Raw genomic sequence first — 57,336 nt, 5'->3', positions numbered from 1 at the left:
GATGCAACACCCAGATGTCTTTCCATATGTCCGTCAAAAGACGGTCCACTTTGACGAGTTTTTATTTAGCACGAAGCAAATCATCGAGCTAGAAGAGCAAGGAAACATCATCTCACGTACCATCACGAACGAGTTTGGTACCCCAATCGGGACAATCAGCTTGTTCGATGTGGAATCCGGCTATGGATTCCTCGGGACGTGGCTTGGCAAACCGTATCACGGCAAAGGTTACAATCAAGTCGCGAAAGAAGCGTTCTTCTCAGAACTTTTCTTCGAACTTGATATTGAAAGTGTATTTTTGAAAATCCGTCAATCGAATGAGCGTTCAATCGCGGCGGCGGAAAAACTGCCGTACGCTTTCTGCGCCAATGAGATTCGGTCTGAATTACTAACTGAAATCAATCAAGGTGATGTCGAATACGTGCTGTATGAAGTGTCGAAGTCGAGTTTCCAACTTTACTTGCACTCACTCCATGCGCCTGAATTCGACCATACGTACGAAGCCCAGCTCGAAGCATAAGCCAATTCTGACAAAGAATTGGCTTTTTTGTGGCGTTTTTGTGTGGATTTCATGAGGACAACTTTACGACAATGAATATTTCTGTTCTAATTCGGAGAGATAGGTATGATAGAAGTATGAGGGAATTATCACACGTCCTCGTTAACCGTTTTGTAAAGGAGAATGCCCAATGTCAGAACCAACGTTTCGCATCTTAGTGACCGATGATGAAGAGCAAATGCGGGATTTACTCGTTTCGAACTTAGAGAAGGAAGGATACGAGACCGTCACAGCAACGAACGGTCTCGAGGCAATCGACTTATTGAAAGAACAGTCGTTCCACCTCGTGCTGCTCGACGTGATGATGCCTGAACTCGACGGCCTCACGGCATGCATGCGCATCCGTGAGTTCTCGAACGTGCCGATCATTATGCTAACGGCCCGCTCAGAAGAACTCGATCGCATCCACGGCTTGAAGATTGGCGCGGACGACTATATCACGAAGCCGTTCAGCCCCCGCGAGTTGCTCGCTCGAATCGAAGCGACGCTTCGTCGGACGCATAATTTCTCGAAAGAACAAGAAGCGACGTTCGATACCGGAGTCTTGTCCATCGATATCGATGGCCGTGCGGTCAGCGTGAAAGGCAAAACGGTCAACTTGACCCGGAAAGAGTTCGATTTGCTCTACTTGTTCATCACGAACGAAGAGAAAGTGTTCTCGCGTGAACAATTGCTCGACCAAATTTGGGGTACCGAGTATCACGGTAACCTCCGAACGGTCGACACCCATATCAAGACACTTCGTCTCAAGCTCGGCGAAGCGGGTGGCTACATCCAAACCGTCTGGGGGATCGGCTATAAGTTCGAGGCGACCGTATGAAGCAATACACGATCCGGAAGCGGATTTGGATCACCATCTGGACCGCAAGCCTCTTCTCCGCGTTCGTGTTCATCATCATGACGTTTTACTTGTATGACAAGTTTTATATTCAGACGCAAGAAGAACTGCTCATCAACCGCGGAGAGAAGCTCGTCACCATCTATAAGGCGGACGGCTTCTCTGACGCGTTTTCCGACAGTATGACGTACACGAACGAACTGACCGAGACGAAAGTGTTTCTCTCGTCCGTCCGGGAAGACAGTCTCGGATCGGGCAAGACGTTTTTACGGGAGCAGGACCTCGCCAAGTTGCAAGACGGCTATGCGATTTCTGTTACCCGCAAACACCCGACCGAAGACGTCGACATCCTCATGTCCGCCTTCCCGCTCATCCGAGACGGCGAACTCGATAATGCGCTCATCCTGTATATGGAGCTGAGTAAAATCAGTGAACCGTTCCAACCGATTCGGCTCATGATCACGTTCTTGCTCATCTTGATGATCGTGAACTTACTCATTTTCGGCACTCAGATTATCGATACAATCATCCAACCGCTGATTCAAATGAAACGAGCGTCCCAAGTGTATGCCAAAGGTGATTTCTCGCACCGCATCCCCATCTATTACGATGATGAGATTGGTGAGCTTGCCGAGACACTGAACCGGATGGCCGAATCGCTCGGTCTCGTCGAAGAACAACGGAAAGAGTTCTTGGCGAACGTGAGCCACGAATTGCGGACGCCACTGTCGTATATTCGTGGTTATACCGAGATGCTCCAAGACCCGTCGCTCGATGAGAAAACGAAAAATCAATATTATGAGATTATCGAGAACGAGACCGAACGGTTGCAACGACTCGTCAACGATTTGCTCGACTTGGCCCAACTCGAGCGTGATTCGTATCCGATGACGAAAGAACCAGTCGTCTATTCGCAAGTGCTCGAAGACGTTCTCTATCGCTTCGAGCCGATCGCGCGGGCGAAAGGCGTCACCATCGAGACGGACCTCGACTTCGACTTGATTATTCTCGGGGACCACGATCGACTCGAGCAAGTCGTCGGGAATTTGCTCGATAACGCGCTCCGCTATACGGAAGCCGGCAAATCGATTCATGTGAAGACGTATGCGACCGCGAACAATGCCGTCACCGAGATTCATGACGAAGGCCGGGGCATCCCGAAAGAAGACCTCGATCAGCTGACGAAACGATTCTATCGCGTCAATAAGTCACGGACACGCGAAGACGGCGGGACCGGACTCGGGCTCGCCATCGCCAAACATATTATGGAGCGCCACGGCGGCTCGATGCACTTCGCCTCAGAAGTCGGCAACGGGACGACCGTCACACTCACGCTCCCCCTTTTACCGGACGAAGATATTTAAAAAACAGACAGCCGCGATGGCTGTCTGTTTTTTAGATGTCCTTCCCTTTATAGGCATCATCTGATTCATTCATGAGACGCTCCCGCTCAGCGTGCGTCTGCGGAAAGCCGTTCGCTTGCCACTCGGCCCGATAGTTCGAATCGAGCTGAGTGAGTCCAGCCTCCGCCTCATCTTTATCCGAGTCGACACTTTCCATGCGATCCATTTTGCTCCATGTATCCTCATCGCGGTCTTGCGTCAAGAGCGCTGCCACTTTTGGCGCGACAAGCGCAGCTCCGGCTACCCCGAGTACGATGCCCATCAATACTTTCTTATCCATCCGAATACCCCTCCTTAGTCACTATGTACCGATAATTCCACTGTTCCGCAAAATCGAAACCCATTTTCTAAAGCGTTTACACAATTTAACAGAGTGGAATAACAATCAACACAAGGAGGCGATGAGGATGAAGAAATCACAGAACCCGTCAAAGCGACCGTTCGATAATCCGGATGCTGTCGATACCGACAAGGAGAGCATCTTCGACCAGGAGGGCATGGAGACCGTCGACCCGATTCCGGTGGAAGAGCTGAACCAAAAAGTGAAGGATGAAAAACAGAAACGACACTCGAAGGACGACTCAGCCAGCGAGAAAAAATATGACGGCAACAAATAAAGATGCGGACGAATTCGTCCGCATCTTTATTTCACGTTAAATCTTTTGGCGAGAAGCCGTATGGTAGCATCTCTTCTTTTGTCATCACTTTCGTCTCTCCGGCCATGTTCGCGAGAATCAACGTAAAGTCGTCACTCGCAAACTCGGCAATGACTTGACGGCAAGCGCCACACGGCGAGATTGGGCCCCCTGTGTCTCCAACGACAACGACCGTCTCGATTGCCTTGCTGCCTTCCGATACCGCTTTAAAGATGGCGGTCCGTTCTGCACACATCGACAACCCGTACGAAGCGTTTTCGACGTTGCAACCTAAAATTTCTTTGCCGGTCTCATCAATGACGACGGCCCCGACATTGAATTTCGAATACGGTGTATAGGCACGCGAGCGTGCATCAATTGCTTTATGGACAAGCTCGTTCACTTTTTCTTGTGGGATCATCTGATGTTCCTCCGCTTCTTAACGTTTATCAAAAGAAGTCTGACATCTGAACTATAGCGTGAAAACACTGTTTTTGCAAGCGTTTTCACAACCCCGTCAATACTTTTTCTTTTTCTTCTTCTCGAAGACGACGATTGACTCGACGTGCGCCGTCTGTGGGAACATATCGTACGGCTGGATATAGTTGATTTTATAGTCGGCTTTCATGAGTTGGTCCGCATCCCGTGCGAGTGTCTGCGGGTTACATGACACGTAGACGATGCGTTTCGCTTTCGATGAGATCATTGCGTTAAGGAGCTGATGATCCACACCTGTGCGCGGCGGATCGACGACGATAACATCTGGAATCCAACCGTCCTTGACCCAGCGCGGAATCCAGTGCTCGGCCCGGCCTTCAACATAGGTTGCATGGCTGAACCCGTTCTCGCGCATGTGCGCATTCGCATCTTCGACTGCTTCTGGGACGACTTCCATCCCGCGAATCTCTTTTGCATGTGGCGCCAGCCATAGCCCGATTGAACCGACACCAGCGTACGCATCGATGACCCGTTCTTCACCCGTCAGTCCAGCCGCCTCGACGACTTCCCGATACATGACTTCCGTCTGGGCCGGATTGAGTTGGAAGAACGCACGCGGTGACAAGTGGTAATGGACGTCGTCAAGCTGTTCGTCCATCTTGTCTTGCCCGGCGATATGAACCGTGCGGTACCCGAAGATGACGCCTGAACGGTTCGAGTTAATATTCAAGTGGAACGACACGACGTTCGGCAACGCCATGATGCGGTCACTCAGTTCGTCCAAACGCGGGACATCTTCATTCCCGACGACGAGTACGACTTGGACGTCATCCGTCTTATAACCCGAGCGAACGATGACGGTACGGGCAAAACCGACGTCACGGCGCGCGTCGTAGACCGGGATGTCGAGTTCGTTTAAAATACGGACGATGGCGTTGTTGATGTTCGTCGTGTCTCGCTGCTGTACCATGCAGTGCTCGATCGGCACGAGCTCGTTCGTGTTCGGCTTATAGAGGCCTGACACGATCTCACCGCGGCGCGTCGAGAGCGGGAATTGCGATTTGTTACGATAATACCAAGGGTTGTCCATCCCTTTCGTACCACGGATATCCGACTTGTCGACGTTCAATTTCGTCTTTTGACGGAACGCGTTGCGGACGATCTCTTCTTTATAGTCCATCTGCAGGCGCGGGCTCATATGTTGAATTTGGCAACCGCCACACTCGTCATAAATCGGACACGGCGGTGTGACCCGTTCCGGTGAATCGTTGTCACGCTTGATGACACGTGCCTCGGCGTAGTTCCGCTCGACGCGCGTGATTTCGACTTTCGCTTTCTCTCCAGGCAATAAGTTCGGGATAAAGATAACCATGCGATCAATCGTCGCGATGCCCTCTCCGTTAATGCCTAGCCGCTCGGCTTGGGCGCTTGTGTATTCTCCTACGATCAGTTTCAATGTGTTTCATCCTTTCGAGATACTTGTTCTAAATCTTTGGCGTAACGTACGACTTTCGCACGTAAGGAATCAATATCAGCTAACAATCGATGCAAATCCTCTGGCGTCGTGAATTCGTCCAACGTATTGACTGATAAGCACAGCAATTCCGTTCTCGATTTTAACACGTTCATTTTTCCTGCCGTATCTGTTCGTGATTTACCCATCTCGTGATCGCTCCTTTGGTTCGTGACAAAGAGTTGTTATTATAGCATACTATTTCGTGTGACTTGATGAAAAGGTGGAATTGATATGCAAAACATCTCGACAACGTTTGATCCGTGGGAAGCATACCTCGATCAAACCGAGTTCGGTCGCCTCGTCCTTTCGAATGTCGAAGTGACGACGACCAAGCTATGCAACATGCGCTGCGAACATTGCGCGGTCGGCTATATGCTCGACCAGACGGAAGAGCCCGAAGTCCCGCTCGAGCTACTCATCTCGCGTCTCGACGAGATCGAGCACTTGCGCGCGTTCTCGATTACGGGTGGCGAACCGATGCTGTCGATGAAGTCGGTGCGGAACTATGTCGTCCCTCTTCTGAAATACGCGAAGGAACGGGGAGCCCGCACGCAAATTAACTCGAACTTGACACTCCCGCTCGCTCGCTACCATCTTATTACCCCTTACCTCGACGTTTTGCACATTTCGCATAACTGGGGGACTGACGCCGACTTCTTAGAGGGCGGTTTCGCGATGATGGACCGGAAACCGAGCGCGGAGGCACGTTTGAAGATGCTTCAGACGATGAAAGACAACGCCCGTGCGCTCACGGCCGAGGGTGTGATCGTATCGGCCGAGACGATGCTCAACAAACGGACGATTCCGCACTTGAAGGAAATCCATGAAGAAATCGTCGCACTCGGCTGTCAACGTCATGAAGTGCACCCCATGTACCCTGCCGATTTCGCAAGTGCGCTCGAGTCGGCATCACTCCCTGACACCCGCCAGGCGATTCACGACCTGCTCGACGTCCGGGACGAGAACGTGTGGATGCTGTTCGGGACGTTACCGTTTTATGCTTGCTCCGACTTGCCGGAAGACCGCGCTTTATTGAAGCGGCTCCACGAGGCGAAGAACGTCACCGTACGAAATGACCCGGATGGCCGCTCGCGCCTCAACACGAACATCTTCGACGGCCAAATCATTGTCACCGACTTCGGCGACGAGCTCGGCACGCTTGGGACGTTGTATGACACCTCGTTCCAAGACGCGTATGAGTCGTGGACGAACAGCAGTTTGAACGCCACACTGTCCTGCCACTGCCCGGCCGTCAAATGCCTCGGTCCGAACGCTCTCGTCAAACAAGCGTACTATCCTGACGTGAACTTCCGGGAACGTGTGGCCGAACCGTTTTAATTGCTTCGATTCGGGAAATATTCAGTATATAAACTGAATCGAGGTGTTTGAAGATGACAGCCATCTATGTATTCATGATCACCCTCATGGCCATCATCATTTTCGGTGGTGTGCTCAGCATCTTATTGACAGCCGCATTCGTTTCAGACAAAGTAGACCGTGATGAAGTATTCAGTCAAGGCAGTTGGGACGATGAACTCTTACACTTGAACCATGTACCCCAACCGATTGACGAGCCAAAAAGCTGAGACTCTTCTCAGCTTTTTACTATGCAATCAATGATGAGGTGAACTATGCAACGCTTTCGATTTTCGATTTTATTACTTGTCGTCTTTATCTCCGGCTTGATTCAAGGTGCGCTCATCCCGCTTTTGTCGACACTTATCGAACGGGATGGCAACCCGGCCTGGTTGAACGGGTTGAACGCGACCATGCTCTATCTCGGGGTCATCGTCTCCGCCCCGCTACTCGAACGGTTCGTCCGCAAGTACGGGTTTCGTCCCACCATCGTCCTTGGCATCATCTTGACGGCGCTCGCTACGTTCTTCTTGCCGCTCTGGCCGTCACTGCTCATGTGGGCGCTCATGCGTTTCGTCATCGGCTTCGGTGATTCAGCGCTCCATTACGGATCCCAAGTGTGGGTCACATCCGCGAGCGACAAGCGGAGCCTGGGTCGGGCAATGGCGTATTACGGGATGGCGTTCAGCCTCGGTTTCGCGGTCGGTCCGCTTATCGCGCCGCTCGTCGACCTTCACTTTTGGCTGCCGTTCCTCGTCTTAATCATCTTTTGTCTCGCATCCTTGTTCTTGATCTTCAAGGTTGACAATGAGTATCCTGAGGCCGAGAAAGTGAAGACCGACTCGAAAGGACGCATCCGACTCGTCCTCATCGGCGGCGGGTATACGCTCTTACCTGCTTTTACATATGGGTTCCTTGAAGCGAGCTTGAATGCCAACTTACCGATTTTCACAGTCCGCAACGATATCGGGCTCACGCAGACAAGTACGCTTATCACGACGTTCATCGTCACCTCGATTATTGTGCAATTACCGCTCGGTCGGCTCGCCGATCACTTCGGGAAAAAGCGGATCCTTCAAATCGTTTTAACACTCGGTACACTCGTCTTCGCGATCGCCAACCTGGCTGTCGACCATTATATCTGGCTCCTCGTCTTGTTCGCACTCGCCGGCGCCGGGCTCGGCTCGACATATTCGCTCGGACTGGCCCATATGACGGAAGTATTGCCACGTTCGTTGTTACCGACCGGCAATATGCTCTATAGTATCTCCTTCAGCGTCGGTTCGATTAGCGGACCGATGATTGGCGCGTTTTGGATCGCATTACCAAAAGAAGTGTATTTCTTGATGTACGCGCTCATTCTTGGAATTTTGGCCGTCAGTTTGTTCACGGCGAAAGCCAAGCCAATTGACGTCTAAAAGGGAGGGTCTCGGCGGAGACCCTCCCTTTTTCACGTTATTCTTTCACCGGACCGAGCCTGACATCGTTTCGTTCGAACGCCCGCATGAACACCTCATCGAGCGCGAACGGTTCCGTCTCGAGCGAGGCCAACACGTCGGACTTGATTGTGACTTCAATGACTCGGTCATTGATTTGCCATTTCGTCTGAATGTCTTCGCCATGCCTCATAGCACGCGCGTCCACTTGCTCATGATGTTCCTTCAACCCGCGACTTACGCACTTCATCACGTATTTGACATACTCGTCTCGCGGTTGGCGAGAGATGAGTATGTTTCGGACGATTGGATTTCTTGCCACGGTAGCACCCTCCTTTCTTTTCGATTCGCACGCAAGTCTTTACAACGAAGACCGATTTCAACTGAAAGAATTCAGAATTTTTAATATATTTTGCCATGGGAACAAGATTCCGTCAACCATGCCTCTCCCTCACTTTGTCATCGCACTCCCCGATTCGCTCGTCCTTGAAAATATGTGGAGAGATAAATCCCAGCGATGACGAACAACAACCCGACGAGCGCGTTCCATGGAATCGTCTCCCCGAGTAACACGCTCGATAGGACGACACCGAATAAGGGAACAAAGAACATATAGAGCGATACCCGGCTGACCGGATTATATTTCATCAGCGTATTCCATAATGTGAACCCGACCGCCGACAAGAGGGCGAGATACAACAAGAAGAAGAGGGTCGTCACGGTGTAAGGCAGGAACACATCCCCTGGCGCAAGCACGTAACCGACGATGAGTAGTCCGAGCGAGCCAATCACCATCGCCCAAGCCGTCATCGGAGCGACGTCATGCGTGCGCGAATAATCTTTTGCAACCAAATTCCCGAACGCACCTGAGATCATCGCCAGAATCAGCAGAATCTCTCCAATCCCAAACCCGACTTCCGTGCTTGCCGTCGGCCAGTTGGCGATGACGATTCCGGAGAATCCGAGCGTAAGGGCAATCCCTTTCAAGTGATTCAAGCGATCATCCTCATAACGAAAATGAGCGAGTGCCATCTGGAAAAATGACGTCGATCCCGCGATAATCGAGCCCTGCACCCCCGTCGAGATGGAAAGTCCGACATAGAAGAACAAATATTGTAAGAACGTCAGAAATGCCCCTAAATGCGCATACGCCTTTAGCTTTTCAGCAGTTAAGCGAATCGGGCGCTTGAAGACGAGTCGACTGATGACGAGTAAGAGCAGACCGGCCAATAAAAAGCGCTCCCCGGCAAAGAACAGCTGTTGGCCGTATTCGTGTTCCTGGATATCGAGCGCTTCGTAGCTCAGTTTGATGAACGGAAAGGCGCTCCCCCATAAAAACGTGTTGAACAGGGCTAAGAACGTGACCGTCCAAGGACGTTGAAATACATTCGGCATGACACAAAAACTCCTTAATCTTTTAGTTTGAGAGTGCTTACGTTTGGTGCTAAAATAGACTTACACGATAATCATTATAAATAAGGCATTCACCTTTAAATCACGTTAAACCTAATAATATCAACAATGGATAATGATAATCATCCTCATTCATTATCATTTAAATGATATGTATTCTCAATTAGAAAGAGGTGCTCAAATGAACACATCAACCGTCACACACGAAAAAAGCCACGTCTTCAAACGGGCCAGCTGGGTCGAACATATCGAGCTCATCATGGCGCTCATCAGTGGTGTATTGATTGTACTCGCATATATCGCGGAAAGACAAGACGGAGCTCCTGCGCTCTACGTCACTCTGTATTTGACTGCCTTTTTAATCGGCGGATATGCCAAAGCCAAGGAAGGCTTGACCGCTACATGGGAGACGCGCTCCTTGAACGTCGAGCTACTCATGATTATCGCCGCCATCGGTGCCGCTTCAATCGGGTACTGGATGGAAGGCGCCATCCTTATCTTCATCTTCGCGTTATCAGGCGCTCTTGAGACGTATACGATGAATAAAAATGAGCGTGCCCTTGAATCGCTCATGGAACTCCAACCTGAGCAAGCGACTCGATTGAACAGCTCGGGCGGCCTCGAGGTCGTCCATATCGACGAACTGCGCGTCGGTGACCACATCTACGTAAGACCCGGCGAGCGCATCCCGGTCGACGGTCGGATTTTGAAAGGTAGCGCCTCGATTGAGGAAGCCGCCATCACCGGTGAATCGATTCCAGTCGACCGAAACGTCGGCGATGAGGTATATGGATCAAGTGTAAACTTGAACGGTGTCTTGACGCTTGAAGTGACAAAGCTCGCCACAGAGACATTGTTCCAAAAAATCATTCAAATGGTCCAGCAAGCGCAAGAAGAAAAATCACCGTCCGCCCAGTTCATCGACCGGTACGAGGGACGCTACGTTCAAGTCGTGCTCGCTTCCGTCACGGCAATCATCTTGCTCGGCCCGGTATTGACGTCATGGTCGCTCGAGACGAGCATTTACCGCGGGATGATCCTTCTCGTTGTCGCTTCGCCGTGTGCCCTCGTTGCCGCCATCACGCCGGCCGCACTCGCAGCCATTGCCTCGTCTGCTAAACACGGGATTTTATTCAAAGGCGGCGTCCATATCGAAAATATGGGACGTTTGAAAGCCGTCGCGTTCGATAAGACCGGTACGCTCACAATCGGTAAACCAGAAGTCCAAGCGGCGTTGATTCATCCCAATACGACACAAGAACACGTGTATCGCATTGTCAGCTTGATTGAAGAACATTCGATGCATCCGCTCGCCGAGGCGCTCGTTCAGTACACGGGCAGTTATACGGGGGCGATGGAACACTTTAAAGACGTGACCGGGTCTGGGATTGAAGCGACCATCGACGGTGTCGCTTACCGGGTCGGTAAACAGAAATTCGCCGATCGCAGCCACGACTTTTTCAGCGACGAAGTCGAACGTTTGAAAGCGGCCGGCCATACACTCGTATTCATCAGTGACGAAGAGAAGACAATTGGGGCGTTCGCGCTTCGAGACACGTTGCGTCCCGAGGCCAAGCAAGCGATCGAGCGACTCAACCACCTCGGCATCGCCACCATCATGATCACGGGTGACAACGAGGCAACAGCACGCGCCATCGCCTCCGAGGCCGGCTTGACCCGCTATATCGCCGAGTGTCTTCCGGAAGATAAAGTCGAGCACATTAAACGATTGAAACAAGAGTATGGCAGCATCGGCATGATTGGTGACGGGATTAACGACGCCCCTGCCCTCGCGACGGCCGATGTCGGGATTGCGATGGGAGAAGGGACGGACGCCGCTCTCGAGACGGCCGACGTCGTCTTGATGAAGAACGACTTGAACCGCCTAAGCTCGGCCATCAAACAGTCGCGTAAGTTGAATCGGGTCGTCCTCCAAAACGTCGTGTTCGCATTAGGGGTCATCCTCATATTGATTGCGACGAACATCTTCGAATTGCTCGTCATGCCATTCGCCGTCGTCGGGCACGAAGGATCGACCATCCTCGTCATTTTGAACGGCCTGCGCTTGCTCAGCACATCATGGGACTGACAAAATTCGACATTTTCCGAAACCGTCATTGAAAGCCGTTGGCGATTTCGCTATAATTGAAACAATGTGTCTAATTAGACCGGAACTGATTAGGAAGATTGGCTAAAGGTGGTACAGTGTATGAATACGATAGCAGTAATCGGCAAAGTGTTTGTCGATATTAAAGGAACCTCGTTCGCCCCGCTCCATAAAGATGCCAAGAACGTCGGTGACATCGCGTTCTCAAACGGCGGAACCGGCCGTAACGTCGCTCAAAATTTAGGTGTCCTCGGCAATGATGTCCGTTTCGTGTCGACCGTGACGAACGATCAAATCGGGATGGGTGTCCTCGAGGAACTCCGCGGTTTGAATGTGAACGTCGATCACGTCGATTTGCTCGACGACAACGGCATGGGCATGTGGCTGGCCGTCATGGATAACAACGGCGATCTTCAAACGTCAATCTCGAAGCAACCGGACGAGGCGATGATGGAAGAATGTATCCTTCGTCGCATCGATACGGTGTTCGCCGAAAGTCAGGCGGTCGCCATAGACCTCGACTTGTCGGTCAACGTGCTGAACGAGACGATTGAACTGTGCCGCGAGATGAAACTCCCGCTTTACGGCGTGTGCGGCCATTTGTCTGTCATCGAACGGAACCGCCACTTGCTTCAAGGCTTCACCGGCTTCATCTGCAGCCGTGAAGAGGCGGAGATTTTGTCTGATATGTCGATTGTCACGGTGGACGATGCGTTACGCGTCGCTGAAGTGCTCGCCATGAAAGGTGCCCCGCTCACAATCGTCACGATGAGTGAACTCGGTGCGGTCTATGTCGATTTGCGCACGAACGAACAAGGACACGTCCCGACGACGAAAGTGAAAGTCGCCGACTCGACCGGTGCCGGTGACTCGTTCTTCTCCGCTGTCATTTCCGAATTGATGAAACGTCATCCGATTGAGGATGCGCTCCGACTCGGAATGCGCGTCGCCGGGAAAGTCATCGCCTCACACGATAATGGCCTGACGCCTGATATGTATGCATCACTCGAACAACCAGCAGCAGATTAACCAAAACGCATCGGCCGCGAGTCGATGCGTTTTGTTCACGATTCGAAATCGAAAGGAACGATTCCATTGGTCAGAACGAAATTACGCAGTGCCATCATCCTCGTGAATGAACATGACGAAGTCGCGCTCATTCGCCGAGAAAAAGAGAACCTCTTGTATTATGTCTTCCCAGGTGGCGGAGTCGAATTCGGCCATACCGCGGAAGAGACGGCCGTCCGTGAGGCGTTCGAAGAGCTCGGCGTCCACGTCGAACTCGAAGGGGTCGCCGCTCACGTCGCTTTTAACGGTGAGTTGAACCCGTATTATTGGGCCCGCGTGACCGGTGGCGAATTCGGGACCGGCACAGGCGAAGAGTTTCAAGCCGAACAGACGAACGGTTCATACACACCGATGTGGGTGAAACGCAGCGCGCTCAGCCATTTGCCGGTACGACCGCCGTCACTCGCCGACTTGCTCGCGAACGAGACCGAGCGCTTTTTCAATAAAACGCTGGCCGAAGACTGATTTTATGTGTAGCCTCCTGACATTTCGGGAAAGAAAGTTTCTAACGATAACATTCAGGAGGCTCATACATGGATACTACAGAAGTGAAAGAAAAAAAGAATTGGTTCGCCTTCGGGAAGGAACTGCTTCGTCGCTTCAAAGAACATGATGTTCAAGATTACGGCGCGACGCTCGCTTTTTTTTGGTTCTTATCGATTTTCCCGGGCATCATCTTCATTCTCGCGTTGCTGTCGTTCTTCGACATCTCGCAGGCGTCGTTCCAAGAACAGTTGAACAACTTGGCGCCTGGGGCGGCTGCGACTGAATTTTTGACCGGGATTTTTGACGCGATTGGCGAACCGCGCGGCGGACTCCTCTCAATCGGTGCGATTTTGGCGATTTGGTCAGCCGCTAAAGGGGTCGAACGTTTGATTAACATGGCGATTCACGCATACGGGGAAGACAACGAACGAAACTTCTTCGTCAGCAAAGGCATCGCGCTCGGCATGACGCTCTTGCTCGGTGTCGGCGTACTGTTGCTCATCGTCTCGAACGTGTTCGGTTCACAAATCATCGACTTTTTGATGCGCTTCATCCCCATCTCAGGGGCTGACGTCATCTTGATTAACGTGTTCCGCTACGTGTTGACGACACTCATCTTGATTTTGACGCTCTCGATCTTTTATAAGATTGCTCCTCAACAACACGTGTTTTGGAAGAGCACGATTCCAGGCGCGATCTTCGGCGTCATCGCCTGGCAGCTCGTCTCGCTCGGATTCAGCTTGTACGTCTCGAACTTCGGCAACTACGATTCGACGTACGGTTCACTCGGGGGGATTATCGTCACGTTGCTCTGGTTACAATTGACCGGCATGATCATTTTGATTGGGTCAGAAATCAACGCCACATGGCAACGTTTCTTCAAAACGCCGAGCGAGCGTGAGTACGAGAAAAACTTTAAGAAAAACAAAAAGTCCAAATCGAAAGATTCGGACGAGGACGAGTATAAAGACATTCCCGTCAACACATACGGGTAACCAAAAAAGGCGGTCTCTGCAGAGACCGCCTTTTGCGTTATGCTTCGACGACATCGAGACGTCCCGTCGCCGGATCGATAACGAATCCGTGGACGTTCGTGCCCGGTGGCAAGAGTGGATGGTTTTTGATGAGACTGACCGAGTTGACGACGTTCGCTTCGACCGAGTCAAACCCGTGTAACCACTTCTCCAAATCCATACCCGACGATTTGAGCGTCTGGAGCGTTTGCGGTTCGATTCCGCGACGCTCCATTTCGCCGATGACCGCGTTCGGGTCGATGGCCGCCATCCCGCAATCATAGTGCCCGATGACGATGACTTCTTCCGCTCCGAGCGCATACAGCGCGACAAGAATGGAACGCATGACCGAACCGAACGGATGCGATAGGACAGCACCCGCATTTTTTATGATTTTAGCATCCCCGTTTTTCAAACCGAGAGCTTTCGGCAGTAACGCCGTCAGACGTGTATCCATACATGTTAAAATGACAATTTTCTTATCGGGAAACTTGTCCGAGACGAACTCTTCGTATTGTTTCTCCGAGACGAATTTTTCATTGAACGCTAACATTTCTTGAACGACTGACATATGGTTCCCTCCTTTTATTTACGCGATGAATCGCGCGACCATCAAACCGATGACCATCCAAGCACCGAACAACGTGTTCACTTTTGCGGTCATCGCCATCGCTGGCATCAATTGAGCCGGTTCCTGTTTGACCCAAAAGCGTTTCACCGCCCGAATCATAATCGGAATGGTCAAGAGTGACAACAGCACCCAAGGCGTCACGCCAAACCCGACGACAGCGACGATAATGCCAATCAACGCCGCGATAAAGAATCCGGCTAAGACGAGAACCGCACGTCGATGTCCGACGAGACAGGCAATCGTTTTGCGCCCGTTCACTTTGTCGTTATCTAAGTCGCGAATATTGTTCGCGAGCAAGATGGCCCCGATTAAAATCGCCATCGGGAACGACACGAGCAACAGCTCCGTCGTCACCGTTCCGATTTGGAGGTATCCTGAAATCCCGATAATGACATACCCCATGAACAGACCGGCGACGAGTTCACCGAACGGCGTATAGGCGATGGGAAGCGGACCTCCTGTATAGAGGAACCCGACGACCATCGACAACACACCGATCCAAATCAAGTGCCAGCTCGTCGAAGCGGCGATATAAAGACCGAGCACGGCCGCTACCCCGTACATCCCAAGGGCAATCCCGAGCACTTGGCCCGATGTGAATCCATCGCGTACGATTGAACCGCCGATTCCAATCGACCCTTCATGGTCGAGCCCGCGCTTATAATCGTAATACTCATTGAATAAATTCGTCGCGATTTGAATCAAGACCGAGGCGATGAGCATCGCCAGGAACAGTCCCCATTTCAATTCGACTTGCCCGAGGACGATGAACGTCCCTAACAGCACCGGTATGAAGCTCGCCGTCAATGTGTGCGGACGAATCATGCGCCAATAGGCACCTTTCTCTCTCTTCTTCATGCACTTCCCTCCCTTCGTTAGTTTACGTCTCTTTAAAAAAATCTGTCAATGCCCGTCGCTCGAACGGTTCCCTTCACTTTCCCGAGCATTTGACGGCCAGTTCTGCCGTGAAGTCATGATACACTAAAGAATGAGAATTCCATTGGATTGAGGAGGCTTTTCTTACATGCCAGATACTCAAACACACATTAAACAACGAATCGAGCAAGCCCATAAACGGGCACGTGCTTGGCAACGGCCGGTCTTGGCCTCTTACACGTGGGAGATCCCTTCGTTCGATGCGTTTCATATCATTCAAAACACGGAAACATCCCATTATTATTTTTCGACACCCGACCGCTCCCTCGAGATGCTCGGATGTGCCGATGCGCTCATGTTGACGGCTTCTGGCCCGGAACGGTTCCAACGGTTGCAATATGATTGGAGCCTGCACCGCCGGGACGTCGATGCGGTCATTTATGCGTTCTCGGGCTTCTCGTTCGACACGTTCATCCGCCCCCAGAAAAATATGTGGGAAGCGTTCGGTGAAGCGTCATTGGTCGTGCCTAAATTTTTATATCGCCGTTCGGGTGACAAACATACGTTGACCGTCTCGACGCTCGTCTCCGCGAAACGTTCGGTCGAACAATATTTGATTCAATTGGCCGATCAGCTCGCCCAGTTCAACGCGTTGCACGCTCCCGACGAGCAGGCACCGACCTACTCTCAAGTGAAAGATGGCGTCGACCACTTCAAGTCGAGCTTCCAACAAGCCAAACTGAACATCTCGGAAGAACGCGTCGAGAAAATCGTCATCGCCCGTGAAGAGATTTATCAAACATCAGAAGAGCCGTTCCCGTTCGCGACGACGTTACGCCATTTGTCAGAACATCAAACGGGCAGTTACGTCTTCTTATATCAACCGAAGCGAGAAATCGGCTTTTTCGGGGCGACCCCGGAGCGCCTCGTCAAAAAACAAGGGCCGTACATCGAAACGGCAGCCATCGCCGGAACGATTAAACGACCGGACACAGAAATCGAGGCGGATGTAGCCAAACAGACGCTGTTGCACGATGCCAAGAATTTAGATGAGCATCAAATCGTCGTGAAGGACATTAAAAACGCCCTCACTCCATACGCGGCTACTATCAAAGCACCCGAAACGCCGCGTATATTAGAAAATCGCTCGGTGTTCCATCTGCATACACCGATTCAAGCGACACTCGATACGAACGCGTCCTTGCTGTCCATCATCGAGTCGCTTCACCCGACCCCTGCGCTCGGCGGTTCACCGAAACGGACGTCTGTCCGCTTATTGCGTGAGATTGAGCGGTTCGACCGCGGATGGTACGGTTCGCCGTTCGGTTGGTTGAATACAGAAGGAGAAGGCGAGTTCGTCGTCTCGATCCGGTCCGCCCTCGTGCATCACCAATTCGTGGCGCTATACGCAGGCTGTGGAATCGTCCAAGAGTCTGAACTCGAAGCGGAACTCGCCGAGACGGAAATCAAGCTCAGTCCAATCAAGCAAGCACTCGGATTGGACAAAGTAAGCGCAGGAGGCAATCAAGCATGAATGAAACGTTAACGGATTGGGTCGCCCAGATGATGAACCGGCTCGTCGAACAAGGCGTCGAGGATATCGTCATCAGTCCCGGTTCGCGCTCGACCCCGCTGGCCATGGCCGCTTATCTTCATCCGAGCGTCCGTCATCATATCATCGTCGATGAACGTTCGGCCGCCTTCTTCGCTCTCGGCTTGACCCGCTCCACCTCATCGTTACGACCGGTCGCGCTCATCTGCACGAGTGGCACCGCCGCGACCAACTACTTTTCCGCGGTGGCCGAGGCGAACATCTCGCAGTTGCCGCTCATCGTATTGACGACAGACCGTCCGCACGAGCTCCGGAACGTCGGCGCTCCTCAAGCAATCGATCAAGTCCGACTATACGGGGAGCACGTCAAAGCGAGCATCGATCTCCCAGTTCCTGAAGTCACCAGCCAACGCTATATGGAACAAGCGGTGACCCGGCTCGTCCGGACGAGCCTGCATGCACCGTTCGGACCGGTCCACATGAACATCCCGTTCCGTGAGCCGTTAGTGCCGGATATCGAATGCTTAACATCACTGCTTGAGGGGAAGGCCGCCTTGTCTGAACCGACTTATCTCAAGCCGACAGCCGGTGATGTAAACCTGTTCAAACGAAACATTTCTGTCGAACGTCTCGCTTTCGTCGTCGGTCCCGGCACACCGGCGTCATGGCTTGAGCCGATTTATGAGACAGCACGGACGTATCACATCCCGATTTTTGCCGACCCGTTGAGCGGGATGCGACGGTTTGACCACGTGCTAACGAACTACGACACGTGGCTCGCGAGCGAGCATCGGACGGAATGGACGCCTGACACGGTCGTCCGCTTCGGTGCCGCTCCCGTCTCGAAACGATTGAATCAGTGGCTCCAGGATGTCCCGTGCGTCTTGATTGAGCAACCGGGTTCGTTCCGCGACCCGTCAAATCATGCTACGGTCGTGTATGGCGATGCGATTGATTATGTAGCCGCCATCAACAAAAACTATGACGCCGACTTATTCGATCGGTTCGTGTTGTTCGAACAGATCACTGAATCCGCGAAACCTGCTTTGAGCGGAGAAAGTGCATTGACGCGTCATTTGCTAGCGTCACGTCTCGAACGCATCTTCGTCAGCAATAGCATGCCGATTCGTGATATCGATACGACACTTTCAGCCGGTCAGTCGATTGACGTCGTCGCCAACCGCGGGGCGAATGGGATTGACGGCATCATCTCGAGCGCGCTCGGTGCCTGCCACGATACGGACAAGGCCGCCCTGTTGATTGGCGACTTGGCATTTTATCATGACAGCAACGCGCTCCAGCTCGTCAAATCGCATCCAGGTTCGTTCTCCATCGTCGTCGTCAACAACGACGGGGGCGGCATCTTCTCCTTCTTGCCCCAAGCTTCGATCGCACCGCAAATGTTCGAGGACTTGTTCGGGACGCCGCTGCAGTTGAATCTACGTGGATTCGCTGACACATACGGGCTCAGCTATCAACGGCTCGAGCAGCCTGAAGACGTCACGGCCGCCATCGAGGCGGGCGTCCAACTCATCGAATTCCCATCCGACCGTACGACGAACGTGGCGGAGCACCGTCGTTGGACTGCTTCGCTCACGGACCGCTTGGCGACGGGGAATGAGTCGTGATGCGTTCGCTGCGAGGCGTCTCATACGAGGTGCTCGAACGCGGCAACGGCCGGCCGGTCTTGCTGTTGCACGGCTTCACAGGAAACGCGGGATGGCTTTCCCGCTTCCCAGAACTACCCGTCCGACTCGTCGCCCCGACACTGTTGCAACATGGTGAAACGGGCCATCAGCCGATCAAGCGTGCCAAGATGAGTCAACAGGTGAGGGACTTGTCGACGCTACTCGATACGGACAAAGGTCCGTGGACGGTCGTCGGTTACTCGCTCGGCGGACGTATCGGCATGACACTCGCCGCCCATGATGATCGGGTCACCCATTTCATTGGGATCAGCACGACGCCCGGGCTCAGTGCGGCCGAACGTCGACAACGCCGGCTTCAAGACGAACAACTCGCCGAATTCATCGAGCGAGCAGGACTGGAGGCTTTCGTCGACCGTTGGGAACAGCTTCCACTTTGGCATCAGACTGATGAGATGCGTGCCGCCCTTCGTCCTGAGCGGTTGGCCCAACATCCAGCCGCACTCGCGGACAGCCTCCGCTCTATCGGGACGGGTAGCATGCCGTCGCTTTGGTCGTGCCTTGACCGTTTGCCCCGCACCGATTTAATCGTCGGGGAACATGACATTAAATTTCAACAGATCGCCCGGAATATGAGAGTCATTCGTCCCGATATTGAAATTCATGAAATTTCGGACGCATCTCATGCTCCACATGTCGAGAATGCCCAAAAATTTGGTACAATGATAGAGAAATTGATTTTAGGGGGAATTTAAATGGAATCAGTAGCAAACTGGACATCGGTCCGCACGTACGAAGATATCAAGTACGAGAAGTGGAACGGCATCGCCAAAATCACCATCAACCGCCCGGAAGTACGGAACGCGTTCCGTCCACTCACAGTCAACGAGCTCATCGACGCGTTCGCACGCGCCCGTGACGATAAAGAAGTCGGTGCCATCATCTTGACTGGTGAAGGCGATCAAGCCTTCTGCTCAGGCGGCGACCAAAAAGTACGCGGCCACGGCGGCTACGTCGGTGACGACGAGATTCCACGCTTGAACGTCCTCGACCTTCAACGCTTGATTCGCGTCATCCCGAAACCCGTCATCGCCATGGTAGCCGGTTATGCGATTGGTGGCGGACACGTCTTGCACGTCGTCTGTGACTTGACGATTGCAGCCGACAACGCCCGTTTCGGTCAAACCGGACCAAAAGTGGGCTCGTTCGATGCCGGTTACGGTTCAGGTTACTTGGCTCGCATCATCGGCCACAAGAAAGCACGCGAAATCTGGTACCTCTGCCGTCAATACGACGCACAGCAAGCACTTGACATGGGACTCGTCAACACGGTCGTCCCACTCGAGCAACTTGAAGCCGAGACGATTCAATGGTGCCAAGAGATCTTGCAACACTCTCCGACGGCACTTCGCTTCTTGAAGGCAGCGATGAACGCCGACACGGACGGACTTGCAGGACTTCAACAGCTTGCCGGCGACGCGACGCTTCTCTACTACACGACAGACGAAGCGAAAGAAGGACGCGACGCTTTCAAAGAAAAACGCGACCCAGACTTCGGTCAGTTCCCGCGTTTCCCGTAAATCGACAAAGAGTAGCGACTTCGCTACTCTTTTTTTGGAGGTCCTGATGATGAATCGTTATGTGACACAACATCGACGTGACGCCATGGCACTCGTCACCGCGTCCGTCAGTTTGACCTGGGCCGAGTTAAGCGCGGAGAGCGCCCGTTTGGCCCACTTCCTCGAACGGGTCGCACCCGAAGCCCGCCATATCGGATTACGCGCTGCGAACAGCGCTGATTATGTCATCGCTGTCCATGCCATCCATTTACTCGGAAAAGTGCTCATTCCGCTTAACACACGGTTGACGATGAGCGAACTGTCAGGACAAATCGAGACGGCCGATATTGATGTATTGCTCGTCGATGAACCGATTGACCTGTCAATCACCCAATTCGAGTTGACGTCACGAGATGAGGCGTCACTCGCCACACCACACGAATGGGCAGACGATGAAGTCATGTCGCTCATGTTCACCTCGGGCACGACCGGACGAGCCAAGGCCGTAAAGCAGACGTTCGGCAATCACATCGCGAGCGCCGATGCGGCCAAGACGCGCCTCGGATATGGGATGAGTGATCAGATGCTCATCGTCACGCCACTCTTCCATATGAGCGGACTCGCCCAAGTGTATCGGAGCGCCCGTTTCGGTTCGACATTATACGTCGAACCGAAGTTCGATGTCGTCCGGACACTCGAGTTGATTGAGACGGCACGAATCACCCACATCTCGCTTGTCGCCGTCATGCTTCAGCGTCTCCTCGACGCAGGTCTTTCCCGCCAGCAGCTACGACTTCTGCTCGTCGGCGGCGGTCCCGTACCGCGCCCGTTGCTCGAAGAAGCCGAGCGGCGGCAGTTACCGGTCGCCCAGACGTATGGGATGACGGAGACGTGTTCGCAAGTCGCGACACTCTTGCCATCCGAGGCACTCGCCCACATCGGTTCGAGCGGTCAAGCAATCTCCCCGACCCAACTCCGCATCAATGCGAATGGGGAGATTGAAGTGAACGGACCAACGGTGACCCCTGGTTACTATAAACAGCCAGAGGCCGATGCCTGGACGCCCGACGGCTATTGGCGGACGGGCGACCTCGGCACAATCAAGGATGGTTACTTGTACGTCCATGACCGTCGCAGTGATTTGATTATCTCTGGCGGCGAGAACATTTATCCGGCCGAAATCGAGAGCGTGTTATTGCGTTGCCCTGGCATTCAAGACGTAGGGGTCGTCGGTCGTCCCGACCCTACTTGGGGAGCGATACCTGTCGCCTTCACGGTCGGTACGTTCGATTTCGATGAGGCGATTCAGCTGTTGCACGACCATCTGGCGTCTTATAAACATCCGAAAGCATGGATTGCCTTCGACGAGTTGCCTCGTAACGCCAACGGTAAATTGATGCGTCATCGCTTAAAGGAGGCTGACCATGATTCGTCGCGCTGAACTGTATATCGTCCCCCTCACGTTCAAACATCCGATTGTCACCGCCCACGCCGTGTTGACGACGAGACGGACGGTCATTCTCCGTCTGGAGACGGTCGACGGCGTTGTCGGCTACGGGGAAGGTGTCGCGTTCGAGACGCCATGGTATACGGCTGAGACCGTCCGCTCCGTCATCGATACGTCCGCTTTGATTATCCAACTGTTGAAAGGGAGGACGTTGTCCGCCGCCTCGTTCGGTACCCATGTCAGCTCCATCATCGGCCACCCGATGGCGAAAGCGATGTGGGAGAGCGCTCTATGGGAGGTGGAAGCGGCCCGCGCGAATCAGACATTAAAACAATACGTCCAAGCCGGCGACGCCGTGGCCTGTGGCCGGACCATCGGCATCGGTCTTCTCAGTCAAACGTTGAACGCCATCGAGTCTGCGCTCGCGTCTGGATTCGACCGGATCAAGTTAAAAGCGTCCCCGCATGAACTGCTTCCAGCGCTCAGCGAGATTCGGAACAATTTTCCGGACGCCCCGCTCATGATTGATTTGAACGGAAGTGGCTCCGAGCAACCGCTTGACTGGTTCGAGGCATTAGATACCTACCGTCTCTTGATGATCGAGCAGCCTTATCCGAGCACACATTGGGTCGAGACAGCAGACTTGCAGGCACGGCTCACCACACCGATTTGTCTCGATGAATCGATCAGTTCGGCTCAAGACGTGGCGACGATGCATCGACTTCGAGCCGGTCGCATCGTCAATATCAAACCGGCCCGCGTCGGCGGCTTGAGCGCGGCACTCGCGATTCGCGATAGCGGCACCCCCTACTGGGTCGGTGGTATGTATGAGTCCTCCATCGGCCGTTATCACACACTCTTATTCGCCTCAATGAGTGGAGCCGCCTACCCGGCCGATATGGCCGGGACGAGCGCTTACTTCGAGACCGATTTGCTCGATACTCCGCTCGAGGTCGAGAATGGACAGTTGATCCTTCCCGACCAAGTCGCACCAGATTGGACGACCATCGAGCAACTGAGCGAACAGACAGTTCGACTCCTGTAAAAACTCCGCAAAAAAAGCGGCAGACCTCGCGTCTGCCGCCTTTTCATCGTTAACGGAATGTGCCCGTCAACACTTCATAGCCGTCTTTCGTGACGACGACCGTGTGCTCGAATTGAGAGACGAGGCTGTTGTTCGGGGTGAACAACGACCAGCCGTCTTCTTCCGATTGATAGACGATTTCGTCTTGCGTCGAGATGAATGTCTCGACGGCAATGACTTGACCTTCCTTCAAAATGTCGTTCTCTTCACGACTATAGTAGTTCGAGATCGTCTCCGGCTCCCCATGAAGGGTGCGCCCAAGACCATGGCCCGCTAAGTTGCGGATGACCGTGAAGCCGTTCTTCCGGGCATCGGCATAAATCGCCTTGCCGATTTGGTTGACCTTGACGCCCGCCTTCACTTTGCTGAGACCCGCTTCGAGCGAGGTCAATGACACTTCGACCAAACGTTCGTGTTTAGCCGATTTCGGTGTGCCCGCGATGACCGTACGCCCAGTGTCGGCATAGTAACCATCCTTCACGGCCGAGACGTCGACGTTGACCACGTCCCCGTCTTGGATGACAAGCTCGCCCGGAATCCCGTGGGCTGCGACTTCATTGATAGAGATGCACGTGTAGCCTGGGAACTCGTACATCGTGATTGGGGCCGAGGCGGCCCCTTCCGCTTCCAAAATACGTTGTCCAATCTCATCCAACTGTTTCGTCGTCATGCCCGGTTTGACCGCTTTCGCCATCTCGTCGCGTGCCAAAGCGACGATTCGCCCAATCTCACGTAAGGCATCGTAATCATAATCTAACATCGTTTTCCCTCTCAATCTAATAATCGATTTTGATATAAAAACTCTTCTGATAAATCCGCAAACAAGAACATGCCGTCCGGTAACGGATAACTGAACGTCCGTGTCACTTCGTTCGAGCTGAAGTCACGATAATCCTCGGATAAGTAACCTCGTCCGCGCACGTCCATCGCCGCCATCGTTCGAATGAAGTACGGCCGGAAACTCCAGTTATAGCCGCGATACGTATTGTCGACCGTCCAATTCGACTGCGCCTGATAGACGTTCGCGCTCGTCTGGAACCCGGTTTGGTCCGTCAAATAGTAACGGACGAACGTTCCTTCGAGTTTCGGTGCGATATGGAGCAGCCACTCATCTTTTTTATCGCGCGACCACTTCCCGCTTTGGACGAGGTCGTGAATTCGTTTATGGAGTTCGAACTCGAGCTCATACAATCGCTTCAATCGCTCTTGGTCGTGCAAGAAGAATGACGGCACTTCTTGCGTCAAGACGCTCATGCCTTTCGCTTCGCGCGGCGGCATCGCATCGCTTTGCCCGAGGAGACTTCCCATATAATAACGTCCGCCATGACGCCACGCATAGCGCAGCTGTCCGAGATGGTCGATCGATTTATAGAGGAGCGGAGCCCCGAGACGGGAAGCGATATATTCCATCGTCTGAAGCATTTGCGGATACGTGACCGATAACGTCTTCTTCTCGACCATCGTCGCCAAATCGACGAGCAACATCTCAGGCGCCACCGTCATGATGTCTTCGATACTCGTTGATTCTGCGAAGTCGAGTGCGACTTTAACACCAGATGAACGATAATATTGGACGACTCGTGACAAGCGTGACACGTCAACGAGATCCGTCCCTTGAAGCGTCACATAAATGCGATGGAGCGGGAAGTTCAATTCTCGAAGCGGGGCCAAAAACGCCTCGCCTCCTTGTTCGAGAATCCACTCTGACCGACATCGGAACGTGACGAATTGCGTCGCATCCCTTAACTGTTCGGCCGCTAAACGCTCCATCCGTTTGGCGATATCGAGCTGATACTCGAGCGGAACGTCATCGTCGTAAAAGAATGGGGTGAGCGACTCGCCCCTGAACTGTCCATGGACCATATAACCTTCTACTTGGAAGGTGGCGGCTCCCAGGATTGGTTCAAATGTCACTTCGACTTCTTCTGGATTCATCATCACATCCACTGCGTCCAACTTGATCACCTCGTCTTTTTTCTAAACACGAAAGCGAGCTGGGTTCAGCTCGCTCGTGTATGCACATACATATAGGCACCGAAACAAGCAATGAAATATACGATACTCATCACACCGTAGCCGATTCCCATCTTCCCGCCCACGCCGATGGCCATCACAAGCCAAATCATCGCGCCGAACAGGAGCGTGGCGACCGGGATATATCGGAAATTCGGACGCTCGGTCCGCGTTATAATCGGTTTCAAAGCCAGGACGCACGCCAATAGTATGACGAGACCAAAACCTAGTTCAATCATCCGTTGACACCTCATTTTTCTGTCTCTACTCGTTTAGTGTAGCATGACACCAAAAAAAAAACCGCAAATCCACTTAAGGAGATGCGGTTTTAGTTATTGATTAGTCACGCGGACGGCGTGGGCCACGGTCGTCTGAACGACGACGGTCGTCTCCACCCGTGCGTTTGCCACGGTATCCACCGCCGCCACCGCTGCGTCCACCACGGTCACCGCCGCCACGACGTTCGCCGCCGCCGCTGCGATTTCCACGGTATCCACCACGGTCGTTACGTCCACCTTGACGTTTGACGCGTACTGGTTCTGCATACGAGATTTCAACCGGAGTTGAATCTGGCTCTTTCGTCAATCCACGAAGTGCCGCTGCAAGAAGCTCGACTGCTTCGTATTCTTCAAGAAGCTCAGTCGCAAGTTGCGTGTAAGCTTTGAAGTCGCCCGCTTGAACACGTTCGATCAATTCTTCAGCTGATTGCTTTTGGTTGCCCTCGAGCACTTCTGCGATTGTCGGTACGTGACGACGGTTCATTTTCTTGTTCGTTACGCGTTCGATTGCTTTGACTTGACCGAATTCACGTGGCGTGATGAACGTAAGGGCTGTACCTGTTTTACCAGCGCGGCCTGTACGTCCGATGCGGTGCACGTAGCTTTCCGGATCTTGTGGGACGTCAAAGTTGTAAACGTGAGTAACACCTGAGATATCAAGACCACGGGCTGCAACGTCTGTCGCGACCAAGATGTCGATCGTGCCGTTTTTGAAACGACGGATGACTTGGTCACGTTTGGATTGCGTTAAGTCACCGTGAAGACCATCAGCCGTGTAACCACGTTTGATGAGTGCTTCTGTCACTTCGTCAACACGTTTCTTCGTACGAGCGAAGATGATGCTGAGTTCTGGCGAGTCGATGTCGATCAAACGGCAAAGCGTATCGAATTTTTGACCTTCGCGCAATTCAAGGAATTGTTGGTTGATATTCTCAACTGTCATTTCCTTCGCTTTTACTTTGATGATCGTCGGCGACTTCATGAAGCGCTCAGCAATCTTCTTGATTTGTGGTGGCATTGTTGCAGAGAAGAGAAGCGTTTGACGTTCAGCCGGAAGGCCTTTCAAAATCATCTCGATATCTTCAACGAAGCCCATGTTGAGCATTTCATCTGCCTCGTCCAAGATCACAGTTTGGATCTCGTCGAGTTTGATCGTCTTACGCTTCATGTGGTCCATGAGGCGGCCCGGTGTGGCAACGACGATTTGTGGGTTCTTTTTCAAACCACGGATTTGGCGGTCGATTTGTTGGCCACCGTATACTGGAAGTGCGTAAACGCGCTTCGCTTCACCGATTTTGTTCAATTCTTCTGCAACTTGAATCGCAAGTTCACGTGTCGGTGCAAGAACAAGTGCTTGGACTTGACGTGCCTTTGTGTCGATTCGCTCAATTGTCGGAATACCGAAAGCTGCTGTTTTCCCTGTACCTGTTTGCGCTTGACCTAATACGTCCACTCCTGTGAGTGCGACAGGAATTGTCTCAGCTTGGATCGGTGTAGCTTCTTCGAAGCCCATTTTGAGTACACCTTTTACTAATGCTTCACTTAACTGTAAATCTTGGAATTTTGTCAAATTATATTCTCCTTTTTTCATACAAAAAACGTCTGAGGTTTTGTTCTACAGACGTTTTTCCAATGTTTCCTCGTAGTCAACTTTACTAACTATAACGTATTTGTTTCTAAAATGAAAGAAATACATTCTAAAACTTTTCATAGCCACCTGGACATGAGTTATCTTATTTCAATTTATAGCCGTTGTCGAGTTTTTCAACTTGCTTTTCTTTCAGCAGTTTCCCGAGTGCGCGTTTGAACGCCGCTTTACTCATCCCGAACTCACGATCGATCACGTCCGGCGCCGTCTTGTCGCCATAAGGCATTTGGCCGCCGCGTTCTTCAATATAAGCACGGATACTTTCCGCGTCCGGGTCGATCGCTTCATATGCCCGTGGTTTCATCGAGACGAGTACCGTCCCGTCTTGTTTCACTTGCGTCACACGCACGGTCAATTGCTCACCGAGACGTGGCCAACGTGTCATCTCTGCTTCATGTAAGAAACCGAGTGATTCATTTTCGACCCAGACGTTCACACCGACGTCGCGTCGATTGACGACGATTGCCTGCACATCTTGGTTGCCCCACTCTTCTTTGGCGGGACGCGCCAATAAGTTCAAGTACGCATAATGAGCCGGTTCGCCGAGGAGGCGGCTCTTTTGATCGTACTTGAGACGAATGCACAACTTGTCTCCTTCTTTCGGCCAATACGACCGGTTCTCAGGAAGATCATCTAATGAGACGAGTACATCTTTTTGAATCCCGATATTGACGAACACACCCGTGTTATACCGGACCCCTGTCACTTCATACCATTCATAGTCATCGAACGTGACACTAGGAATCGTCATCGTCGAAGCGAGACGTCCTTCCGAGTCGTGATAAAGGAAGACGCGTACCGTCTGTCCGACCGCAACTTCTTCTGTTTGTTCTTTTCGATGAAGGAGTACCTCTTCGCGACCGTTTCCGATAAACACTCCAAAATCAGCTGAACGTTCCGCGACCAAGTCTACTACTTCTCCTGCACGTAATGCCATACAATCCACATCCTTTTTCATCTATTACTGTCAGTATACCTACCTACACACGTTCCTAATCATATCATGTTCGATTTCATTGCTCCGCTTAATTGTGTCTAAATTGTGAACGAGGGACGAAGACGCATATGACCGATTGGCGAGCATTCTAACGTCTTTATTTCAAATTTTGTGACAATTTTGTGAACGTGCATTTTCCATCTAGTATCCACATTTTGAAAACGTTATTATTAAGGAAGTGTTGTTTAACGAATTAGGTTTCAGCCATGGCCGAACGGGGGATAATAAATGTTTGATGTTCAATCTCGATCATTTGCGAAGCGCTTTATGAAAGGCTTATTGATTGCTTTCTTCGCGCTACTAGCTTCACTTAGCTTCATTTTCTCAAACGGAGTCGATACAAACGTATCTTCATCCGTCACGATGGTCCAAGAGTAAACGCCCTCTCCTGACAGAAGGCGTTTTTTTGTTTTGTTCCGACAAAAAAAGGGATTTTTTGTGCAGCTGTCGAACGAACATAACGTTCGGCTTTTACTATTGAATCATCTGGGAAGGGAGAGCCACTCATGCTATTTTATTTTCTCACCACGATTCTTTCGGTCCTCGGTTTGTCCGTCTCGCTCCAAACCGGTTTTTTCAAAGACCCGATCGGTACATTCCTGTTCGCCGTATTGCTCGCCATGGGCTTATCTTCATTTAAACAGTTAGTCGCACAAACGAACGTCTTATTGATTGAACGCCGCAACCAGAAAAAAATCAAACGCATCGTGGCACGTATGCATTCAAGTACACGTAAACGTTCTACATAACACTCGTCTTCACCCTCCACTTTTGTTATTCTATTGTAGACAGAGAGCAAAACGGACTCAACCCGTAGGAGGCACAAACACGTATGAATGAAATCCCTTTATCGAACGAATGGCTATTACGTTATTCACCTGTCATGGAGCTATGGCTGAAAGAAGACGGCATCTTGCTCGTCGACGATGACAACCGGATTCGACTCACCCTCGAAATCGGCACTGACCACGTCATGCAGTTCAAGAGCATCGATCAAGACGGGGCTTACTTTGCCGTGGACCCGGTGAATAAACGAATCACGTTCGAACTCGAGGAAGAAGAAGAGGAAAGCGAATCTCGCTTCTGGGAATAAGGATTCATGCCGAAGAGTCGGATTCTCGCTTAGAGAAGAAGACTCTTTCTTCGTGTCCAAACCAACAGTTGTACGATTGAAAGGAGAATGACTCATGATCCGCACCGCCATCTGGTTTATCACCTTTTTTGCCGTCTTACCGCTGACGCTTCCGTTCTATCCGAAAGCGAAACGGCTGACGCCGCCCGAACGTTACGCATACGTTCAAACCGTCGCCTATACATGGGCAAGCTTTCTACTCCGGATTGCCGGCGCTCGTGTCCGCGTTCACGGGCAAGAGAACATTCCGAATGAACCGGTCGTCTACGTCGCGAACCACCAAGGGAACTTTGATGTCCCGATCATGATCACGGCGACGAAACATCCGAAAGCGTTCATCTCAAAAATCGAAGTTCAAAAGTTCCCAATCATCCCACGTTGGATGGAACTGATGGGTTGTATCTTCATCGACCGCAGCGACCGCCGCCAGTCGATTAAAGCGATCCGCTCCGGCGTTGAGACGATTCAATCCGGCCAATCGATTATCGTCTTCCCGGAAGGCACTCGTTCGAAAGGCGGGCCGATTAAAGAGTTTAAAGCCGGCAGTTTGACGCTCGCCACATCAAGTGGCACCAAGATTGTCCCGGTTGCCATTAAAGGCAGCCATTATTTGCTCGAGACGAAAAACCGCATCACCCCTGGGACGGTCGACGTCACCTTTTTACCGGTCATCGATCCTGCCGACGTCCCGAACAAAGAAATCGCCGCGCTTGCGGAGACGATGATTCGCCGCGTTGTTGAAGGAGAAGAGTCATGAGCTTATTAACGATTGAAGGTATCCATAAAGAATTTGCAGATAAAGTGTTATTCGATGACGTCACGATGACGATTCATCCAGGCAATCGCATCGGTGTGATTGGAGTCAACGGCTCTGGAAAATCGACGTTTTTAAAAATCGTCGCTGGCGTCGAGACGGCAGACCGCGGTTCGATGCAACACCCGAACGACTATCGGATTCGCTATTTGACGCAAACGGTCGATTTCGACTCGGGTCAAACAATTTTGGACGCCTTGTTCACAAGTGACACCCCATCCGTTCAAGCGTTGAAGCAATATGAACTGGCCCGCCAAGCACTCGAGGCGAACCCGACAAGTGAACAGTGGTTGGAACGCTTTATGAAAGCCCAACAAGCGGTTGATGCCGCCGATGCATGGGAGACCGAAGCCAAGTTGAAATCGATTTTGAACCGGCTCGGCCTTCCGGATGTGACGGCAGAAATCAGCTCGCTCTCCGGGGGACAACAAAAACGGGTCGCCTTGGCCGCCGCCTTACTCGACGAAGCCGACCTGTTATTACTCGATGAGCCGACGAACGAACTCGACGCCGATACGATTGCTTGGCTCGAGACGGTCCTGGCCGATTATCGAGGTGCCATCTTACTCATCACCCACGATCGCTATTTCTTGAATCGGGTCACGAACCACATTCTTGAAATCGCCGACGGGACGAGTTATTTTTATGACGGCAACTATGAACTCTTCCTCGAGAAACGGGCCGAGCGTAAGGCCCGGTCGCATTCGATGGAGCAGAAGCGCCAAAACATTTTGCGCCGCGAGCTCGCTTGGTTGCGCCGCGGCGCCAAAGCCCGGACGACGAAACAGAAGGCGCGCATCCAACGCGTCGAAGAGTTGAAACATCAAGAGACACTCGCCGAGGATGAGGCGCTCGAAGTGTCTGTCGGGTCACGTCGTCTCGGGAAGAAAGTGATTGAAGTGGAGAACTTATCATTCGGCTACAACGACAAGTTGCTCATCCAAGACTTCACGTGGTTGTTCGGACGACGTGAGCGATACGGCATTGTCGGACCAAACGGTAGCGGGAAATCGACGCTCATGAACTTGCTCGCCCATCGCCTTCAACCGACGCAAGGGACGGTCGTCCATGGCGAGACGGTCCATCTCGGGTATTACGGGCAACAAGTCGAGTTTGAAGACACATCGCGCCGCGTCATTGACGAGATTGAACGGATTGCCCAAGTCATCTATACACCGGACGGCGAGACGATCACGGCCAGTCAGATGCTCGAACGGTTCCTGTTCACCCCGGACGCGCAATACAAACCGATTGCCAAACTATCCGGTGGCGAGAAACGTCGCCTCGTCTTGCTCCGGATTTTAATGGACGAGCCGAACGTACTGTTTTTGGATGAACCGACGAACGATCTAGATACGGAGACGCTGTCTGTTCTTGAAGACTATTTGGAGTCGTTCCCAGGTACGGTCATCGCCGTCAGTCACGATCGCTATTTCTTAGATCGGATTGCTGAGCAGCTCATCGCCTTTGAAGATGGGACGATAAACGTCTATCACGCCGAGTACAGTGATTATTTGGCCACACTCCAAGAACAGACGAAGCAACAAGTGAAGAAAGAATCGAAAGAGAAGAAAGAGCGCGTCAAAGTCGACGTCGTCAAATTCACTTTCAAAGAGCAGAAGGAATGGGAGACGATTGAGGAAGATATCGCTTCTCTCGAGTCCGAGATTGAAGCAGCGGAGGCTCGGCTCGCTATAGCCGGAAGCGACCTCGGCAAAGTGAATGAACTGTACGCCGATATTGCCGCGTTGAAAGAAGCACTCGATGCGAAGATGGAGCGTTGGGAATATTTATCGGAGATTGATGAACAAATTCAAGCACAGAAGAAATAAAGACAAGGATCACGCGTCGGCGTGATCCTTGTTTGTCGTATAACCATATACATGCACATCGTGCGCGCGTTCGCCTTGTCGCACATAGTGACGGAGCGTCCCTTCCCGCGAGAATCCGTTCTTTTCAAGCATTTGTTGCGACGCGACGTTCTCGGTGAAGACGATGGCCCCGACCCGTTCGATTTCGCCTGTCTGCCCGGCATAGCTTAACGCAGCGTGGAGCGCTTCGGTCGCATATCCGTGACGCCAATAGTTAGGGTGAATTTCGTAACCGACTTCGGCACGTCGATGCCGCGGCGCTCGGTTATGGAATCCAATCGTCCCAATCAAGTTGGACGACTCTTTCGTCACGATGCCCCAACGCATCACCGCACCGGATTCAATCCCTTCGAGCATCCCAGTAAGCATTTGTTCCGTCTCGGAAAGCGATGCATGAGGCTCCATTCCGTAGTAGCGCAAGACGTTTGGGTCTGAAAAGATGGTGAACAGCCGCTCGCTGTCTTTCAAATCGATCTGTCTTAACCGGAGTCGTTCCGTTTCAATCGTTGGAAGCATCCCGTTCACCCTTTACTGACGATATTATGTTGAAATGCATAGACGACAGCTTGCGTCCGGTCATAGACGTCGAGCTTCGTCAAAATGTTGGAGACGTGCGTCTTTACCGTCTTCAACGAGATGTATAGTTCATCGGCGATGACTTGGTTCGACTTTCCTTCTGCCATCAACTGCAAAATCTCACGTTCCCGGGCCGTCAGACTCTCGTGCAACGTCTTTTCCGGATGACGGAGCCGCTCGAGCATCTTGCCCGTCACTTGGGCGGCCATGACGGGATTGCCCGCTGCCGTTTGACGAATCGCATCAGCGATCTCATTGGCGTTTGCCGTTTTTAAGACGTAACTCATCGCCCCGGCCTCGATGACGGGATACACTTTCTCATCATCTAAGAAGCTCGTCACGACCAAGATTTTAGCGTCTTTCCAACTCGACTTGATCCGTTTTGTCGACTCGACCCCATCGACAGGTTCCATTACTAAATCCATCAAGACCACATCCGGCTTTTCTTGGATCGCGAGTTCCGCTCCAGTCGCGCCGTCCGATGCCTCTCCGACGACTTCGATGTCAGGCTGCGTCGACAAGAACGCCGAGACACCGGCCCGCACCATCTCATGGTCATCAATCAATACGACTCGAATCATTGTAACCCCTCCACTTGTTGTTTCACACGCACTTCAATCTGAGTACCGACGCCGGGCACACTGACGAGTCGTAACGTCCCGCCGACCTCAGCCGTCCTCTCTCTTATCGATTGTAAGCCATATGAGGCGACTTGTGTATCATCGACATTAAAGCCGATGCCATCGTCGTTTATTTTTAAGATGACCGTTTGTTGTACGGTCCGCATTTCAATTTCGAGTCGCTTCGCTTTCGCATGTCGAAGCGTATTGCTGATCGCTTCTTGAACGATACGGAACAGTTCATTTTCGGTGTGACGCGACAACTCGACTTCTTCGAGACGCCAGATGAGTTCGGTCGACTGTTTGCGCGACAGCTCTTCTAACAGTCGCTCGATGCCCGTCTTGAGCGTCATCCCTTCAAGCTCGACCGGACGAAGTTGCAATAAGAGCGAGCGCATTTCGGCCTGAGCCGTTTGCGCCATCACTTCGACTTGTTCGATTTGTTTGGCAGCCACGTCCGGCTTCGCCTCGATCGTCTGCTTGGCTGCCGTCGTCATCATCGAAATGGCGTACAGTTGCTGGCTGACCGAATCATGTAACTCTCGGGCGACACGGCGCCGCTCCTCAACGACGGCTTCACTGCGCGCTTCCTCGACACTGACAGGCCGGTCACCGACCCGTTTCGCCATCTCGACCATTTCTGCGCGCTGTTTCGAGATGCGTGCAATCCGTTCGAGTGTGTCGCGATAAGGCGACAGCGGACGGAACGTGATTTCTTTTTGATTCTCGAGCTTCCATAAGGCAATCGCCACTTCCCGGAAGTCACGGCGCAAATAAAAGTACGAACCGACCCCGAACACGCTGCCGATCAAGACGGCGATGACGAGGATAGACACACCGAAAGGCAACCCTTCTTCACGTGTGAACAAATCTCGGAGTGAAGTCGAGTCACCTATTAAAAATGCAATCGTGACGAACAGTGCCGTCAAGAGGCTGCTGAACAATTGATGCCAGACGACGGTCCGTGGATACGAATCCTTCTTCATACGGTCATCACCTCGACACTTCCGCTCATGAGCACGATATGAATCCGGACTTTTCGTGTCGCCGATGCGTAATCGTCCGATGCCGTATAGAAGCGACGGTTGAACACAGGCGAATAATTCGATTCGTCGACTTGAATCTTACCGAACCCGATTGAGGCGTCAATCGAGTAGTCGTAACCGGCCGGAATGAGAATCCGGATGTCTCCAGCGAGTCCATTCAATAGTAAGAACGTCTCTCCTTCCGGGATAATCGCGCGTGACAAGTCGAGTTCGACGTCACGCAACAAGAAAAATTCATTCGTGTCTTGGAGCACGTAGTGACCACTTTCTTTCGTCCCGAACGTAAACGCCTGTTCTTGCCGAATATGTGACTTAAATCGGCTCGATTCGAGCGGACGGTTCTTATACAACCGATAGCCGAACATGAGCAGTAAGCCCGACAACACAAAACCAAATGCCGCCGACGAAAAGATGAGTCCGACGAGCATGATGCCGCCAATCCCGTAAAAGATATAGCTGACCGGCTGATTGCCTTTGCGGCTGAAGCGCCGTCCGATATAAAGCAACAATAACGGGACGACCATGCTGAAGAGGACGCTGTTTCCACCCGTCACGATATCGATAAATAGTCCAATGGCAAACAAAATAATCATGAATCCGATGATTTGGCGTGTGTTCCAACGTTCCACGTTGCTTCCCCCTCTCTGACAGTATGTACAATGAAGCAAAGAAGCGATGGCCCAACTCATTCGCCGGACCATCGCTGAACCGTTGCGTCAGTCTTGTTTGAAACGACGCTCAAGTTCTTTTAGTTTTGCTTCGAAATCATCTTCATCCGCTGCATCGATTTTCTCTTCAGCGGCCGGTTCTTGCTTCTTCTCTTCTTCCGTGAACGGATGAGTCTTCGACGTCTCCGCTCCGAAGATTTGATCGAGCGCACCTTTCAATAAATCCAGGTTTTCTCGCATCGCGAACTCATAGCGTTTGTTTTGCATCTCATCGAGTTTCAGTCGCATCTCGAGGGCACGGCGCTCGAGGGCGTCGAGTTCACGCGCTCCTTCGTCGAGCAACCCTTCAAAGTAACGATACTGCTCACCGTAATGCTTCGACTCGAGTGCGGCCCGCTCCGCGAGTTTTTCTTCGCCCGCTTGTTTGGCGAGCTCGGTCTGCTCGTAACGCTTATCCGCCATCAGTTTAGCGTCATCACGTTTTGTCGCCAGCTCATCGAGGAGCGCTTTTTGACGTTCGACGAGACGTTCGACAGACATCGCTTCTTTTTCAGCACCACGGATGTGACGGTTCAACTCGGCCTCCCCGCTTGAACGCGGTGCCGAACGTGGACCCTCTTTATCTTGGAACTTCTTCATCTCTTTCGACAATTCTTTCGTCAACTCGTTAGCTAAATCACGAAACTGGTCAAATGGTGTTTTCATCATAATATCCTCCTTGTGAAGCTTAGCGACGGTTTACAAACTTCTGCCACACTTGATCAAACGATTGAAAGCTGCTCCGGTTCGCACGCGAGCCGTCCGCATTCAAAATCTCGACGTCTTGTTTTTGGTTGGCATACATCATATACCCTTTAAACAATACCCATGCCACCACAATCCCGATTAACGCCCAAATATTCGATAAAATTGTGATGATCCCGATCAAGGCAAGCGCGCCGTAACCGATTTTTGCGCCGACATGTGTCACGGCCATGAATCTGACTCCAGCCCACAGTGCTAAGAGCGCCCCCAAACCGAACATGATCATATTCGGTAAAAAGCCGATTAGAACGAGAACTAAAGAGATCGCGGCCACGATGAACAACACTTGTTTCACCTGGCGATTCATCTATCATCCCTCCTCGTTAAGTACACTCTTATCATAATACGTTATTTTTTATAGCGCGACGAGCGCAAGGCCCGTTTTCCCTCGGTCTGTAGACTGAGATGATAGCGTTCTCAAATCCTGTGCTATACTAGAGGCATCGAACAATGAAAGGATGATGTTTTATGAGTACCGTATTCAACGCAGTATATACCTTGTCAGCTAATCGGAGGGCGACTGTCCTCCATCACTAAGAGGAGGATTCTATTTGAATCAAACAACAATCACAACGGGGCGTGTCACGGCACAGTTCCAACATATGTACACGGTCACGACCGAAAATGCAGCTTACACGTGCAGCGTCACCGGGAAATTTCGACATGAGGCCGAAAGCGAGCGCGACTACCCGGTCATCGGTGACTTCGTCGAGTTCACCGTTCGCGAACACGGTCAAGGCGTAATTCGACGTCTCCTTGAACGGCGTACTGTCCTATCACGGGCAGCCGCCGGCAACGAGACGCGCGAACAGCTGATCTGTGCGAACGTCGACTTCATCTTAATCACGATGGCGTGCGGACACGATTTCAATCTGCGTCGGCTCGAGCGTTACTCGCTCGCCGCGTGGGAAACCGGCGCCACGCCGTTCATCGTCTTGACGAAATCGGACCAAGTCGACAACGCAGATGCACTTGTCGACGAACTTACGTTGACAGTGCCTGGGGTCGACGTCTTCCCTGTCAGTTCAGTCACTGGTGACGGCGTCGAGGCGTTGCGATCCGCACTGCCGAGCGGAAGCACCATCGTGCTCGTCGGCTCATCTGGTGTCGGGAAATCAACGCTGACGAACGCGCTCGCCGGGACGACCGTCGCCGAGACACAGGCCGTCCGCGAGAGCGATGAACGCGGCAAGCATACGACGACGCATCGCGAACTTTTCCGGATTGACGATTTGTTCGTCATCGATACACCCGGGATGCGTGAATTTGGCCTTTGGGACGGTGCCGATCATCTCGACGATACGTTTCGGGATATCGAGGCGCTCGCCGAGACGTGTCGGTTCCGGGACTGTTCGCACGGCAACGAACCGGGTTGTGCCGTCCGAGCCGCCATCACATCCGGAACGCTCGATGCGAAACGCTATCAAAGCTTCGTCAAACTCGAGCGCGAACTCCGCTACGCCGAAAAACGACAAGCGGAAGCGGCTCGTCTCGCCGAGAAGAAGAAACGAAAAACGAAAGCTTAATCTACAAAGGGAGTCACAGAAATATTGTGGCTCCTTTGTCATTTCCCGAAATTTAGCATCAACTCCTATCAGCAATCCGACATTTGTGAACAATCGTTCAGAAATAGTTCGTCCGAATGCAGGTAAAACCCTCGAAAGTAAGCGGTTTCTCCGTTACAATGGACTCGTATTGTCACAGATTAAAATCGCTAATTATAGGGAGAGACTTATGAAAACATTGAACGAACGCGCACTCGAGATGCATGCCTTCCATCACGGAAAATTGGAAACGACACCGAAAGTCGATGTCGACACGAAAGAAGCGCTCAGCCTCGCCTACTCGCCTGGCGTCGCCGAACCGTGCCGTCGCATCGCTGAAGATAAAGAGCTCTCGTATGACTACACACTCCGCGCCAACACGGTCGCCGTCGTCTCGGACGGGAGCGCCGTGCTCGGTCTCGGCAATATCGGTCCAGAAGCCGCACTGCCGGTCATGGAAGGAAAAGCCGTCTTGTTCAAAAGCTTCGCCGGCGTCGATGCGTTTCCCATCTGTCTCGATACGCATAACGTCGATGAAATCGTCCGGACGGTCGAACTGCTCGCACCGACGTTTGGTGCCGTCAACTTAGAAGACATTAAAGCACCCGAGTGCTTTGAAATCGAGGCCCGGTTGAAACAATCGCTCCCGATTCCTGTCTTCCATGACGACCAGCACGGGACGGCCATCGTCGTCTTGGCCGGTCTCGTCAACGCGTTGCGCCTCGTCGATAAAACGATGCCTGAACTCCGTGTCGTCATGAACGGTGCCGGAGCCGCGGGCATCGCCATCGCCAAACTGTTGAAGCGTTTCGGTGTCGAGGACCTCGTCATCTGTGATACGAAAGGCGCGATTTACGAAGGACGCGTCGAGGGGATGAACCCGTTCAAAGATCAAATCGCCAAAGCGACGAATCGGAAGCAACACGAAGGATTGCTCGCCGACGTGCTTCAAGGTGCCGACGTCTTTATCGGTGTCTCGGCGGCCGGGGCCGTCACGGAAGACATGGTCCGCTCGATGGCCGTCGATCCAATCATCTTCGCTCTGGCGAACCCGATTCCGGAGATTACGCCAGACCTCGCGACAAAAGCCGGGGCGCGTGTCGTCGCGACCGGCCGTTCCGATTTCGCCAACCAAGTGAACAACGTCCTCGCCTTCCCAGGTATTTTCCGGGGCGCACTTGACGTTCGCGCCAGCGAAATCAATGAGGAGATGAAGGAAGCGGCCGTCCACGCGATTGCCGATTTATTGACCGAAGAAGATTTGGCGAACGGGGTCGTCATCCCAAGCCCATTCGATGAACGAATCGCACCGGCCGTGGCGGTCGCGGTTGCCAAAGCTGCCGTCGAGACCGGCGTCGCCAAACGTCCGCTCGATGAGGCCGCCATCCGTCAGCACGTCAGTCAAAAACATTTGTAACCCAAAAACTGCGCAGACCATGACGGTCTGCGCAGTTTTTTAAACGGTTCCTTGTAAAATCCCTTCCGCCCATTCGACTTCTTCCGTCGTCGGGGGTTTAATTCCTTTGAGCGGATAGTCGAGACCAAGCGCCTCCCATTTATAGACGCCCATCTCATGGTACGGCAAAATTTCGACTTTCTCGACGTGGTCGAGCTTTTGAATGAACGCTGCCGTGCGGCGGAGCGCTCCTTCATCAAGTGTCCATTCCGGGACGAGGACGTGGCGAATCCACATTTTCGTTCCGCGCTCGGATAAATGTTCAGCGAGCGCGAGCGTGTTGACGTTGCTCCGTCCTGTCAGTTTCTTACACATGTCATCGTCGATATGTTTGATATCAAGCAACACGAGATCCGTATGGTCTAAAATTGCATCCAAGTTAGGGGGACGAAGTGCACCGGACGTGTCGAGTGTCGTATGAAGCCCGTGTTTCTTCGCTTCACGCAAGAGCGCCTCTAAAAACTCTGGCTGCGCGAGCGGGTCGCCCCCAGAAATCGTGATGCCGCCTTTTGACGCTTCCATGAACGGACGATAGCTGAGCGCTTCTTGAATGACGTCCTCGGCCGAACGATGGTTATTCTTTTTGAAATCCCACGTGTCAGCATTGTGGCAATACAAGCAACGAAGCGCACAACCTTGTAAAAAGACGATAAAACGAATTCCCGGGCCGTCAACGGTTCCAAACGATTCGACCGAGTGTACATATCCCATTGTCATCGAAATGACCTCCTAACGAATGAGCGGCCCTCGAGTGAAGGCTGCCAAGCCTTTGTTTACAATGAACCGTGGAACGTCCGGTTGATGACGTCGATTTGTTGTTCGCGCGTCAACTTGATGAAGTTGACCGCATAGCCAGAGACGCGGATGGTGAGCTGTGGATATTCTTCCGGATGCTCCATCGCATCGAGCAACGTTTCACGGTTGAAGACGTTGACGTTCAAGTGATGTCCTTTATGCTCGCCGCCCATATAACCGTCAAGGAGCGCCGCCAAGTTGAGTTCACGGGCCACTTCTTCTTTACCGAGCGCTTTCGGTACGATTGAGAACGTGTATGAAATTCCGTCTTGCGCGTGTTCGAACGGGAGTTTCGCGACTGATGAGAGCGACGCAGCTGCCCCTTTCGTATCGCGGCCATGCATCGGGTTCGCACCTGGTGCGAACGGTTCGCCGGCGCGACGTCCGTCCGGTGTGTTCCCTGTCTTTTTGCCGTAGACGACGTTTGATGTGATCGTCAAGACCGATTGCGTATGGAGCGCGTCGCGGTATGTTTTATGCTTACGCACTTTTTCCATGAACGACTCAACGAGTTCGACGGCGATTGAATCGACACGGTCATCGTTGTTTCCGAATTTAGGGAAGTCGCCTTCTGTCTCGAAGTCGACAGCAATGCCTTGCTCGTTTCGGACCGGTTTCACGGTCGCATATTTGATGGCTGACAGACTATCTGCTGTGACCGAGAGACCGGCGATTCCGCATGCCATCGTCCGTAGGATTTCTGGGTCATGAAGTGCCATCTCGATCCGTTCGTACGCATATTTATCGTGCATGAAGTGGATGACGTTGAGCGTGTTGACGTAGAGCTCGGCGAGCCAATCGAGCGTCCGATCGAAGTCGGCATACACTTTGTCGTACGTGAGCACGTCTTCGGTGTTCATCTCCCAAACCGGTGCGATTTGGTCGCCGCTCTTCTCATCGCGGCCTCCGTTCATGCTGTAAAGGAGTGCTTTTGCCATGTTGGCGCGGGCACCGAAGAACTGCATCTGTTTCCCGATCTTCATCGGTGACACACAGCAGGCGATGCCATAATCGTCGCCGAACTCTGGAAGCATGAGGTCGTCGTTCTCATATTGGATCGCAGACGTCTCAATCGACATCTTCGCACAATATTGTTTGAAGCCTTCTGGCAATTTCGTCGACCAAAGCACCGTCAAGTTCGGTTCTGGTGCTGGTCCGAGGTTCGAAAGTGAATGCAAGAAGCGGAACGAGCTCTTCGTCACGTTCGAGCGTCCGTCTTCGCTCATCCCACCGATTGACTCGGTCACCCATGTTGGGTCACCTGAGAACAATTCGTTGTAGTCAGGCGTGCGTAAGAATTTGACGATCCGGAGCTTCATAATGAAGTGGTCGACGATTTCTTGGACATCCGACTCGGTCAAACGACCCGCTTCGATGTCACGCTCTGCGTATACATCAAGGAATGTCGAGACACGTCCGAGTGACATCGCGGCACCGTTCTGTTCTTTGACGGCTGCGAGATAAGCGAGGTAAACCCATTGATATGCCTCTTGTGTATTTTCCGCCGGCCGGCCGAGGTCAAACCCGTACGCCGCACCGAGCTGTTTCAACTCTTGGAGGGCCCGGAGCTGTTCAGACATTTCTTCCCGTGTCCGAATGTCAGACTCTGATAAGAAACCGCCACGGTTCGCCAAGTCTTTTTTACGTGCGGCAATCAAGAAGTCTAACCCGTACAAGGCAACGCGACGGTAGTCGCCGATAATCCGTCCACGTCCGTAAGCGTCAGGAAGTCCTGTGATAATCCCTGACTTCCGTGCTGCTCGCATCTCAGGTGTGTACGCATCGAAGACACCTTGGTTATGCGTTTTGCGGATTTCCGAATAAATCTTTGTGATTTCAGGGTTCGGTTCGAAGCCATACGATTCAAGTGCAGCGTCGACCATCCGGATGCCGCCGTTCGGATGAATCGAACGTTTGAACGGCTCGTCCGTTTGAACGCCGACCACTTTCTCCAGCTCTTTGTTTAAGTATCCTGGTCCGTGCGAGACGATTGTCGATGGGTTGTTTTGATCGACTGCCCAAACACCACCGCGTTCGCGCTCTTCTTTCGTCAATTCCATCACTTGTGCCCAAAGACGATTCGTCGCTTCGGTCGGTCCGACGAGGAAACGGTCGTCTCCTGTGTACTCATGTCGGTTCAAACGGATAAACTCACCGACGTTCACTTCATTCGTCCACTGCCCAGGTACAAATCCTGACCAGGCTGATTTAATTTCGGTTGCCATTGTGGGTCACTCCTCATAGTTGAGATAACTGCGTGCTTTCTATAAGTTGAGTGTACGTGAAAACGTGAACATTATGTTTTACATTCTTGTGAAAGTTGTAACAATCTCATGAACGTTGGCGTGAAGCCATTTTTGTAAGCGCTTTAAATTCTGTTATAACGTATTTCTCATTAACTATGAAACAGATAAATCACGTCACGACGCGATTCAAGTCGATTCTGTATCATCTGAATTCGGATGTGACGATTTGTACAGTTTTTAGTGTGATGTATATCACGACTCAGGGATAGAACTTGAATTTTTGCCTTACATCGGACACAATGAAGGCAGAACATTGTAGAAGAGGAAGGGGTTCTTCCCATGACGTACGAATTATTGACAGCTGATCACGACTTGAAAGCCGGTGACCGCATCTCCCTTAAAGTAGAAGCGAACGGTGAACAACGTGATGGATTTATCACAGAATTTGAAGACGCAGGTTTTTGGATTCGGTTTGACGACGACATCGAAAACGAGGATTTTATCGATTACCGCGATAACTTGCTCGCTGCGCTCATCTCGCGCCCGATTGACGTGGCAGCGACATATCCAGAGCTCGCCTCATACGAACGGTTGACGAAAGAATTGCAGTATCGTGTCTATCAAGGCTTCACCGTTGAAGGCGTTGAGGCGTCGGCTGACCAAATCGATGTGCATATCAAACTCATCGAGGACGGACAGACGTTCACACAGACACTTCGCTCTTCATTCGACCAAGACACGGAACATGTTCGCTATATTTAAAACAGGGAGCACTTATGCTTCCTTTGTTTTTGCCCCACGATAAGGAGAAATGATATGAACTTTACAAAACCATTTATTAACGAAGCCTGGGATCGCCTTGGCTTCACTGAACCAATGCCGGTCCAAGCAGAAGCGTTCCCGCTTCTGTTGGACGGTAAAGACGTCACGATTGAAGCGCCGACAGGTACCGGGAAGACGCTTGCTTATTTGTTACCCGCCATTGAAAAAATCGACGCATCGAACGACCGAATTCAAGTCGTCATCGTCGCGCCGACGCGTGAGCTCGTCATGCAGATTCAAACGGTCGCGCAACGATTTACCGAGAAAGGTGATGTCCGCATCGCTTCATTTATTGGCGGTGTCGAATTGAAACGTCAAATCGATCGCTTAAAGAAAAAGCCGCATTTGATCGTCGGGACACCAGGCCGACTCGTCGAACTGATCGACAAGAAAAAATTGAAGCTTCATGAGACGCACACGATCGTCCTCGATGAAGCCGACCAAATCATCGACAGCGGATTGACAGAAGCCGCCGAACGCATCATCAAGCACACGGCGCACGAACATCAAATCGCCCTCGTATCGGCAACGCTCACAGACACGCTTCAAGCATGGGCGGCCCCGTTCTTAAAGGAGCCGGCACACGTGAAAATCGAACGAGCCGTGAGCAGTCAAGTGACGTACGGCTACATGTTGACGACACGCCGCTACAAGCCGGAATTGCTTCGTCGTTTGTCACACGTCAACGGTGTCAAAGCGCTCGCTTTCATCAACAACCGCTCATTCTTGCCACCACTCAGAGGCGAACTCGATAAAATGAAAGTGAACTACCGGATGCTCGACAGCCTAAAAGGGAAACGTGAACGTGTCGAAACGCTTCGCGAATTCCGTAAAGGCGACTATCCGCTCCTCATCACGACAGGTCTCGCGGCCCGTGGTCTCGACATCGAAGAAGTGACGCACGTCGTCCACTTCGATTTGCCAGAATCGATTGACGACTTCATTCACCGCTCGGGCCGGACGGCACGCGGGAATGCGGCCGGGACCGTGCTCTCGCTCGTGACGGATGAAGACTTGACGCACTTGAAATCGTTCGCCCGCCAACTCGGCGTCGAATTGAAAGAACTCGAGATTTATCGTGGCGACGTCATCGAGAAACGGATCGAGGATAAACCGCCGGTCGTGAAGCGTCCTGCGAACAAACGAGGACCGCGCCGATGAAAAAAGAGCGGAAAGTAATTCCATTCCCTTTGCTTGTAGAAGAGTCCGAATTGCTGGCCGAGCTGAAAAAGTTGTATGAGCAAGCCGCGCTCGCGCGCAGCACACATTGGACGAACTATATTCAAGAGATCGCCTCGGAAGGCACATGGCAGTTGAAAGACGCCGAGCTATTCCGCGACCTGTTCATCGACTGGGCCGTCTTCTTCGAGACGGACGAGGACGGGATGACACCGCACGGCCGCTACTTGGCAGATCAAAAAGCCGACATGTCCCCTGCCTTGTATCACGCGCTCCGTGGCTTGGCGGTCCCGCGTTGCTCGGTGTTTGAAGTGACCGAGGAAGGACTGCGCGACTGGGAGACGAAAGAGACGTATCGCGTCAATCTCCCGGAAAAACGTGAGGTCGGTGACATCATGCTCGGCAAGCTGCTCGATATCCGAGGCAGCTGGCGTTTCGGATCGGCGTTCCTCGCTCTTCCGGCGAAAATGGCCGGTAACGTATCGGACCTGTATATCGACTTCACCGATGAGGTCGGTCCGGGTGCGTTCCTCGATCAGTTCCCAGAGTTCTGTGCGGAACTAATTGACATGTTGCTCGATTTAGAAGACGGGGTCATCGTCCCGAAACCATCAAAATAACCGAGAGGCGGTCGCCTCTCGGTTATTTGTTATTGTAGATAATATTTCGTGTTGGACACCAACGCTTTCGCCGCATCGTTCGTCGCCTTCACGACAGCGCTCGAGATGGCTTTTCCATCTTGATAGACGTCAATGACGGCCCCTTCTTTCGTCGGGCGAATATGATACAGTTGGTTATCGACATACCAAGTCGTACCGACCGAACCATCGATGACTTGTCGCGTCGATTGCTTCCCTGTCTTCAAGTCGACAACGAATTCGGTCCCATCTTCCCGCAAGGCGATTAATTGATCCTCATAGACGGTTGCGTCCCACATATCCCCTTCAGCTTTTAACTCGACGACACGCTTCTCTTCGGTGTCATAGGCATACACGCCTGGACGTTCCGTCTCGTTCGTGTACGTCTGACCATCTTCGGTTATCGTTTCGTATGTCCCAAGACGTACCGGGAGGAAACGATTATCGGCTGCGATGGTCATCCGGTTCTCATCGTAAAACCTGGATGTTCCGACAACACTAGAAATAAAGCCGTCTTCTATTGAGATTTCTTCAAGGGTGATTTCAACCGCCCCTTCATCAAACACGGCGATTTTTGTTGCTGCTTGTCTATCATAACCGTCACGATAAATCAAATGAACACGACCATCTTGAACGAATATGCCGTGCCAGTTCCCTTCCATGACTTCCACTGCACCGCTAACATTTGACGGGAACGTCGTCGTGGCAATGTCGTTGCCTTCGGTTCGGAAAAGAATGATTTCATCGTTTCCTTTTTGTCCGATGCCGACATACTCCTCTTTCGTGCGTAACGATTGGGTGAAACTAAGGTTTGTCATTTGACGATAGAACTTTCGCATCGTAGGATTGACCCGTTCGCGTTGTTTAAGCGCTTCTTCGACGTAATTTAAATGGGTCGTCACTTCACTACCAGACCGGGTGATTTCAAACCGTTCCTGGACCTCATCCTCGGTTTCATAAAAGGCTTGTATTTTTTGATTTTCCCATACACTTTCATTCGTTTTGACATCGAGCACCCACTCCGCCGTTGATGCTTTCGAATCAATGGCGAACGTACCGAGCCCGATGATGACGACCGCACCGAGCGCGGCCACATTCCACATTCGTTTCATCTGCTCACCTCACACACTTAATTTCTTCGTCAACTGACGATGTCCAATCCAAACGACCCCAATAAACCAAATCACTAAAATAAGAGTGAAGACGGCCAGCGTCTCTTCCATGAACAGATAGTTCTCAATGATAAAGAACCCAATCATCGGCACAACTACGACAACCCCAATCATCAATAAGGCGAGGAACGGCGCCAACACCGTCCGTTGCCACAGGCTCCGTTCAATCAACACAAATGCGAAGATGAATAAGACGGCAATGGCAATTAATACTTGATGGACAAAGAAGTTGAACAGTGACGCCGGGAACATGACCGAGAACGCCCCATCGTAGCCGATGGCCTGTTCGAAGGAGCCACTCATCGGAATCATTTGCGAGTCCAACCAACTCGAAAACGCTATGTACTGGAGTTTGAGCGCAATCCACTGGACGGAGAACAAGCCAAGGATCATTAACATCATCGTCACTAGCTTCGCACCGAAGACGAGCATCCGTTGTTGCGGCATGAGCAATAGGCGCATCATGAACGTCCCACGGCCTTGGAAGTCACGGTACCAAATCCAAAAACTGAAGAATACCATCGCCGTGACAGCCACCCCAATCGACAAGATGAACGGTGTGCCACCAAGATAATTCCCGAACGTCAAAGTGTAATCCGGCGTTCCAGCACGACGCATTTCTTCATACATATTCGTTTCGCTCCATAGGAAGACGCCGAGCCAGGCGAACTGGGTGACGACGAGTAACGTGATTAAGATGAGATACGGTTTCGTCAACCGCTCGACTTCCCATCCGAGTAGTTTCAACAAATTCATGCGCCATACTCCTCTCTCATGACATCGACAATAGACTTCCCATGAATGAAGCGGACGTCCTCGACGTCGAACTCACGAACGATCCGGCCGCGGTTCAACATGACGGCCTTGTCGACCAAGTATTCGATATCTTCAATCTCGTGCGTCGTAATCAAGACGCCGCGGTCTTCCATAATGTCACTCGAGAACAACTCGACAATTTGTTCTTTCGAGAACACGTCGATGCCCGAGAACGGTTCGTCGAGCAATAGATAGTCCGGATCTTGGGCAATCCCGAGCGCCAAATTCACTTTGGCGAGCGTCCCTTTCGACAGCTCATTCAACTTGTCCTCTGGGAACAATTTAAACTCATCGACAAGACGGGCGAACAATTTCGGGTCGAACTTTGGATAAAAGTCTCGCATGAACGCCTCGCACTGCTCAATCGTGAAGTGAATCGGGAATGTCGAGTGGTCCGGTACGAACGCAACGCGATTCAAATCAATCGGTTTGCCGTCGACGAGCACCGTTCCCTTGTCGAACGGCGTCAGTCCCATGATGCCTTTTAAAATCGTCGATTTCCCAGTACCGTTCAATCCGATCAAACACGTGATTTCCCCTTTTTGGGCCGTAAACGACACGTCTTCGATGACTTGTTTTTTGCGGTAACGTTTTTTAACTCCCAATACTTCGATCATCGAGATTCCCCTCTCCGTATTGTCGTTTGATTTTATCGACAAGCTCATCCATCGTGACGTCAAGTTCTTGAATCGATTCGACGAAGACAGCGACCGCCTCATCGACAAGTTCCGTGCGGATGCGTTTCAAGACATGTTCATCGGTCGTCACGCGGCTCGGACGGTTCCGTTCGGTCGTAATCAATTGTTGTTCCTCCATTTCCTTGAACGCCTTTTGGACGGTGTTCGGATTGATTTTCAGTTCGGTCGCGAGCTCGCGTCGCGACGGCATCTCTTCGCCCGCCTGCAGTTCGCCAAGCGCCATCTTCTTTTTGAAGTAATCGACGACTTGAATGTAAACCGGGGCTCTCGTGTTGAATTGTATGATCATGTTGTCACCTCTCTAAGTGTATGATGCGACTAATACACTACCTAACTGTATTATCACCATAGTACACTAACGGAGTCAACAGTTTTTTCCAAAACAAAAACGCATCCCCTATAAATGGATGCGTCAACTAGATGGAACGATTCGATCGGCCTGGGCTTGCGGGTTGATCGTTTTGATGTAATGCGCTTCTCCCGGCCAATACCGGCGTTCGTACTTAGCAAGTCGCTCCGATAAGTCGCCGATATACGTATCACGATTCAAGACCCGTTCATGCCGGACTTCCCGCGGACAGTCGAGATAGACGATGTAGTCAAAATAAGGACGCCACTCGTCCCGCAATAAGAAGATCCCTTCGATCAAGACAAGTGTGTTCGGAGCAATCTCAATTGTTCGCATGTTGACCGCGTCCTGGTCTCGCTCATAATACGGCAACGTCAGATTCGCCTGTCCTTCCCGAAGCGGTTTGAACAAGGTCTCCACGAGCAACTCGACGTCCCATTGGAGCGCATAATATTCCATCGCCTCTGACTGTCCCGTCGCGTAACGTCGGTGCCGCTCGACGATAAAGTCGTCAATATGTAACACCACTTCATTCGTTGCAATCCCGCGTAGTTGTTCGACCATCGTCGTCTTCCCTGCCCCGCTCAACCCGTCGATCGCGACGAGGAACGGCCGATCCGGCTCGCGTCTAACATATTCACGTTGAATATCTGCACGAAGTAGCTCCATCTTTCCATCTCCCCACATGAAAAAGTCAGCCCCGCTATCGAGGCTGACTTCAGTTTACCAGAGCACCCAACCTTTCGCTCCCGGCGGCGCACTTTCAATCAAGTGCCAAATCGGAATCGTATAGGCGAAGGCAATTAAAACGAACGTGACCGTAATCCAAAGCTTCCAATTCTCGAAGAAACGCGGTGTCTCCATCGCCGCCTCTTCGGTCTCGGCGAGCGGGAACTCCTCTTCTCCCTTCGGAGCGAGGAACGACAAGTTGAACATTGAATAGACGAAGATGAGGACCGAAATCAAGAGGATCGTCCCACCAATCGCCATCGCGATGTGGTATGGAATCCACTCGCGCGTAAGCGCATCCGAGAAGTACGTTGCCGGACCGGTCCGACGCGGATTACCTTGCAGTCCTGAGATGTGCATCGCGTAAGACATGATCGACATTCCGAACGCCCACGTTCCTGTTTGAATCAATCCGATTCGATTCATCGCTTTCGTGAGGGTCCGACCGCGCAATACCGGCACGAGCCAATATGCCGTTCCGAAGAACGTCAAGGCGACGGCCGTTCCGACCGTGATATGGAAGTGGCCCGTGACCCAAAGTGTGTTGTGGACCATCGCATTCAATTGGTGCGATGCGTTGATGATTCCGCCGGCTCCGGCCGGAATGAAGAACAACATGCCGACGAACGGAGCGAGGAAACGGACATCCCCATATGGCATCTTCTTGACCCAACCAAATAGACCACGAGCTCCGAGTGCGCGGCCGCGCAGCTCGAACGTCGCAAACAGCGAGAACGCCGTCATAAACGACGGGATGACGACGAGGAACGTCAAGATGACTTGAACGAACTTCCAGAACGGTTCAATCCCTGGTTCCGTCAACTGGTGGTGGAAGCCGACCGGGAACGAGAATAGCAGGAACAACAGGAACGCCATCCGGGCGAGCGCATCGGAGAAAATCTTTCCGCCGATGACTTTCGGCACGACCGTATACCAGACAATATAGGCCGGCATGAGCCAGAAATAGACGAGCGGATGACCGAAATACCAGAAGAGCGTCCGTGACAACTCGATTCCGACCGTGTCTTTCCAACCAAGCGAGAGCGGGAGCAGTTGGAATAAAATCGTCCCGGCGACACCGAGCGTGGCGATGACCCACAAGAGCATCGTCATGATACTCATATACGCCGGAAGCGGCGGATGAATACCTGGGTTCTCCCGTTTGTAGTCCGCATACATCCGGAACATGGCGAACGCCGATAACCACGTACCGACGACGAACAAGACGAGACCGATATAAAACACTGGGTCGGCCATGAGTGGTGCGTAGAACGTATACAGAACAGTCGCTTTATTGGCGAGCACCATGATCGTGACGAGCACGGCGCCGGCGATAATCATCCAAAACCCGAGCCAAGCGACCCGCGTTGGGAACGACTCAAAGCGTCCGAACGACTTAGCGAGCAGCGCGTAAAGCAGACCGATGATGAACATTGTCGTGAAAACGAGACCGAGCATGATGCCGTGCGCCGTCAACAGTTGATAATAGCCGAACACTTCCGGGATGACACCAGTCCGAATGAGCGTCTGCATGAGGCCGGCTAGTCCACCGATTAAGACGGCGAGGACCGAGATGACGACGTGGGCATAGGCGAGGCGTGCTTCTTTGACACCGATACTCGGTACTGGTACGCCGCGTTCCATTTCCCACTGCTTTAGTTTTGAGGATACGTCATTCATTTAGTCCACCACCTTAATTTTTGTCGACATCATGTGATGTCCGGTACCACAATATTCGTTACAAAGGATTAAAAATTCGCCCGCCTCGTCGAACGTATACGTGAGCGAGTTGATATGACCAGGTACGACCATCATATTGACCGGTGTGCCCGTCAACTGGAAACCGTGAACGACATCAGGTGAGGTGACGAGAAACGTGACTTTCGCTCCTTTTGGAATCTCGACGTTGCCCGGCGTGAACGTGAACGCTTGCGCGACCATGACAAGTTCATATTCGTTGTCGTCAATTTTATGAAGTCCCGGTTTGTCGAACGGTGCGGTTTGATGTACTTTCGCCGGATCGATCAAATCCGCGTCCGATGCTGGTTGATTTCCTGCCGCAAAGGCAGAGATGCCAAGAACGGTTAAAAACACGCCTAATAAAATGATGCCGAATACAAGCCAATATTTCTCAAGTTTATGAATATGCATATGTTGCTCTCCTCCTGCTCGTTATCGCGTCATAAATAAGTAAAACACTGACGACCACATGGCAATGATGACGCCCGCGACAATCATGACCGATGTGAACGTGCCTTTTAAGTTCGGTTCTTGTCCATCGTTTTTCTCCACGTGAAGGACCCCTTTCCCTGTGATTTCCACTTTTATTGTATGAAATGGGATGAGGATTAATATGTGACATTTATCACTCCAAAAGTGACAATCACATCAAATTTGCGTAGTTTTCACACATAAAGTTCACATTTGGTATAAAGGCATACAAAAAAAGTGATTGTCCCGACACGAATCGAGTCAACCACCTGTTCGGTTTCACGCGCTTTGATAAGGCAAAATGCTGCACCTCTCTTGAAAGATTAAAGCCGACAGATGCCGGCGGGACAGCCTTCACAATAACAGAGCTCTTTCAAGAAATCGATGTCATGCAAAATCATCTCTGTTCCTGTCGTCGTCAACATGCCTTCCTTCCGCCACTGGTTCATCATCCGATTCACCGTCTCGCGAGGTGCACCAATCAGCTGACCGAGCTCCCCGTCTGACGGATGTTTTGGCACGACAATCCCTTCTGCTGACTCGACGCCGTCCATCGCCGCCATGCGTAATAATGTGGAGGCGAGGGCACCTGGTTTCCCGTATAGCAGCAAGTCACGGAGTTTCATCTCGGACTGCTTGCGCATCATCGACGTCCACCGCAATACTTCAGTGGCCAACTGCGCATCGCGCCGAACAAGTTCATCCATCTCTTGCTTCGAGATCCAACCGATGACACTGTCCGATGTCGTCTCGATGCTATACGAACTCGGAAACACCTCGTCGATATCGAACTCCCCGAAGAAGTCGTCCGCCCCATACATGAACATGATGAGTGCGCTCCCTTTTTTCGTCAGCTTCGTGAATTTGACGGAACCGCTCTTCAAATAAAAGAACTTGTTGCACTTCTCGCCTTCCCAACAAACGATACTCCCTTTCGAATGATCTTGAAACGTCATCATCTCGAGCAAGAGCTGTTTCGTCTCTTGCGAAAAGACAAAGCTGTTCGGTTTGGTCGTTCCGCATTTCATAGTCATGTTGTCTGCTCCCTCCACTAATCGTATATCTGATTAAGTCTCGTACGTCATGTGTATGGCTATATTATACAAGAGGTATGCAGCTCATTTTATAAAAGTATGTGACATTTCAAACAATCTTCTTATTCTTTGTCCACAAAAAAAAGACTGCAGGCTCCCTGCAGTCTAGTCTGGTCAGCGGTAGACGAGTCGAATCAACTTCTCGGCTGCTTTAAAGTTTGGGTAACGAATCGGTAAATCGAACTTCGTTGTGTTTCGCAAAATCGATTTGGCGTGGCTGAACGTCTCAAAACTGTAACGTCCGTGATATGAGCCCATCCCGCTCTCGCCGACTCCACCGAACGGCAGGTTCGGGTTCGTCAAATGCATGAGTACGTCATTGACGCAACCCCCGCCGAACGTAAGGTGTTTCATCACGGTCTGCTCCACCGCTTTCGTCTCAGTGAACAAATAGAGCGCGAGCGGATGTGGACGCGATGACACAAACTCAATCACTTCGTCGAGTTGACGGTACGTAAGGACTGGTAGAATCGGTCCAAAAATCTCGTCTTTCATAACGTTCGCGTCTTCTTCGATGTCCGTCAACACGGTCGGGGCAATCTTCAATTGGTCCCGGTCCGTCTGGCCTCCGAAGAAAACGTCTCCTTCTGTCAAATATCCGGTCAAACGATTGAAGTGGGTCTCATTGACAATTCGTGTGAACCGTTTCGTCCCGACGCCGTTCCCGAACATCGTGAACGCTTCCCGTTTAATGGCCTCGAGGAACGCCTCTCGTTTGGATTCGTGGACGAGGACATAGTCCGGTGCGACGCATGTCTGCCCGGCGTTCATCCATTTGCCCCAGGCGATGCGCTTGGCCGCAATCTCGATATTAGCATCCTCATGGACGATGGCCGGTGATTTCCCACCGAGCTCGAGCGTGACCGGCGTCAAATGCTTCGCTGCCGCCTCCATGACGATTTTCCCGACTGGCGTCGACCCTGTGAAGAAGATATGGTCCCATTTCTGGGCAAGCAACTCGGTCGCAACGTCCTTATCCCCTTCGACGCTGACGACGTAGCGGTCGGTGAACGCCCGTTCGAGCACTTTCGTGATCATTTGGGCGACGTTCGGTGTCAATTCCGAAGGTTTCACGACAGCCGTGTTGCCTGCGGCAATCGCTCCGATGAGCGGCGCCATCGCCAATTGAAACGGATAGTTCCACGGAGCGATCACGAGTACCGTTCCGTAAGGTTCATACATGACCTCACTTTGCGTCCCCAGATGGATTGAGGCTCCACGGACACGTTTCGGGCGCATCCAACGCTTCAACTCACGTGTCGTCCGTGTGATTTCGTCATAGACGAAACCGATCTCCGTCGTGAACGCGTCGAGTTCTGATTTGTTCAAATCCTGCTCCAACGCTTGAAGAATCTCTGCTTCATGATGCTTGATTGACTCTTTTAAAAACGTCAACATGCTGAGACGGAATGCGAGCGACTTGGTCGCTTGCGTCCGAAAGAAGCGACGCTGTTTACGAATGAGCTCTTCAATGGTCAACTGTTCGATTGGTGCGAGCATAAATCTGCCTCCCTTGGATGATAACGCTAGCTTCATCTTATCATCTTCACTCGGTCAGCGACCATTTTGAACCTTCGATATGCGTCCGTCCTATCTGACAGGCACGTCCCGTTTCTTCGTTTGTTGCATGACGACAAATATCAAACCGGCGACGAGCAGGATGCCACCTGTCAGCGCGAATTTTTATGTCAGCGTAATCGAGAGCCAGCCTAACAATGCCGAACCCGTCACTGTGCCGAGCGAGAAGAACGCATAAAAATAGCCGTACGACTTACCACGATTGGCCTGATTCGTCGCTTTAATCAACATCGTATTGATGGCTGGGAATAAGATGGCGAACCCGACGCCATACAAGGCGAGGACAGCGTACAAGAGGAGCGACGTCTCAGATCGGCCAATCAACAGTTGGCTCACACCGAGAATGCCGACACCGAGTGCCGCGAGCTTCGCTGGTTCGATTTGGTCGAACAAGCGATTCGTCGGCAACACAAACACGAGCACCGCCATGATACCGAACGTGCTGAGCAATGTCCCGCTCAGACGAGAGTCATACCCGAGCGCCTGCACGTAAAGGGGAAGCAAGTACGCGATTGCCCCTTGCGAGAACATCAAGAGGAAGGCGCCGATATACGCTTTCACTACGTCTCGTTCCAGGCGCGACGTCCCTTCATTTGTACGATGGGAAGGTTCAAGCGTTAACTTCGACGGGCGCAAAAAGACGAGTGCGAGGAGCGCGACGGCTACCCCGAACAGCGCGACGTATGTGAAGACGATCGGCACGGTCGTCTGGCTGGCCATGATGCCGCTGAACGCCGGACCGACGATGGCTGCCAAACCAACAAAACTGCCGGTCAATGCTACTTTTTTACCTTGTCGGTTCGCGGCGGTCAGATTGGCGGACAACGTGAACGCGGCTGGGACAATCAAACCCGCTACAAAGCCGTGCACGATCCGGACAATCAATAGCGTCGTCGCTGTGTCGACGAGATGATACGACAAGAGACTGAGGCTCGACAGCGCAAGACCAACGAGCAGGATGACGATCGGACCAATCCGGTCGGTCCAAATGCCGGATAAAATGTTGCCGAACGTATTCGACAAGGAGTAGATGGCGATGACGAGCCCTGCGATGAACGGTGTCGCACCAACCGATGTCGCAAACGTGCTCATGACCGGAAGCTGGGCGAATAAATCAAAGAAGGCAAAAAAGACGATACTATAAATGACAAAAGCGGACGCTTTATTCATGATGACAACTCCTTGATCCAGCCCGATACGGGAACTGTTCGTTTCAGCTTCAGTCTAGCCTGCCAGTTTCACTTTGTATACAAGACAAGGCGCGCGGACACAAAAACGCCTTACAAACCAGTGGTCTGTAAGGCGTGTTCATTAGTTTGTGACTTCGACCGCTGTATCGAGTGCGACACGAATCATTTCGTCAAACGTCGATTGACGCTCTTCCGATGTCGTCTCTTCACCTGTCAACAAGTGGTCTGAGATTGTGAGGATCGTCAACGCGTTCACTTTGTGTTTCGCAGCGAGTGTGTAGAGACCTGCCGCTTCCATCTCGATGGCGAGGCAACCGAAATCGGCCCACTTCTTGAAATGGTGGAAATCATCCTGGTAGAACTGGTCGGCTGTGAAAATTTGACCGACTTTGACCGGAATACCAGCTTTTTCAGCGTTCATATACGCGCGATGTAGGAGGTCGAACGTCGCTGTCGGCGCATAGTCCATCCCGTTGAAACGAACCCGGTTTTGGGCCATCTCACTCGATGCACTCATCGCGATGACGACGTCACGTACTTTGACGTCTTCTTGAATTCCGCCGGCCGTACCGACACGAATCAAGTTTTTTACGCCGTATGACATAATCAATTCGTTCACGTAAATCGACATCGATGGAACACCCATCCCAGTCCCTTGAACGGAAATACGTTTTCCTTTATATGTTCCTGTGAAGCCATACATGCCGCGGACTTCGTTGTATAACTCAACATCCTCGAGGAACGTCTCCGCGATATATTTCGCACGCAACGGATCTCCTGGCAATAATACCGTTTCTGCGATTTGTCCTGCTTCTGCCCCAATGTGTACACTCATGATTAAATTCCTCCTTCAAGATAGTCGTTGGCACTGCTCCCGATATTCATTCGGGGTGATGCCAATCTGTTTTTTGAAGACTTTCCGGAAATACTTATCATCCGAAAAGCCGACCGCTTGGGCGACTTCATAAATACGTTGTCTACTCGTCTCAAGGAGACGTTTCGCCTCGAGCATCCGGATCGACAGCAAGTATTCGGATAAGTTGACGCCGTACTGCTGTTTGAAGCGACGCGATATGTATTCGCGGCTCAAGTAAAAGCGCTCGCTCATCCCTTGTAAGCTGAGTTCTTCCGCATAATGGCGTTCAATGAACGCGCCAATCTGTAGAATCGGATCGTCTTCGTCAGGAGTGACGTCGGCGAGGGCACGTGCGAGCGTCTCGTTCAAGACGTCCGGGTCAATCGGTTTCAGCAAGTAGTCGAAACTGCCGAGCTGAATCGCGCGCCGCATGTACGAATATTCGTCATAGCCCGTCAAGACAATCAGTTTGGCCGTCTCCGCCTCCGTATGGACCCACTCCATCAACTCGATGCCGTTACATCGAGGCATTTGCAGGTCCGATAAAATCAGCGCCGGCCGTTCTTTGACGATAATCTGTTTCGCTTCTTCCCCGTCTTGTGCCTCAATCACTTTCGTGACGCCGAGCCGTTCCCACTCCCCGAGCAGTTTCACCGCTTCCCGTACCGGCGACTCATCATCAACGATCAACACTTTCGTCATGACGCATCCGCCTCCGTTACGGCCGGGAAACGCATGACAATACGAAATCCGCCTGTCTCTGGTGTAGCCAACATAAACTGAGCCTCCCGATTATAGTTTAACATGAGTCGATCTCGAATGTTCTTTAAACCGGTACCTTCCGCCCCATTCAATGGCTCGGTCGATACCTCGATCCGTTCTTTCAATAGCGTCAACTCTTCATCCGAGAGATCGCGTCCGCTATTCTCACAATGAATCACAAGATTTGATCCCGATTGATGAATTCGCACTGAGAAACGGTTGGCCGCTGTCGCACCGTCGCGCTCAAACCCATGCTTGAAAAAGTTCTCGGCGAGCGGCTGCAAAATCATCTTCGGCACAATTAAATCGAGGAGCGGCTCCGGCACATCGACCTCAATCTCAAATTGATCCGGGAACCGGACTTGTTGCAAGCGAATGTAGGACGTGAGGTGATCGACTTCTCGCTTGAGCGTCACGAGCGACTCATCGGGATGCATCGTATAGCGCATCATCGAGGAGAGCTGCGTGATGAGACGGTACACCGTCTTGCCATCGCCTTTCAATGCGAGCGTCCCGATCGACTGCAAGGCGTTGAACAGGAAGTGTGGGTTCGTCTGAGCTTGGAGCGCCCTCAGCTCATTCGTCCGATTCTCGAGCGCCAACCGATATTCCCGTTGAATCAAATCATCGATTCGTTCAATCATCCGCTTGAATTGCCGTCCGAGCACACCGAACTCATCATTTCCGAGGGAATCGAATGAGACGGTCATGTCCCCTTGCTCGATTCGCCAAATGTTCGAGGTGAGCGTCTTGATTGGAGTCGTCAAACGCATCGAAGCGTATGTCGCCCCAATCAATGCCAATACGAGCGACACCATCCCGACGACAAAGATGATGAATGACGTCCGTGACGCCGGCTCGGTCAACAATCGATCTGGTATCGATTTTCCGACGTAAAACGTCTGGTTCTCAAACTCGAACGATTTGACGATGCGGTGATGCTTCCCATCGCTCGACAGCGAGTTCGTCGACACGTTTTGCGGGATTTCATCGTCACCGAGTTGTGCGAACACTTGATTGCCGCCCCCGACGAACCAGAGGCTCTCGCTCGGGTTGTTCTGTAGCGAGGCGAGCTGGCCGATGAAGACGTCCTCCGGGATATCGATCGACAAAATCGCGAGCGGCTGATCCGTCTCGATTTTGTCGAGTCGGAAATGGAGCGTCACGACTTCTTCTTCTGAGACGAGCGGACCGAAATCATGATACGGCACGAGCGGGTGCGAAGCCTCGAGCAGGACGCGGCTCTCCTCATACTTCAATAGCTGTTGCTGAATCTCACTCGGTTGCCGTTTCGAGCGCGGGGATACTTTCATCTTATAGGCGGCGAACGAATCCATATCCTCAAGCATGAGCAACTGGATTTGGGCCACATCTTCACGGGATAGGTACATGCCGAGCAGTGCCCGTCGCACCTCTAGTTCGGTCTGTTCGAGCGACAGACCTGGGCCATACTCGAGAATATCGAGCACGTCCCGATTCGCATATAGACTTGTCGGCAAGCGACTCAAGTCTGAGACATACCGTTCCATTTGAAGCGTGCCTCGCTCAAGCGACCATTCGGTGAGCTGAAGCCCCCGTTCCCGCTCCCGGTCTTTGACGTACCAAAAGGAAATGACCGTCGCCAAAATGACGGGAACGATAATCGTCAATGCGATCATTCCCGTCAGCTTC

Annotated in this window: 61 protein-coding genes (2 of these 61 running past the window's edge); 26 read left to right on the top strand and 35 right to left on the bottom strand. The window is 52.0% G+C overall.

Annotation, left to right across the window (positions count from 1 at the left end; translation table 11 throughout):
- From KNP81_RS10460 to KNP81_RS10450, 3 genes are all read left to right on the top strand, one after another.
- Positions 1–520, top strand: the 3' portion of a protein-coding gene (locus KNP81_RS10460; protein WP_021067763.1) for a GNAT family N-acetyltransferase. 47 nt of this gene lie to the left of the window's left edge; only the last 520 of its 567 coding nucleotides appear in the window; the start codon falls outside the window, past its left edge; the stop codon is at positions 518–520.
- 169 nt (positions 521–689) lie between these two features.
- The gene (locus KNP81_RS10455; protein ID WP_021067764.1) at positions 690–1,379 is read left to right on the top strand and encodes a response regulator transcription factor; all 690 of its coding nucleotides are present in this window, start codon (positions 690–692) and stop codon (positions 1,377–1,379) included.
- A complete protein-coding gene (locus KNP81_RS10450) occupies positions 1,376–2,761 on the top strand; it encodes a sensor histidine kinase (RefSeq protein WP_214715458.1) in 1,386 nt (461 codons plus the stop codon). Before KNP81_RS10455 ends, KNP81_RS10450 begins: the two co-directional genes overlap by 4 nt.
- 31 nt (positions 2,762–2,792) lie before the next feature.
- On the opposite strand, the gene KNP81_RS10445 is transcribed toward KNP81_RS10450, so the two are convergent.
- A complete protein-coding gene (locus KNP81_RS10445; RefSeq protein WP_214719892.1) occupies positions 2,793–3,080 on the bottom strand; it encodes a hypothetical protein in 288 nt (95 codons plus the stop codon).
- A 121-nt stretch (positions 3,081–3,201) separates the two neighbouring features.
- On the opposite strand from KNP81_RS10445, the gene KNP81_RS10440 reads away from it, so the two are divergent.
- Positions 3,202–3,417, top strand: coding sequence for a hypothetical protein (locus KNP81_RS10440; protein ID WP_031200364.1), 216 nt, complete (start codon positions 3,202–3,204; stop codon positions 3,415–3,417).
- 31 nt (positions 3,418–3,448) lie between these two features.
- Here the strand turns inward: KNP81_RS10440 and KNP81_RS10435 are convergent, their stop codons facing one another.
- The 3 genes from KNP81_RS10435 to KNP81_RS10425 form a co-directional block, all read right to left on the bottom strand.
- Positions 3,449–3,856 (bottom strand): cytidine deaminase, encoded by a 408-nt coding sequence (locus KNP81_RS10435; protein WP_214719891.1) that lies wholly within the window; start codon positions 3,854–3,856, stop codon positions 3,449–3,451.
- A gap of 96 nt (positions 3,857–3,952) precedes the next feature.
- A complete protein-coding gene (rlmD, locus tag KNP81_RS10430) occupies positions 3,953–5,329 on the bottom strand; it encodes a 23S rRNA (uracil(1939)-C(5))-methyltransferase RlmD (RefSeq protein WP_214719890.1) in 1,377 nt (458 codons plus the stop codon).
- A complete protein-coding gene (locus tag KNP81_RS10425; RefSeq protein ID WP_016510454.1) occupies positions 5,326–5,535 on the bottom strand; it encodes a hypothetical protein in 210 nt (69 codons plus the stop codon). The genes rlmD and KNP81_RS10425 overlap by 4 nt, the downstream gene beginning before the upstream one ends.
- A gap of 85 nt (positions 5,536–5,620) precedes the next feature.
- On the opposite strand from KNP81_RS10425, the gene yfkAB reads away from it, so the two are divergent.
- Genes yfkAB through KNP81_RS10410 form a run of 3 tightly spaced genes read left to right on the top strand, consistent with a single transcriptional unit; the run spans position 5,621 to position 8,163 of the window.
- Complete coding sequence (yfkAB, locus tag KNP81_RS10420) at positions 5,621–6,727, top strand: radical SAM/CxCxxxxC motif protein YfkAB (RefSeq protein WP_214719889.1); 1,107 nt, start codon at positions 5,621–5,623, stop codon at positions 6,725–6,727.
- 53 nt (positions 6,728–6,780) lie between these two features.
- Positions 6,781–6,975: a hypothetical protein gene (locus tag KNP81_RS10415; protein ID WP_214719888.1), complete on the top strand. Its 195-nt coding sequence runs from the start codon at positions 6,781–6,783 to the stop codon at positions 6,973–6,975.
- Between the two features lie 45 nt (positions 6,976–7,020).
- Positions 7,021–8,163 carry an MFS transporter gene (locus KNP81_RS10410; RefSeq protein ID WP_214719887.1) on the top strand — a complete coding sequence of 381 codons (1,143 nt, stop codon included), beginning with the start codon at positions 7,021–7,023 and terminating at the stop codon, positions 8,161–8,163.
- 37 nt (positions 8,164–8,200) lie between these two features.
- Here KNP81_RS10410 and KNP81_RS10405 read toward each other — a convergent pair whose 3' ends face one another.
- Together KNP81_RS10405 and KNP81_RS10400 are read right to left on the bottom strand one after the other, a co-directional pair.
- A complete protein-coding gene (locus KNP81_RS10405; protein WP_214719886.1) occupies positions 8,201–8,503 on the bottom strand; it encodes a hypothetical protein in 303 nt (100 codons plus the stop codon).
- Between the two features lie 137 nt (positions 8,504–8,640).
- The gene (locus KNP81_RS10400; RefSeq protein WP_214719885.1) at positions 8,641–9,576 is read right to left on the bottom strand and encodes a DMT family transporter; all 936 of its coding nucleotides are present in this window, start codon (positions 9,574–9,576) and stop codon (positions 8,641–8,643) included.
- 199 nt (positions 9,577–9,775) lie between these two features.
- On the opposite strand from KNP81_RS10400, the gene KNP81_RS10395 reads away from it, so the two are divergent.
- The 4 genes from KNP81_RS10395 to KNP81_RS10380 all read left to right on the top strand — a co-directional run bounded on the left by KNP81_RS10395 (position 9,776) and on the right by KNP81_RS10380 (position 14,250).
- Positions 9,776–11,683 carry a heavy metal translocating P-type ATPase gene (locus tag KNP81_RS10395; protein ID WP_214719884.1) on the top strand — a complete coding sequence of 636 codons (1,908 nt, stop codon included), beginning with the start codon at positions 9,776–9,778 and terminating at the stop codon, positions 11,681–11,683.
- Positions 11,684–11,803: 120 nt separating this feature from the next.
- The gene (locus tag KNP81_RS10390) at positions 11,804–12,730 is read left to right on the top strand and encodes a carbohydrate kinase family protein (RefSeq protein WP_021067776.1); all 927 of its coding nucleotides are present in this window, start codon (positions 11,804–11,806) and stop codon (positions 12,728–12,730) included.
- A gap of 66 nt (positions 12,731–12,796) precedes the next feature.
- The gene (locus KNP81_RS10385) at positions 12,797–13,234 is read left to right on the top strand and encodes an NUDIX domain-containing protein (protein WP_214719883.1); all 438 of its coding nucleotides are present in this window, start codon (positions 12,797–12,799) and stop codon (positions 13,232–13,234) included.
- 68 nt (positions 13,235–13,302) lie between these two features.
- Entirely contained in the window at positions 13,303–14,250 is a 948-nt protein-coding gene (locus KNP81_RS10380) for a YihY/virulence factor BrkB family protein (protein ID WP_214719882.1), read from the top strand.
- 37 nt (positions 14,251–14,287) lie between these two features.
- On the opposite strand, the gene KNP81_RS10375 is transcribed toward KNP81_RS10380, so the two are convergent.
- Both KNP81_RS10375 and KNP81_RS10370 read right to left on the bottom strand, forming a co-directional pair.
- The gene (locus KNP81_RS10375; protein WP_021067779.1) at positions 14,288–14,839 is read right to left on the bottom strand and encodes a beta-class carbonic anhydrase; all 552 of its coding nucleotides are present in this window, start codon (positions 14,837–14,839) and stop codon (positions 14,288–14,290) included.
- Between the two features lie 18 nt (positions 14,840–14,857).
- Entirely contained in the window at positions 14,858–15,757 is a 900-nt protein-coding gene (locus KNP81_RS10370) for a 1,4-dihydroxy-2-naphthoate polyprenyltransferase (protein WP_214719881.1), read from the bottom strand.
- A 166-nt stretch (positions 15,758–15,923) separates the two neighbouring features.
- Here KNP81_RS10370 and KNP81_RS10365 point away from each other — a divergent pair, with 166 nt between their 5' ends.
- The 6 genes from KNP81_RS10365 to menC are packed head-to-tail and all read left to right on the top strand — an operon-like array spanning position 15,924 to position 23,024.
- Entirely contained in the window at positions 15,924–17,309 is a 1,386-nt protein-coding gene (locus tag KNP81_RS10365; protein ID WP_214719880.1) for an isochorismate synthase, read from the top strand.
- Positions 17,306–18,955, top strand: a complete 1,650-nt coding sequence (gene menD, locus KNP81_RS10360; protein WP_214719879.1) for a 2-succinyl-5-enolpyruvyl-6-hydroxy-3-cyclohexene-1-carboxylic-acid synthase — start codon at positions 17,306–17,308, stop codon at positions 18,953–18,955. The genes KNP81_RS10365 and menD overlap by 4 nt, the downstream gene beginning before the upstream one ends.
- Positions 18,955–19,728 carry an alpha/beta fold hydrolase gene (locus KNP81_RS10355; RefSeq protein ID WP_214719923.1) on the top strand — a complete coding sequence of 258 codons (774 nt, stop codon included), beginning with the start codon at positions 18,955–18,957 and terminating at the stop codon, positions 19,726–19,728. Before menD ends, KNP81_RS10355 begins: the two co-directional genes overlap by 1 nt.
- Positions 19,729–20,553 (top strand): 1,4-dihydroxy-2-naphthoyl-CoA synthase, encoded by an 825-nt coding sequence (gene menB / locus KNP81_RS10350; RefSeq protein ID WP_021067784.1) that lies wholly within the window; start codon positions 19,729–19,731, stop codon positions 20,551–20,553.
- A 49-nt stretch (positions 20,554–20,602) separates the two neighbouring features.
- Entirely contained in the window at positions 20,603–21,973 is a 1,371-nt protein-coding gene (menE, locus tag KNP81_RS10345; RefSeq protein ID WP_214719878.1) for an o-succinylbenzoate--CoA ligase, read from the top strand.
- Complete coding sequence (menC, locus tag KNP81_RS10340) at positions 21,957–23,024, top strand: o-succinylbenzoate synthase (RefSeq protein WP_214719877.1); 1,068 nt, start codon at positions 21,957–21,959, stop codon at positions 23,022–23,024. The genes menE and menC overlap by 17 nt, the downstream gene beginning before the upstream one ends.
- A 49-nt stretch (positions 23,025–23,073) precedes the next feature.
- Here the strand turns inward: menC and map are convergent, their stop codons facing one another.
- The 5 genes from map to KNP81_RS10315 form a co-directional block, all read right to left on the bottom strand.
- Positions 23,074–23,823 carry a type I methionyl aminopeptidase gene (gene map, locus KNP81_RS10335; RefSeq protein ID WP_029596039.1) on the bottom strand — a complete coding sequence of 250 codons (750 nt, stop codon included), beginning with the start codon at positions 23,821–23,823 and terminating at the stop codon, positions 23,074–23,076.
- Positions 23,824–23,834: 11 nt separating this feature from the next.
- Positions 23,835–25,010, bottom strand: a complete 1,176-nt coding sequence (locus KNP81_RS10330; protein ID WP_353047978.1) for an EAL-associated domain-containing protein — start codon at positions 25,008–25,010, stop codon at positions 23,835–23,837.
- A gap of 53 nt (positions 25,011–25,063) precedes the next feature.
- Positions 25,064–25,315, bottom strand: coding sequence for a hypothetical protein (locus KNP81_RS10325; protein ID WP_021067789.1), 252 nt, complete (start codon positions 25,313–25,315; stop codon positions 25,064–25,066).
- Positions 25,316–25,415: 100 nt separating this feature from the next.
- Complete coding sequence (gene cshA / locus KNP81_RS10320) at positions 25,416–26,924, bottom strand: degradosome RNA helicase CshA (protein ID WP_131485905.1); 1,509 nt, start codon at positions 26,922–26,924, stop codon at positions 25,416–25,418.
- A gap of 163 nt (positions 26,925–27,087) precedes the next feature.
- A complete protein-coding gene (locus KNP81_RS10315) occupies positions 27,088–27,939 on the bottom strand; it encodes a CvfB family protein (protein WP_029596042.1) in 852 nt (283 codons plus the stop codon).
- A gap of 566 nt (positions 27,940–28,505) precedes the next feature.
- Here KNP81_RS10315 and KNP81_RS10310 point away from each other — a divergent pair.
- The 4 genes from KNP81_RS10310 to KNP81_RS10295 all read left to right on the top strand — a co-directional run bounded on the left by KNP81_RS10310 (position 28,506) and on the right by KNP81_RS10295 (position 31,777).
- Positions 28,506–28,748, top strand: coding sequence for a hypothetical protein (locus tag KNP81_RS10310; protein WP_214719875.1), 243 nt, complete (start codon positions 28,506–28,508; stop codon positions 28,746–28,748).
- Positions 28,749–28,831: 83 nt separating this feature from the next.
- Positions 28,832–29,092 (top strand): hypothetical protein, encoded by a 261-nt coding sequence (locus KNP81_RS10305; RefSeq protein ID WP_029596043.1) that lies wholly within the window; start codon positions 28,832–28,834, stop codon positions 29,090–29,092.
- 94 nt (positions 29,093–29,186) lie between these two features.
- Positions 29,187–29,888 carry a lysophospholipid acyltransferase family protein gene (locus KNP81_RS10300; protein WP_214719874.1) on the top strand — a complete coding sequence of 234 codons (702 nt, stop codon included), beginning with the start codon at positions 29,187–29,189 and terminating at the stop codon, positions 29,886–29,888.
- Positions 29,885–31,777: an ABC-F family ATP-binding cassette domain-containing protein gene (locus tag KNP81_RS10295; RefSeq protein WP_214719873.1), complete on the top strand. Its 1,893-nt coding sequence runs from the start codon at positions 29,885–29,887 to the stop codon at positions 31,775–31,777. Before KNP81_RS10300 ends, KNP81_RS10295 begins: the two co-directional genes overlap by 4 nt.
- A 9-nt stretch (positions 31,778–31,786) precedes the next feature.
- Here KNP81_RS10295 and KNP81_RS10290 read toward each other — a convergent pair whose 3' ends face one another.
- From KNP81_RS10290 to KNP81_RS10265, 6 genes are all read right to left on the bottom strand, one after another.
- Entirely contained in the window at positions 31,787–32,332 is a 546-nt protein-coding gene (locus KNP81_RS10290) for a GNAT family N-acetyltransferase (RefSeq protein ID WP_214719872.1), read from the bottom strand.
- 5 nt (positions 32,333–32,337) lie between these two features.
- Positions 32,338–32,973 carry a response regulator gene (locus KNP81_RS10285; protein ID WP_214719871.1) on the bottom strand — a complete coding sequence of 212 codons (636 nt, stop codon included), beginning with the start codon at positions 32,971–32,973 and terminating at the stop codon, positions 32,338–32,340.
- The gene (locus tag KNP81_RS10280) at positions 32,970–33,998 is read right to left on the bottom strand and encodes a sensor histidine kinase (RefSeq protein WP_021067799.1); all 1,029 of its coding nucleotides are present in this window, start codon (positions 33,996–33,998) and stop codon (positions 32,970–32,972) included. Before KNP81_RS10280 ends, KNP81_RS10285 begins: the two co-directional genes overlap by 4 nt.
- Positions 33,995–34,687 (bottom strand): cell wall-active antibiotics response protein LiaF, encoded by a 693-nt coding sequence (gene liaF, locus KNP81_RS10275; RefSeq protein ID WP_021067800.1) that lies wholly within the window; start codon positions 34,685–34,687, stop codon positions 33,995–33,997. Before liaF ends, KNP81_RS10280 begins: the two co-directional genes overlap by 4 nt.
- Before the next feature lie 87 nt (positions 34,688–34,774).
- Positions 34,775–35,431 carry a PspA/IM30 family protein gene (locus KNP81_RS10270; RefSeq protein ID WP_021067801.1) on the bottom strand — a complete coding sequence of 219 codons (657 nt, stop codon included), beginning with the start codon at positions 35,429–35,431 and terminating at the stop codon, positions 34,775–34,777.
- Positions 35,432–35,453: 22 nt separating this feature from the next.
- Positions 35,454–35,837, bottom strand: coding sequence for a lmo0954 family membrane protein (locus KNP81_RS10265; RefSeq protein WP_214719870.1), 384 nt, complete (start codon positions 35,835–35,837; stop codon positions 35,454–35,456).
- A gap of 244 nt (positions 35,838–36,081) precedes the next feature.
- Here KNP81_RS10265 and rsgA point away from each other — a divergent pair, with 244 nt between their 5' ends.
- Positions 36,082–37,056, top strand: a complete 975-nt coding sequence (gene rsgA, locus KNP81_RS10260; protein WP_214719869.1) for a ribosome small subunit-dependent GTPase A — start codon at positions 36,082–36,084, stop codon at positions 37,054–37,056.
- A gap of 208 nt (positions 37,057–37,264) precedes the next feature.
- Entirely contained in the window at positions 37,265–38,491 is a 1,227-nt protein-coding gene (locus tag KNP81_RS10255; protein ID WP_214719868.1) for an NAD(P)-dependent malic enzyme, read from the top strand.
- A 39-nt stretch (positions 38,492–38,530) separates the two neighbouring features.
- Here KNP81_RS10255 and pflA read toward each other — a convergent pair whose 3' ends face one another.
- Complete coding sequence (gene pflA / locus KNP81_RS10250) at positions 38,531–39,247, bottom strand: pyruvate formate-lyase-activating protein (protein WP_021067805.1); 717 nt, start codon at positions 39,245–39,247, stop codon at positions 38,531–38,533.
- Positions 39,248–39,303: 56 nt separating this feature from the next.
- Positions 39,304–41,550, bottom strand: coding sequence for a formate C-acetyltransferase (gene pflB, locus KNP81_RS10245; protein WP_214719867.1), 2,247 nt, complete (start codon positions 41,548–41,550; stop codon positions 39,304–39,306).
- Between the two features lie 360 nt (positions 41,551–41,910).
- On the opposite strand from pflB, the gene KNP81_RS10240 reads away from it, so the two are divergent.
- The 3 genes from KNP81_RS10240 to KNP81_RS10230 are packed head-to-tail and all read left to right on the top strand — an operon-like array spanning position 41,911 to position 44,192.
- Positions 41,911–42,333, top strand: coding sequence for a hypothetical protein (locus KNP81_RS10240; protein WP_214719866.1), 423 nt, complete (start codon positions 41,911–41,913; stop codon positions 42,331–42,333).
- 54 nt (positions 42,334–42,387) lie between these two features.
- A complete protein-coding gene (locus KNP81_RS10235) occupies positions 42,388–43,554 on the top strand; it encodes a DEAD/DEAH box helicase (RefSeq protein ID WP_021067808.1) in 1,167 nt (388 codons plus the stop codon).
- Positions 43,551–44,192: a hypothetical protein gene (locus KNP81_RS10230; protein WP_214719865.1), complete on the top strand. Its 642-nt coding sequence runs from the start codon at positions 43,551–43,553 to the stop codon at positions 44,190–44,192. Before KNP81_RS10235 ends, KNP81_RS10230 begins: the two co-directional genes overlap by 4 nt.
- Positions 44,193–44,221: 29 nt before the next feature.
- Here KNP81_RS10230 and KNP81_RS10225 read toward each other — a convergent pair whose 3' ends face one another.
- From KNP81_RS10225 to KNP81_RS10160, 14 genes are all read right to left on the bottom strand, one after another.
- Positions 44,222–45,322 (bottom strand): hypothetical protein, encoded by a 1,101-nt coding sequence (locus KNP81_RS10225; RefSeq protein WP_214719864.1) that lies wholly within the window; start codon positions 45,320–45,322, stop codon positions 44,222–44,224.
- A gap of 9 nt (positions 45,323–45,331) precedes the next feature.
- The gene (locus tag KNP81_RS10220) at positions 45,332–46,138 is read right to left on the bottom strand and encodes a hypothetical protein (RefSeq protein WP_214719863.1); all 807 of its coding nucleotides are present in this window, start codon (positions 46,136–46,138) and stop codon (positions 45,332–45,334) included.
- Positions 46,135–46,815 (bottom strand): ABC transporter ATP-binding protein, encoded by a 681-nt coding sequence (locus tag KNP81_RS10215; protein WP_214719862.1) that lies wholly within the window; start codon positions 46,813–46,815, stop codon positions 46,135–46,137. The genes KNP81_RS10220 and KNP81_RS10215 overlap by 4 nt, the downstream gene beginning before the upstream one ends.
- Entirely contained in the window at positions 46,793–47,185 is a 393-nt protein-coding gene (locus KNP81_RS10210; protein ID WP_214719861.1) for a GntR family transcriptional regulator, read from the bottom strand. Before KNP81_RS10210 ends, KNP81_RS10215 begins: the two co-directional genes overlap by 23 nt.
- 123 nt (positions 47,186–47,308) lie before the next feature.
- Positions 47,309–47,914: a kinase gene (locus tag KNP81_RS10205; protein WP_214719860.1), complete on the bottom strand. Its 606-nt coding sequence runs from the start codon at positions 47,912–47,914 to the stop codon at positions 47,309–47,311.
- A gap of 54 nt (positions 47,915–47,968) precedes the next feature.
- Positions 47,969–49,654: a b(o/a)3-type cytochrome-c oxidase subunit 1 gene (locus KNP81_RS10200; protein WP_251130334.1), complete on the bottom strand. Its 1,686-nt coding sequence runs from the start codon at positions 49,652–49,654 to the stop codon at positions 47,969–47,971.
- Entirely contained in the window at positions 49,655–50,125 is a 471-nt protein-coding gene (locus tag KNP81_RS10195; RefSeq protein WP_021067816.1) for a cytochrome c oxidase subunit II, read from the bottom strand.
- 21 nt (positions 50,126–50,146) lie between these two features.
- Positions 50,147–50,266, bottom strand: coding sequence for a hypothetical protein (locus KNP81_RS10190; RefSeq protein WP_021067817.1), 120 nt, complete (start codon positions 50,264–50,266; stop codon positions 50,147–50,149).
- A gap of 242 nt (positions 50,267–50,508) precedes the next feature.
- The gene (locus KNP81_RS10185; RefSeq protein WP_214719859.1) at positions 50,509–51,219 is read right to left on the bottom strand and encodes a Crp/Fnr family transcriptional regulator; all 711 of its coding nucleotides are present in this window, start codon (positions 51,217–51,219) and stop codon (positions 50,509–50,511) included.
- A gap of 174 nt (positions 51,220–51,393) precedes the next feature.
- The gene (locus KNP81_RS10180) at positions 51,394–52,779 is read right to left on the bottom strand and encodes an aldehyde dehydrogenase (protein ID WP_214719858.1); all 1,386 of its coding nucleotides are present in this window, start codon (positions 52,777–52,779) and stop codon (positions 51,394–51,396) included.
- Between the two features lie 183 nt (positions 52,780–52,962).
- Positions 52,963–54,027: an MFS transporter gene (locus tag KNP81_RS10175; protein WP_214719857.1), complete on the bottom strand. Its 1,065-nt coding sequence runs from the start codon at positions 54,025–54,027 to the stop codon at positions 52,963–52,965.
- A 141-nt stretch (positions 54,028–54,168) separates the two neighbouring features.
- Positions 54,169–54,882, bottom strand: a complete 714-nt coding sequence (gene deoD / locus KNP81_RS10170; RefSeq protein WP_029596056.1) for a purine-nucleoside phosphorylase — start codon at positions 54,880–54,882, stop codon at positions 54,169–54,171.
- A 15-nt stretch (positions 54,883–54,897) separates the two neighbouring features.
- A complete protein-coding gene (locus KNP81_RS10165) occupies positions 54,898–55,605 on the bottom strand; it encodes a response regulator transcription factor (protein ID WP_214719856.1) in 708 nt (235 codons plus the stop codon).
- A protein-coding gene (locus tag KNP81_RS10160) for a sensor histidine kinase (protein WP_214719855.1) crosses the window boundary here: on the bottom strand, positions 55,602–57,336 show its 3' portion. 14 nt of this gene lie beyond the right edge of the window; 1,735 of the gene's 1,749 nt are visible here — the last part of the coding sequence; its start codon lies off the right edge, out of view — the gene reads right to left on this strand; it ends in the stop codon at positions 55,602–55,604. Before KNP81_RS10160 ends, KNP81_RS10165 begins: the two co-directional genes overlap by 4 nt.

Source organism: Exiguobacterium sp. s149 (assembly GCF_018618395.1).
Lineage (GTDB): Bacteria > Bacillota > Bacilli > Exiguobacteriales > Exiguobacteriaceae > Exiguobacterium > Exiguobacterium chiriqhucha.
Note: the sequence above shows the minus strand (reverse complement) of the source record. Positions and strands in the feature narration are given on the sequence as shown.

Bases quoted from the DNA above. Each gene is read 5' to 3' on its own strand.
- KNP81_RS10455 (WP_021067764.1), top strand. From the start codon at position 690: ATGTCAGAACCAACGTTTCGCATCTTAGTGACCGATGATGAAGAGCAA.
- KNP81_RS10450 (WP_214715458.1), top strand. From the start codon at position 1,376: ATGAAGCAATACACGATCCGGAAGCGGATTTGGATCACCATCTGGACC.
- KNP81_RS10445 (WP_214719892.1), bottom strand. From the start codon at position 3,080: ATGGATAAGAAAGTATTGATGGGCATCGTACTCGGGGTAGCCGGAGCT.
- KNP81_RS10440 (WP_031200364.1), top strand. From the start codon at position 3,202: ATGAGGATGAAGAAATCACAGAACCCGTCAAAGCGACCGTTCGATAAT.
- KNP81_RS10435 (WP_214719891.1), bottom strand. From the start codon at position 3,856: ATGATCCCACAAGAAAAAGTGAACGAGCTTGTCCATAAAGCAATTGAT.
- KNP81_RS10425 (WP_016510454.1), bottom strand. From the start codon at position 5,535: ATGGGTAAATCACGAACAGATACGGCAGGAAAAATGAACGTGTTAAAA.
- yfkAB (WP_214719889.1), top strand. From the start codon at position 5,621: ATGCAAAACATCTCGACAACGTTTGATCCGTGGGAAGCATACCTCGAT.
- KNP81_RS10415 (WP_214719888.1), top strand. From the start codon at position 6,781: ATGACAGCCATCTATGTATTCATGATCACCCTCATGGCCATCATCATT.
- KNP81_RS10410 (WP_214719887.1), top strand. From the start codon at position 7,021: ATGCAACGCTTTCGATTTTCGATTTTATTACTTGTCGTCTTTATCTCC.
- KNP81_RS10400 (WP_214719885.1), bottom strand. From the start codon at position 9,576: ATGCCGAATGTATTTCAACGTCCTTGGACGGTCACGTTCTTAGCCCTG.
- KNP81_RS10395 (WP_214719884.1), top strand. From the start codon at position 9,776: ATGAACACATCAACCGTCACACACGAAAAAAGCCACGTCTTCAAACGG.
- KNP81_RS10390 (WP_021067776.1), top strand. From the start codon at position 11,804: ATGAATACGATAGCAGTAATCGGCAAAGTGTTTGTCGATATTAAAGGA.
- KNP81_RS10380 (WP_214719882.1), top strand. From the start codon at position 13,303: ATGGATACTACAGAAGTGAAAGAAAAAAAGAATTGGTTCGCCTTCGGG.
- KNP81_RS10375 (WP_021067779.1), bottom strand. From the start codon at position 14,839: ATGTCAGTCGTTCAAGAAATGTTAGCGTTCAATGAAAAATTCGTCTCG.
- KNP81_RS10370 (WP_214719881.1), bottom strand. From the start codon at position 15,757: ATGAAGAAGAGAGAGAAAGGTGCCTATTGGCGCATGATTCGTCCGCAC.
- KNP81_RS10365 (WP_214719880.1), top strand. From the start codon at position 15,924: ATGCCAGATACTCAAACACACATTAAACAACGAATCGAGCAAGCCCAT.
- menD (WP_214719879.1), top strand. From the start codon at position 17,306: ATGAATGAAACGTTAACGGATTGGGTCGCCCAGATGATGAACCGGCTC.
- KNP81_RS10355 (WP_214719923.1), top strand. From the start codon at position 18,955: ATGCGTTCGCTGCGAGGCGTCTCATACGAGGTGCTCGAACGCGGCAAC.
- menB (WP_021067784.1), top strand. From the start codon at position 19,729: ATGGAATCAGTAGCAAACTGGACATCGGTCCGCACGTACGAAGATATC.
- menE (WP_214719878.1), top strand. From the start codon at position 20,603: ATGAATCGTTATGTGACACAACATCGACGTGACGCCATGGCACTCGTC.
- menC (WP_214719877.1), top strand. From the start codon at position 21,957: ATGATTCGTCGCGCTGAACTGTATATCGTCCCCCTCACGTTCAAACAT.
- map (WP_029596039.1), bottom strand. From the start codon at position 23,823: ATGTTAGATTATGATTACGATGCCTTACGTGAGATTGGGCGAATCGTC.
- KNP81_RS10325 (WP_021067789.1), bottom strand. From the start codon at position 25,315: ATGATTGAACTAGGTTTTGGTCTCGTCATACTATTGGCGTGCGTCCTG.
- KNP81_RS10315 (WP_029596042.1), bottom strand. From the start codon at position 27,939: ATGGCATTACGTGCAGGAGAAGTAGTAGACTTGGTCGCGGAACGTTCA.
- KNP81_RS10310 (WP_214719875.1), top strand. From the start codon at position 28,506: ATGCTATTTTATTTTCTCACCACGATTCTTTCGGTCCTCGGTTTGTCC.
- KNP81_RS10305 (WP_029596043.1), top strand. From the start codon at position 28,832: ATGAATGAAATCCCTTTATCGAACGAATGGCTATTACGTTATTCACCT.
- KNP81_RS10300 (WP_214719874.1), top strand. From the start codon at position 29,187: ATGATCCGCACCGCCATCTGGTTTATCACCTTTTTTGCCGTCTTACCG.
- KNP81_RS10295 (WP_214719873.1), top strand. From the start codon at position 29,885: ATGAGCTTATTAACGATTGAAGGTATCCATAAAGAATTTGCAGATAAA.
- KNP81_RS10290 (WP_214719872.1), bottom strand. From the start codon at position 32,332: ATGCTTCCAACGATTGAAACGGAACGACTCCGGTTAAGACAGATCGAT.
- KNP81_RS10285 (WP_214719871.1), bottom strand. From the start codon at position 32,973: ATGATTCGAGTCGTATTGATTGATGACCATGAGATGGTGCGGGCCGGT.
- KNP81_RS10280 (WP_021067799.1), bottom strand. From the start codon at position 33,998: ATGAAGAAGGATTCGTATCCACGGACCGTCGTCTGGCATCAATTGTTC.
- KNP81_RS10270 (WP_021067801.1), bottom strand. From the start codon at position 35,431: ATGAAAACACCATTTGACCAGTTTCGTGATTTAGCTAACGAGTTGACG.
- KNP81_RS10265 (WP_214719870.1), bottom strand. From the start codon at position 35,837: ATGAATCGCCAGGTGAAACAAGTGTTGTTCATCGTGGCCGCGATCTCT.
- KNP81_RS10255 (WP_214719868.1), top strand. From the start codon at position 37,265: ATGAAAACATTGAACGAACGCGCACTCGAGATGCATGCCTTCCATCAC.
- pflA (WP_021067805.1), bottom strand. From the start codon at position 39,247: ATGACAATGGGATATGTACACTCGGTCGAATCGTTTGGAACCGTTGAC.
- pflB (WP_214719867.1), bottom strand. From the start codon at position 41,550: ATGGCAACCGAAATTAAATCAGCCTGGTCAGGATTTGTACCTGGGCAG.
- KNP81_RS10240 (WP_214719866.1), top strand. From the start codon at position 41,911: ATGACGTACGAATTATTGACAGCTGATCACGACTTGAAAGCCGGTGAC.
- KNP81_RS10235 (WP_021067808.1), top strand. From the start codon at position 42,388: ATGAACTTTACAAAACCATTTATTAACGAAGCCTGGGATCGCCTTGGC.
- KNP81_RS10230 (WP_214719865.1), top strand. From the start codon at position 43,551: ATGAAAAAAGAGCGGAAAGTAATTCCATTCCCTTTGCTTGTAGAAGAG.
- KNP81_RS10225 (WP_214719864.1), bottom strand. From the start codon at position 45,322: ATGAAACGAATGTGGAATGTGGCCGCGCTCGGTGCGGTCGTCATCATC.
- KNP81_RS10220 (WP_214719863.1), bottom strand. From the start codon at position 46,138: ATGAATTTGTTGAAACTACTCGGATGGGAAGTCGAGCGGTTGACGAAA.
- KNP81_RS10215 (WP_214719862.1), bottom strand. From the start codon at position 46,815: ATGATCGAAGTATTGGGAGTTAAAAAACGTTACCGCAAAAAACAAGTC.
- KNP81_RS10210 (WP_214719861.1), bottom strand. From the start codon at position 47,185: ATGATCATACAATTCAACACGAGAGCCCCGGTTTACATTCAAGTCGTC.
- KNP81_RS10205 (WP_214719860.1), bottom strand. From the start codon at position 47,914: ATGGAGCTACTTCGTGCAGATATTCAACGTGAATATGTTAGACGCGAG.
- KNP81_RS10200 (WP_251130334.1), bottom strand. From the start codon at position 49,654: ATGAATGACGTATCCTCAAAACTAAAGCAGTGGGAAATGGAACGCGGC.
- KNP81_RS10195 (WP_021067816.1), bottom strand. From the start codon at position 50,125: ATGCATATTCATAAACTTGAGAAATATTGGCTTGTATTCGGCATCATT.
- KNP81_RS10185 (WP_214719859.1), bottom strand. From the start codon at position 51,219: ATGACTATGAAATGCGGAACGACCAAACCGAACAGCTTTGTCTTTTCG.
- KNP81_RS10180 (WP_214719858.1), bottom strand. From the start codon at position 52,779: ATGCTCGCACCAATCGAACAGTTGACCATTGAAGAGCTCATTCGTAAA.
- KNP81_RS10175 (WP_214719857.1), bottom strand. From the start codon at position 54,027: ATGAATAAAGCGTCCGCTTTTGTCATTTATAGTATCGTCTTTTTTGCC.
- deoD (WP_029596056.1), bottom strand. From the start codon at position 54,882: ATGAGTGTACACATTGGGGCAGAAGCAGGACAAATCGCAGAAACGGTA.
- KNP81_RS10165 (WP_214719856.1), bottom strand. From the start codon at position 55,605: ATGACGAAAGTGTTGATCGTTGATGATGAGTCGCCGGTACGGGAAGCG.